This is a genomic window from Acidimicrobiales bacterium, assembly GCA_035294085.1.
GTDB lineage: Bacteria > Actinomycetota > Acidimicrobiia > Acidimicrobiales > Bog-793 > DATGLP01.
On sequence record DATGLP010000026.1, the window covers coordinates 1 to 57,671 of the forward strand.

General features: G+C 71.9%; 40 protein-coding genes, 1 tRNA gene and 1 CRISPR repeat array (1 of these 42 running past the window's edge). Of the genes, 18 read left to right on the forward strand and 23 right to left on the reverse strand.

The genetic code is table 11. The features are described 5' to 3' along the window. Positions 1-255: 255 nt before the first annotated feature. Complete coding sequence (locus tag VKV23_09125; GenBank protein HLI16196.1) at positions 256-1,482, reverse strand: right-handed parallel beta-helix repeat-containing protein; 1,227 nt, start codon at positions 1,480-1,482, stop codon at positions 256-258. Between the two features lie 491 nt (positions 1,483-1,973). On the opposite strand from VKV23_09125, the gene lpdA reads away from it, so the two are divergent. From lpdA to hxpB, 7 genes are read left to right on the forward strand one after another with little or no spacing between them, the layout of a single operon-like run. After that, complete coding sequence (lpdA, locus tag VKV23_09130; GenBank protein HLI16197.1) at positions 1,974-3,404, forward strand: dihydrolipoyl dehydrogenase; 1,431 nt, start codon at positions 1,974-1,976, stop codon at positions 3,402-3,404. Continuing rightward, a complete protein-coding gene (locus VKV23_09135) occupies positions 3,397-4,770 on the forward strand; it encodes a dihydrolipoamide acetyltransferase family protein (GenBank protein HLI16198.1) in 1,374 nt (457 codons plus the stop codon). The genes lpdA and VKV23_09135 overlap by 8 nt, the downstream gene beginning before the upstream one ends. 5 nt (positions 4,771-4,775) lie before the next feature. Then, positions 4,776-6,431, forward strand: a complete 1,656-nt coding sequence (gene lipA, locus VKV23_09140; protein ID HLI16199.1) for a lipoyl synthase — start codon at positions 4,776-4,778, stop codon at positions 6,429-6,431. 14 nt (positions 6,432-6,445) lie between these two features. After that, on the forward strand, positions 6,446-7,582 hold the full coding sequence (locus VKV23_09145) for an aminopeptidase P family protein (GenBank protein HLI16200.1): 1,137 nt from the start codon (positions 6,446-6,448) through the stop codon (positions 7,580-7,582). A 4-nt stretch (positions 7,583-7,586) separates the two neighbouring features. Continuing rightward, positions 7,587-8,309, forward strand: coding sequence for an SDR family oxidoreductase (locus tag VKV23_09150; GenBank protein HLI16201.1), 723 nt, complete (start codon positions 7,587-7,589; stop codon positions 8,307-8,309). 47 nt (positions 8,310-8,356) lie between these two features. Further along, positions 8,357-9,220 carry a PAC2 family protein gene (locus VKV23_09155; GenBank protein ID HLI16202.1) on the forward strand — a complete coding sequence of 288 codons (864 nt, stop codon included), beginning with the start codon at positions 8,357-8,359 and terminating at the stop codon, positions 9,218-9,220. Between the two features lie 5 nt (positions 9,221-9,225). After that, positions 9,226-9,966 (forward strand): hexitol phosphatase HxpB, encoded by a 741-nt coding sequence (hxpB, locus tag VKV23_09160; GenBank protein ID HLI16203.1) that lies wholly within the window; start codon positions 9,226-9,228, stop codon positions 9,964-9,966. Here the strand turns inward: hxpB and leuS are convergent. Further along, complete coding sequence (gene leuS, locus VKV23_09165) at positions 9,938-12,418, reverse strand: leucine--tRNA ligase (GenBank protein ID HLI16204.1); 2,481 nt, start codon at positions 12,416-12,418, stop codon at positions 9,938-9,940. The two genes, hxpB and leuS, sit on opposite strands and share 29 nt — an antisense overlap. Positions 12,419-12,509: 91 nt before the next feature. Between leuS and VKV23_09170 the strand changes: the two genes are divergently transcribed. Further along, a tRNA-Ala gene (locus VKV23_09170) sits at positions 12,510-12,583 on the forward strand. A gap of 79 nt (positions 12,584-12,662) precedes the next feature. On the opposite strand, the gene VKV23_09175 is transcribed toward VKV23_09170, so the two are convergent. From VKV23_09175 to VKV23_09220, 10 genes are all read right to left on the reverse strand, one after another. Continuing rightward, positions 12,663-13,019, reverse strand: a complete 357-nt coding sequence (locus VKV23_09175) for a tyrosine-type recombinase/integrase (GenBank protein ID HLI16205.1) — start codon at positions 13,017-13,019, stop codon at positions 12,663-12,665. A gap of 108 nt (positions 13,020-13,127) precedes the next feature. Then, positions 13,128-13,352 carry a hypothetical protein gene (locus VKV23_09180; protein HLI16206.1) on the reverse strand — a complete coding sequence of 75 codons (225 nt, stop codon included), beginning with the start codon at positions 13,350-13,352 and terminating at the stop codon, positions 13,128-13,130. Between the two features lie 6 nt (positions 13,353-13,358). Beyond that, a CRISPR array of direct repeats spans positions 13,359-17,272; the repeat unit is 36 nt; unit sequence GCTTCAATGGAGCCACGGCCATACGGCCGTGGAGAC. 512 nt (positions 17,273-17,784) lie between these two features. Beyond that, on the reverse strand, positions 17,785-19,476 hold the full coding sequence (cas1, locus tag VKV23_09185) for a CRISPR-associated endonuclease Cas1 (protein HLI16207.1): 1,692 nt from the start codon (positions 19,474-19,476) through the stop codon (positions 17,785-17,787). 19 nt (positions 19,477-19,495) lie between these two features. Further along, positions 19,496-20,635, reverse strand: coding sequence for a hypothetical protein (locus VKV23_09190; protein ID HLI16208.1), 1,140 nt, complete (start codon positions 20,633-20,635; stop codon positions 19,496-19,498). Continuing rightward, complete coding sequence (gene cas3u, locus VKV23_09195; GenBank protein HLI16209.1) at positions 20,635-23,577, reverse strand: type I-U CRISPR-associated helicase/endonuclease Cas3; 2,943 nt, start codon at positions 23,575-23,577, stop codon at positions 20,635-20,637. Before cas3u ends, VKV23_09190 begins: the two co-directional genes overlap by 1 nt. A gap of 457 nt (positions 23,578-24,034) precedes the next feature. After that, on the reverse strand, positions 24,035-25,603 hold the full coding sequence (csb2, locus tag VKV23_09200) for a type I-U CRISPR-associated protein Csb2 (GenBank protein ID HLI16210.1): 1,569 nt from the start codon (positions 25,601-25,603) through the stop codon (positions 24,035-24,037). A gap of 1 nt (position 25,604) precedes the next feature. After that, positions 25,605-26,834: a type I-U CRISPR-associated RAMP protein Csb1/Cas7u gene (gene cas7u / locus VKV23_09205; protein ID HLI16211.1), complete on the reverse strand. Its 1,230-nt coding sequence runs from the start codon at positions 26,832-26,834 to the stop codon at positions 25,605-25,607. A 1,158-nt stretch (positions 26,835-27,992) separates the two neighbouring features. After that, complete coding sequence (locus tag VKV23_09210; protein HLI16212.1) at positions 27,993-28,820, reverse strand: ABC transporter permease; 828 nt, start codon at positions 28,818-28,820, stop codon at positions 27,993-27,995. Beyond that, positions 28,817-29,863: an ATP-binding cassette domain-containing protein gene (locus VKV23_09215; protein HLI16213.1), complete on the reverse strand. Its 1,047-nt coding sequence runs from the start codon at positions 29,861-29,863 to the stop codon at positions 28,817-28,819. Before VKV23_09215 ends, VKV23_09210 begins: the two co-directional genes overlap by 4 nt. Positions 29,864-30,000: 137 nt before the next feature. Next, positions 30,001-32,118, reverse strand: a complete 2,118-nt coding sequence (locus VKV23_09220) for an MMPL family transporter (GenBank protein ID HLI16214.1) — start codon at positions 32,116-32,118, stop codon at positions 30,001-30,003. A 273-nt stretch (positions 32,119-32,391) separates the two neighbouring features. Here VKV23_09220 and VKV23_09225 point away from each other — a divergent pair, with 273 nt between their 5' ends. The 3 genes from VKV23_09225 (at position 32,392) to VKV23_09235 (ending at position 35,520) form a co-directional block, all read left to right on the forward strand. Continuing rightward, positions 32,392-32,892 carry a MarR family winged helix-turn-helix transcriptional regulator gene (locus VKV23_09225; protein HLI16215.1) on the forward strand — a complete coding sequence of 167 codons (501 nt, stop codon included), beginning with the start codon at positions 32,392-32,394 and terminating at the stop codon, positions 32,890-32,892. A gap of 335 nt (positions 32,893-33,227) precedes the next feature. Continuing rightward, entirely contained in the window at positions 33,228-35,015 is a 1,788-nt protein-coding gene (locus VKV23_09230; protein HLI16216.1) for an MFS transporter, read from the forward strand. Next, entirely contained in the window at positions 35,002-35,520 is a 519-nt protein-coding gene (locus VKV23_09235) for a MerR family transcriptional regulator (GenBank protein ID HLI16217.1), read from the forward strand. Before VKV23_09230 ends, VKV23_09235 begins: the two co-directional genes overlap by 14 nt. Positions 35,521-35,634: 114 nt before the next feature. Here the strand turns inward: VKV23_09235 and VKV23_09240 are convergent, their stop codons facing one another. Both VKV23_09240 and VKV23_09245 read right to left on the reverse strand, forming a co-directional pair. After that, positions 35,635-36,093 (reverse strand): YbjN domain-containing protein, encoded by a 459-nt coding sequence (locus tag VKV23_09240; protein HLI16218.1) that lies wholly within the window; start codon positions 36,091-36,093, stop codon positions 35,635-35,637. A 3-nt stretch (positions 36,094-36,096) separates the two neighbouring features. Further along, positions 36,097-37,749, reverse strand: coding sequence for a hypothetical protein (locus VKV23_09245; protein HLI16219.1), 1,653 nt, complete (start codon positions 37,747-37,749; stop codon positions 36,097-36,099). A 288-nt stretch (positions 37,750-38,037) separates the two neighbouring features. Here VKV23_09245 and tcuA point away from each other — a divergent pair, with 288 nt between their 5' ends. After that, on the forward strand, positions 38,038-39,510 hold the full coding sequence (gene tcuA / locus VKV23_09250) for an FAD-dependent tricarballylate dehydrogenase TcuA (GenBank protein HLI16220.1): 1,473 nt from the start codon (positions 38,038-38,040) through the stop codon (positions 39,508-39,510). 61 nt (positions 39,511-39,571) lie between these two features. Here tcuA and VKV23_09255 read toward each other — a convergent pair whose 3' ends face one another. Next, complete coding sequence (locus VKV23_09255; GenBank protein ID HLI16221.1) at positions 39,572-42,001, reverse strand: plasma-membrane proton-efflux P-type ATPase; 2,430 nt, start codon at positions 41,999-42,001, stop codon at positions 39,572-39,574. 497 nt (positions 42,002-42,498) lie between these two features. On the opposite strand from VKV23_09255, the gene VKV23_09260 reads away from it, so the two are divergent. The 3 genes from VKV23_09260 to VKV23_09270 all read left to right on the forward strand — a co-directional run bounded on the left by VKV23_09260 (position 42,499) and on the right by VKV23_09270 (position 46,415). Next, positions 42,499-43,731: an MFS transporter gene (locus VKV23_09260; GenBank protein HLI16222.1), complete on the forward strand. Its 1,233-nt coding sequence runs from the start codon at positions 42,499-42,501 to the stop codon at positions 43,729-43,731. 548 nt (positions 43,732-44,279) lie between these two features. After that, complete coding sequence (locus tag VKV23_09265) at positions 44,280-44,960, forward strand: hypothetical protein (protein ID HLI16223.1); 681 nt, start codon at positions 44,280-44,282, stop codon at positions 44,958-44,960. Between the two features lie 372 nt (positions 44,961-45,332). Beyond that, complete coding sequence (locus VKV23_09270) at positions 45,333-46,415, forward strand: hypothetical protein (protein HLI16224.1); 1,083 nt, start codon at positions 45,333-45,335, stop codon at positions 46,413-46,415. A 231-nt stretch (positions 46,416-46,646) separates the two neighbouring features. Here VKV23_09270 and VKV23_09275 read toward each other — a convergent pair whose 3' ends face one another. The 5 genes from VKV23_09275 to trxA form a co-directional block, all read right to left on the reverse strand. Further along, positions 46,647-47,573 carry a YihY/virulence factor BrkB family protein gene (locus VKV23_09275; GenBank protein HLI16225.1) on the reverse strand — a complete coding sequence of 309 codons (927 nt, stop codon included), beginning with the start codon at positions 47,571-47,573 and terminating at the stop codon, positions 46,647-46,649. Positions 47,574-47,717: 144 nt separating this feature from the next. After that, a complete protein-coding gene (locus VKV23_09280; protein ID HLI16226.1) occupies positions 47,718-48,383 on the reverse strand; it encodes a PIG-L deacetylase family protein in 666 nt (221 codons plus the stop codon). A 38-nt stretch (positions 48,384-48,421) separates the two neighbouring features. Next, positions 48,422-48,808 carry a DUF302 domain-containing protein gene (locus VKV23_09285; protein ID HLI16227.1) on the reverse strand — a complete coding sequence of 129 codons (387 nt, stop codon included), beginning with the start codon at positions 48,806-48,808 and terminating at the stop codon, positions 48,422-48,424. Positions 48,809-48,836: 28 nt separating this feature from the next. Next, the gene (locus tag VKV23_09290; protein ID HLI16228.1) at positions 48,837-49,106 is read right to left on the reverse strand and encodes a metal-sensitive transcriptional regulator; all 270 of its coding nucleotides are present in this window, start codon (positions 49,104-49,106) and stop codon (positions 48,837-48,839) included. A gap of 23 nt (positions 49,107-49,129) precedes the next feature. Continuing rightward, positions 49,130-49,516: a thioredoxin gene (trxA, locus tag VKV23_09295; GenBank protein ID HLI16229.1), complete on the reverse strand. Its 387-nt coding sequence runs from the start codon at positions 49,514-49,516 to the stop codon at positions 49,130-49,132. A gap of 145 nt (positions 49,517-49,661) precedes the next feature. Here trxA and VKV23_09300 point away from each other — a divergent pair, with 145 nt between their 5' ends. The 3 genes from VKV23_09300 to VKV23_09310 all read left to right on the forward strand — a co-directional run bounded on the left by VKV23_09300 (position 49,662) and on the right by VKV23_09310 (position 53,333). Further along, positions 49,662-50,477 carry a TSUP family transporter gene (locus tag VKV23_09300; protein HLI16230.1) on the forward strand — a complete coding sequence of 272 codons (816 nt, stop codon included), beginning with the start codon at positions 49,662-49,664 and terminating at the stop codon, positions 50,475-50,477. 170 nt (positions 50,478-50,647) lie between these two features. Next, complete coding sequence (locus VKV23_09305; GenBank protein ID HLI16231.1) at positions 50,648-51,748, forward strand: glycosyltransferase family 4 protein; 1,101 nt, start codon at positions 50,648-50,650, stop codon at positions 51,746-51,748. Between the two features lie 127 nt (positions 51,749-51,875). Beyond that, on the forward strand, positions 51,876-53,333 hold the full coding sequence (locus VKV23_09310; GenBank protein HLI16232.1) for an MFS transporter: 1,458 nt from the start codon (positions 51,876-51,878) through the stop codon (positions 53,331-53,333). On the opposite strand, the gene VKV23_09315 is transcribed toward VKV23_09310, so the two are convergent. The 3 genes in view from VKV23_09315 to VKV23_09325 are tightly spaced (at most 5 nt apart) and all read right to left on the reverse strand, a layout consistent with a single transcriptional unit that may run on beyond the window. Continuing rightward, the gene (locus tag VKV23_09315; protein ID HLI16233.1) at positions 53,330-54,499 is read right to left on the reverse strand and encodes an acyl-CoA dehydrogenase family protein; all 1,170 of its coding nucleotides are present in this window, start codon (positions 54,497-54,499) and stop codon (positions 53,330-53,332) included. The genes VKV23_09310 and VKV23_09315 overlap by 4 nt on opposite strands. A gap of 5 nt (positions 54,500-54,504) precedes the next feature. Continuing rightward, on the reverse strand, positions 54,505-56,478 hold the full coding sequence (locus tag VKV23_09320; GenBank protein HLI16234.1) for a biotin carboxylase N-terminal domain-containing protein: 1,974 nt from the start codon (positions 56,476-56,478) through the stop codon (positions 54,505-54,507). Beyond that, a protein-coding gene (locus VKV23_09325) for a carboxyl transferase domain-containing protein (GenBank protein HLI16235.1) crosses the window boundary here: on the reverse strand, positions 56,475-57,671 show its 3' portion. 363 nt of this gene lie beyond the right edge of the window; the window shows 1,197 of its 1,560 coding nt (coding positions 364-1,560); its start codon lies off the right edge, out of view — the gene reads right to left on this strand; its stop codon occupies positions 56,475-56,477. The genes VKV23_09320 and VKV23_09325 overlap by 4 nt, the downstream gene beginning before the upstream one ends.

The following is a 57,671-nucleotide window of genomic DNA, read 5'->3' on the forward strand; positions in this document are numbered from 1 at the left end:
GAGGCCTCCAGCTTCGACTGGGCCGGTGGTGCCAGGACGTCGGTCGGTCACACCTCCCCGCCGATGTCGGTCGTCGGGTCCCCAGCTCCTGGCTCTCGCACCGTGCTCCTCGCCCGAGAGCTGCGCGGGACGGGCTCGCCACCGCCCGTCGCAAGCCCGGCGAGGGAGGCACGCGGGCGTTGCCGAGGGCACCGGTGGCATCCGAGCCGGCCCGGCGCTTGCGGTGCCGAGCCGGCTCGGCGCTGCCCGCTCGTGCTAGGCCGCGTGCACGTGGACGCGGACCCCGCGGAAGGTGTTCGTCCCGGCGCCCGCCACGACTGCCGGGTGCAGGTACCAGATGCCGTAGGCGTCGCCGACGATCGTGTTGTGGGCGATCCGGATCGCGAGCGGCGCGACGGTACCGACGAGCACGCCGGTCGTCGCGTGGTCGGTAGGCGTGAAGTCGGGGTCACCGAGGAGGTTGTTCACCCTGATCGTGTTGCCCTCGACGACGTTGCCGCTCAGGTACTGGCCGGGCGCGTGGAGGTGGACGGTCACCCCGGACAGGCCGCTGCCGATGATCGTGTTGCCCCGCACGACGTTGTCGTAGGAGGCGCCGCCGGGCAGCGCCGCGGCGAGCAGGATGCCGGCCCCCTGGCCCCTCGTGCCGTTGCCGATGAGCCGGTTGTCCTCGACGATGTTGTCGTAGACGCCACCGGCTGCGGGGTCGAGCTTCCCGCCGACGTACGCCTTGGCCGAGTGGCTCGGCAGCGTGATCCCGCAGTCGAGGACGTTGTCCTTGACGAGGTTGCCCTTGATGAGGTTGTGGTCGGCGGGGCCGAACTCGTCGGTCACGAGGATCCCGCCGGAGTTGTGCTCGACGGTGTTGCCCACGACGGTCGAGTCGGCGGCGACCATGAGGTGGATCCCCTCGCCGCAGTCGCCGGGCACCTTGCCCGTCGCGTTGCACTCGCGGTAGGCCGACGAGCTGATCGGCGCACCGGTCGGGTTGCCCCGGTCGTTGCCGACGACCACGTTGTCCCTCACGGTCACGTGGGTGACGGGCACGCCGGGCCGTCCGACGACGAGGATTCCCTCGCCGATCGCGCCCGTGACGGTGAAGCCCTCGACGGTCACCCCGGGCGTGGGAACGGTGATCCCGGTGTCGGCGCCCGCCGCGTCGATCCTGGCGTGCTCGCCCTCCAGGGTGATCGGCTTGATGACCGTTACCTGGCCGGCGTAGGTGCCGGGGCAGACGACCACCGTCGAGCCGGCGGGCGCCGCCCCGATCGCCGCCATGATCGAGGAGAACCGGGCCGTGGCGCACGACCTGCCTGGCTTCGTCGCCCGGCCGATCGGGGAGACGAAGATCCGCTCCCGCGGCGACGCCGAGGCAGCCTGCGCCCCACCGGCGCCCAGCGATGCGGCGAGCAGCAGCGCCGCGCCTGCGAGCACGCGCCGCGCCGTCGGCGGGAGCGGCGCAGCGTTCCACCGTTCCTGCACTGTTCGCACTGGAAGCATCCCTCCCCCTATCGCACGCACCAGATGGCCATGAAGACGCCTGGCGAGCGTACCTCCGTCGAGTCTTCGCAGACGCGCGGGCTAGCGCGGCCACGGGGCGCATCGCAGCTCGGCGCGCGTGTCGACCGCGCGGCGCCGAGCCCTCCGTCGCCGAGGATTCGCGCACGCCGCCCGGCTGCGGGGCTGGCGCCGTTCCGACGGCGCCGGACCTCGTCCGCGGCCACGCCGCCTCGATTCCGGCGTGCGCGGCCCGGTCTCCTGCGTCGTCACCAGCGGTGGCGCCCTCGGCCGTTCGCTAACGTCGAGCCACCGGGCGGCCAGCGCCGACCGGACCCGCGAAGGACGGTCGAGTGCCAGGCGAACGCGACGAGCCCCGGTCGTTTCGCCCGCTTCGCGAGCCGTCGGTAGGCTGGCCGCGGCGGGTGCTCCGCAGGCTCCGGCGGCGTGGTGCCCGCTCTCGCGCGGTGATGGAGGTGGTTGCGACGGCTCGGGACGACGCGCAAGCCCGGCACTACGACGTCGTGGTCGTCGGCGGCGGCCCGGGCGGCTACGCCGTCGCGCTCTACGGGGCCGCGGCCGGCCTGTCGGTCGCCGTCGTCGAGAAGGACAAGGTCGGCGGGACCTGCCTGCACCGCGGCTGCATCCCCGCCAAGGAGTTCCTCGAGACCGCCGCCGTCTACCGGACGGTGGCGGGATCGAAGGAGTACGGGGTCCAGGCTGGCCAGCCGGTCGTGGACTTCGCTGTGAGCCTCGACCGCAAGCGGCGCGTCGTCGAGCAGCTCTACCGGGGGCTGTCGGGGCTGCTGCGCAGCCGCAAGGTCGACGTCTACGAGGGCGTGGGGGTGCTGCACCCCGGGCGAAGCGTCGAGGTGCGCTCGGCGGACGGGACGGCGCGGCGCGTCACCGGCGACCACGTCGTGCTCGCCGCCGGCTCGACGCCGCGGTCGATCCCCGGCTTCGAGCCCGACGGGCGCGTCGTGCTCACCTCCGACGACGTGCTCGAGCTCTCGGCGATCCCTCGCTCGGCGGTCGTGATCGGCGGCGGGGCCATCGGCTGCGAGTTCGCCTCGATGCTCGGCGACCTCGGCTCGCAGGTCACGCTGCTCGAGGTCGCGCCGAGCCTGCTGCCGGGCTGCGACCGCGACGTCGCCGATGTCGTGGCGCGCGCCTTCGAGCGGCGGGGCATCGTCGTGCGCACCGGCGTCGAGGTCCTCGGGCACGAGCCCGGGGAGAAGGGCACGACGGTGCGCTTCGCGACCGGCGAGCGCGTCGACGCCGAGGCGGTCGTCGTCGCGGTGGGTCGCCGGCCGGCCTCCGAGGGTCTTCTCGGGCCGGAGACCGGCGTCGAGGTCGACGAGCGCGGCTTCGTCGTCGTGGACGAGTGGCTGCGCACCGGCGCCGACGGCGTCTTCGCCATCGGCGACCTCGTCGCCACGCCGCAGCTCGCGCACGTCGGGTTCGCCGAGGGGATCCTCGTCGTGAAGGAGATGCTGGCGGAGCCGGCCGTACCGGTGGACTACTCGAAGGTCCCCTGGTGCATCTACTGCCATCCCGAGGTCGCGTTCGTGGGGATGACCGAGGAGCACGCGGTGGCGGCGGGCCTCGACGTCGTCGTGAAGAGGGACCCCATCGCCGGCAACGGACGCGCCCGCATCCTCGGGGAGACCGAGGGGATGGTCAAGGTGATCGCCGAGCGCGGCCGCGACGGGCGCGCCGGGCGCCTCCTCGGCGTCCACATGGTCGGGCCGTGGGTCACCGAGCAGCTCGGCCAGGCCTACCTCTCGGTGAACTGGGAGGCGACGCCGGACGAGATCGCACAGTTCATCCAGCCGCACCCGACGCTGTCGGAGACCTTCGGCGAGACGGTGCTCGCGCTCACGGGAAGGGGGCTCCACGTTGGCTGACATCACAATGCCGCAGCTCGGCGAGACGGTGACCGAGGGGACGATCATCCGCTGGATGAAGAAGGTCGGCGACACCGTCGCCCTCGACGAGCCGCTCTTCGAGGTGTCGACCGACAAGGTCGACTCCGAGGTCCCCTCGCCGGCCGCGGGGGTGCTGACCGAGATCCTCGTGCAGGAGGGCGAGACCGTCGACGTCGGCGCCCGGCTGGCCGTGATCGCCGAGGGGGCGGCGGCGGCCGGCACCGCCGAGCCCGCCGCACCGGCCAGCGCGCCTCCGCCGCCGCCCCCTCCGCCGTCCTGGGCCCCGACGGCACCGGCGGCCACGCCCCCGCCGCCCCCGCCTCCTCCGCCGCCGCCCCCTCCGTCGCCGCAGGCCCCGGCGCCGGGCGTCGCGCTCGCCCCGGGCGGCGAGAACGGTGGCGGCAGTCGCGGCGCCCTGCTGTCCCCGGTGGTGCGGCGGCTCATCGCCGAGCACGACCTCGACCCGGCGGAGATCCCCGGCACGGGACTGGGAGGACGGATCACCCGGGAGGACGTCCTCGCCTACATCGACCGGCGGGCCGCGGCCGCAGCGCCGGTCGCCACCGAGGCCCGCCCGCCGGTGCCGAGCCCCGCGCCGGCTCCCGTTCGCGCCACGCCACCTCCCGTCGGGGCGCGCGACGAGGTCGTGCAGTTCTCCGCCATCCGGCGGGTCACCGCCGAGCACATGGTGCGCTCGAAGGCGACGGCGGCGCACACCCTCGTCGCGGTGGAGGTCGACTACGAGAACGTGGAGCGCGTGCGCAGGGCGCGCCGGGACGCCTTCAAGGCGGAGGAGGGGATCGGCCTCACCTACCTCCCCTTCGTCGCCCGCGCCGCGGTCGAGGTCCTGCGCAGCTACCACCACCTCAACTCGTCGGTGGGGGAGGACGCGCTCATCGTCCATCGCGACATCAACCTCGGCATCGCCGTGGACCTCGACAACGAGGGGCTCATCGTCCCGGTCGTGCACAACGCGGACGGTCAGTCGCTGCGGGGGCTCGCCCGCTCGATCGCCGACCTCGCCAGCCGGGCCCGAGCGCGCAAGCTCTCGGCGGACGACATCTCGGGCGGGACCTTCACGATCACGAACCCGGGGCCCTTCGGGACGCTCCTCACCTTCCCGATCATCGCCCAGCCGCAGGTCGCGATCCTCTCGACCGACGGCGTCCGCCGCCGGCCCGTCGTCGTCACCGCCTCGGACGGGACCGAGTCGATCGCCATCCACTCGGTCGGCACGCTCGGCCTCGCCTTCGACCACCGCGCCGTCGACGGCGCCTACGCGGCCCGCTACCTGCGCGACGTCGCCGCCGTGCTCGAGGGGCGCGACTGGTCGGCCGAGCTCTGACGGGCGTGGCCACGGCGCTGCGGGTTCGCGTCCTCGGGCGCGTCGAGTACCGGGAGGCGCTCGCCCTCCAGCACGCCCTCCACCGGCGTCGTGGGGAGGACTACCTCCTCCTGCTCGAGCACCCGCACGTCTACACCCTCGGCGTGCGAGCCCGGCGCGAGCACGTCCTCGTGCCGCCTGACGAGCTCGGGGGCGAGCTCGTCCGGGCGGATCGCGGCGGCGACGTCACCTACCACGGCCCGGGCCAGCTCGTCGGCTACCCGATCGTCGACGTGCCCCTCGGACCGGCTGCGGTGCCCTCCTTCGTCCACGGCGTCGAGCACCTCGTCATCGAGGCGCTGCGGCGCCTCGGGCTCGACGACGTGGGTCGCATCGAGGGCCTGCCCGGCGTGTGGGTCGCACCCGCCTCGCCCGCCGCCCGCAAGGTCTGCGCCGTGGGGGTGCGGGTGAGCCGCGGCCGCTCCATGCACGGCTTCGCGCTCAACGTCGATCCGGACCTGTCGATGTTCGAGCGCATCGTCCCGTGCGGGCTCGCGGGCCGGCCCGTCACCTCGCTCGCCGCCGAGGGCGTGCGAGCCTCGATGGCGGACGTCGTCGACGCCGTCGTCGAGGCGGCGGCGACGAGCCTGCCCGCCGCCAGCACCCCCCGGCGACAGGTCGAGCGCCAGGACTGCGCCCCGGCGCGCGCCGCCGAGCCCGAGGTGCACGCGACCGGGCCGGCGCGCCCGCTCGAGCGCCGGCTCGCTCGGGCGGGCGTCGACTCGCGTCGGGCGCTCCCGCTCGGCTCGCGCAAGCCCTCCTACCTGCGGGTCGAGGCACGGCTCGGCCCGGAGTACCTCGGGCTGCGCTCGACGCTGCGGGGGCTGAGCCTCACGACCGTGTGCGAGGAGGCGGGCTGCCCGAACATCTACGAGTGCTGGGCGGAGGGAACGGCGACGTTCATGATCAACGGGGAGCGCTGCACGCGCGCGTGCGGCTTCTGCCTCGTCGACACGCGCCGGCCCGGGCCGCTCGACCCCGAGGAGCCCGAGCACGTCGCCGCCGCGGTCGAGCGCCTGCGCCTCGCGCACGCCGTCGTCACCGCGGTCGCCCGCGACGACCTCGACGACGGCGGCGCCACGGCCTTCGCCGAGACGATCGCGGCGATCCGGCGGCGGTGCCCCTCGACGAGCGTCGAGGTGCTGATCCCCGACTGCAAGGGGAGGGAGGAGGCGCTGCGCACCATCTTCGACGCCGCGCCCGACGTGCTCAACCACAACCTCGAGACGGTCCTGCGCCTCCAGCGCGCCATCCGGCCTTCCGCCTCCTACGCGCGCTCGCTCGCGCTGCTGGCGCGGGCGAAGGCCGCCGGGCTCACGACGAAGTCGGGCCTCATCCTCGGCATGGGCGAGACCGACGCCGAGGTCCTCGGCGCCCTCGCGGACCTCGCGTCGGTCGGCGTGGACATCGTGACGCTCGGGCAGTACCTGCGGCCGAGCGCGGCGCACGTGCCCGTCGCCCGCTTCGTCCCGCCCGAGGGCTTCGAGGCGCTCGCCGCCGAGGCGCGGGCGATGGGCTTCCGCCACGTCGAGGCCTCCCCGCTCACCCGTTCGAGCTACCACGCGCGCCGGGCCGCCGCGGCGGTCGCCGCCGCTCAGCCGGCGGCGATCCGCCCCGCCTGAGCACCCCCGTCGCCATGGACGGTGCGCTCCCCGACCCCGCGCGTCTTCGGGCCCAGCGCCTCGCCGCCGTGCGCGACGCCATGGCCTCGGTCGGCGTCGACGCGCTGTGCTGTACGGGAGGAGCGGACCTCGCCTGGCTCACCGGCTACGAGGCGACCGCCCTCGAGCGACCGACCGTCCTCGTCGTCGAGCGCGACGGCGCGGCCACCCTCGTCGTCCCGGCGCTCGAGGCGCCGCGGGTCGGCGAGGACCCGCGCCTGTTTCGTCTGGCGCCCTGGCGCGACGGCGACGACCCGGTCACGCTCGTGGCGGACCTGCTTCGCGCGGCGGGCGACGTCGCCGTCTCGGACACTGCCCGGGCCGGCTTCCTCCTCGCTCTCGAGGCGGCCCTGCCCCAGGTCCGCTGGCGCGCGGCCTCGTCGATCACCGGGCCGCTGCGGGCCGTGAAGGACGCCCGTGAGCTCGCCGCGCTCGAGGCGGCCGGCGCGGCGGCCGACGAGGTCGCCAAGGCGCTGGTCGCGGGGGAGATCCCCCTCCTCGGGAGGACCGAGTCCGAGGTCGCGGCGGAGATCGGGCGGCGGCTCCTCGAGGTCGGCCACGCGGCGGTGAACTTCGCCATCGTCGGGAGCGGGCCGAACGCGGCGAGTCCGCACCACGAGCCCGGCCGCCGGCGCATCGGCCCGGGGGAGACCGTCGTCTGCGACTTCGGCGGCACCTTCCGCCTCGACGGCGACGTCGGCTACTGCTCCGACGTCACGCGCACCGTCGTCACCGGGGAGCCGACCGGTGAGCTGCGCGACCTGTACGACGCGGTGGCAGCCGCCCAGGCCGAGGCGCTGGCCGCCGTGCGACCGGGGGTGCCCTGCGAGGAGATCGACCGCGTCGGGCGGGCGCGCATCGCCCACGCCGGCTACGGTGACGCCTTCGTGCACCGGATCGGCCACGGCATCGGCATCGAGGCGCACGAGGACCCCTACCTCGTCGCGGGGAACCGCTCGCCGCTTCGCGCCGGCCACGCGTTCTCCGTCGAGCCCGGGATCTACCTCGCCGGCCGCCTCGGGGTGCGCATCGAGGACGTCGTCCTCGTCGCCGAGGACGGGGCACGCCTGTGCAGCTCGGCGGACCGCTCCCTTCGCGTCGTGGAGGCCTGAGGTCGTGGACCTCGGGCTGGCGGGACGGGTCGCGATCGTCGCTGCCTCGTCGCGTGGGCTCGGCCGGGCGGCCGCCGAGGCGCTGGCTGCCGAGGGGGCGCGCCTCGTCGTGAGCGGGCGGGACGAGGCGTCCCTCGCGACGGCGCGCGCCGAGCTCGAGGCGAGCGGGGCCGAGGTGGTGGCGCTCGCCGGCGACGTCGCCGCCCGGGGGACGCCCGAGCGCCTCGTCGAGGCAGCCCTCGAGTCCTACGGGCGTCTCGACGTCGTCGTGGCGAACGCCGGGGGCCCGCGCGCCGGGCACGCCCTCGAGGTGAGCGACGAGGAGCTCCTCGCCGCGTTCGAGGCCAACGCGCTGAGCGCCATCCGCCTCGTGCGCGCCGCGCTCCCGCACCTTCGCGCCCAGCGCTTCGGCCGGATCTGCTGCATCGCCTCCTACTCGGTCGTCCAGCCGATCCCGATGCTCGCCCTGTCCAACACGGCGCGCACCGCGCTGTGGGCCTACGTCAAGACGGCCGCGCACGACCTGCGCGGGAGCGGGGTGACGATCAACCTCGCCTGTCCGGGCGTGCACGCCACCGAGCGCATCGTCGAGCTCGGCCTCGCCGGCGACCAGGCCGGCTCGCCGGCCGACTTCGGCCAGGTCGTCGCCTTCCTCTGCTCGGTGCAGGCCAGCTTCGTCTCCGGCGCGGCCATCGTCGTCGACGGCGGCGAGTCGCTCGCCCTCTAGCCGAGGCCCGACCGTGGTCGGGGCGTGCCGGCACTAGCCTCCGAGCCGTGAGCCGCGCCCTGCGCCGTCCGGTCCCGGTCCCGCCGAGCCCGGTCCTCGTGATCGCGCTCGAGGGCTGGATCGACGCCGGCTTCGCCGCGGCGAGCGCCGTGGCGTCGCTCCTCGAGACCCTGGAGACGCAGCAGCTCGCCACGTTCGACTTCGCCGACCTCATCGACCAGCGGGCTCGTCGGCCCCGCCTTCGCATCGACGACGGGGTGCGCGGGCCGATCCGCTGGCCCGAGCCGGAGCTGCGCACCGGCAGCGACCGGCGAGGGGCCGGCCTGCTCCTCCTCGTCGGCCCGGAGCCCGACTTCCGGTGGCAGTCGTTCGCCGCCGAGGTCCGCGAGCTCGCGGTCGAGCTCGACGTCCGCCTCGTCGTCGGCCTCGGCGCCTTCCCGACGGCCGTGCCGCACACCCGGCCGATCCGGCTCACCTCGACGGCCTCGGACCCCACGCTCGCGGACCGGGTCGGCTTCATCGCCGGGTCGCTCGACGTGCCGGCAGGGATCGCGGACGTCATCGGCGAGGAGTGCACGCGCGCCGGGATCCCCTCGGTCGGCCTGTGGGCGCGCGTCCCGCACTACGTCGCCGGCATGCCGTACGCACCGGCGGCGCTCGCCCTCGTCGAGGGGCTCGCGGCGGTCGCCGGCCTCGACCTGCCGACGAGCAAGCTCGCCGAGGCCGCCGACGCAAGCCGCCGCCAGGTGGACGAGCTCATCGCCCAGTCCGAGGAGCACGCCGCGATGGTCCGCCAGCTCGAGGCGCAGCTCGACGCCGTCGAGGATCCCGGCCTCCACCTCGGGGGTCGCCTGCCCTCCGGCGACGAGATCGCCGCGGAGCTCGAGCGGTTCCTGCGCGGCGAGCGCTGAGGCCCGTGGCGCAGCGACCGGACGCGCCGGGCGCGGCCGCCATCTTCGACCTGGACGGACTGCTCGTCGACTCCGAGCCGTTCTGGCTGCGCGCCGAGCTCGAGGTCTTCGACCGGGCGGGGATCGACGTCCGCCCGCTCGTCGGCCGCGGGCACACCCTCGGGCTGCGCGTCGACGACGCCGTCGCCTTCTTCCGCTCCCGCCTCGGCTTCGCCGGTCCCTCCGACGCCGAGTTCGCCGCGCAGATCGTGGCGCGGGTCGTGGCGGCGATCGAGGAGGAGGGCGCGCTGCTGCCCGGTGCGCTCGACGCGCTCGACCTGCTCGAGTCCGCCGGGGTGCCGCTCGCCCTCGCCTCGGGCTCGGCTCCGCCGGTGATCGAGGCGGTCCTCGAGCGATTCTCGCTCGCCGGTCGCTTCGCCGCCGTGTGCTCCGCGGTCGACGAGGAGCACGGCAAGCCCCATCCCGCCGTCTTCCTGCGGGCGGCACGGCTGCTCGGGGTGGAGCCGACGCGCTGCGTCGTGCTCGAGGACGCCGTGAACGGCGTGGTGGCGGCGAAGGCGGCGCGCATGTCGGTGATCGCGGTGCCCGCCGAGCGCCATCGGGGCGATCGGCGCTACGCGCTCGCCGACCTCGTCCTCGACTCGCTCGAGCAGCTCGCCGATCCGGTTGCGCTCGCCCTCTTCGGGCTCGAGGGCGCGCCGGGCAGGGTGGCGCAGGCTAGCGCTCGCGGGTCGAGACGAGGTTGACGAGGCGCGGCGGCCGGGCGACGACGCGCGCTGGCTGACGGCCTCCGAGCGCCGCGACCACCCGCTGCGATCCGAGCGCCAGCGCGACCGCTGCCTGCTCGTCGATGGAGGCGTCGACCTCGAGACGATCGCGCACCTTGCCGTCCACCTGGACCACCATCGTGACGCGCTCGTCGCGCAGCAGCTCGGGGTCGGGGACGGGCCAGGGCTCGGCGTGGACGTGGCGGCCGGTGCGCCGCTCGTAGGCCTCCGCCGTGAGGTGGGGCGCCATCGGGGCGAGGAGCTTCAAGAGGGTGTCCACCGCCTCGCCGACGACTCCCTCGTCGGCGCCCTCCCGGCGGGCGCGGCCGATCGCGTTCGTCAGCTCCATGCACGTCGCCACGGCGGTGTTGAAGGCGTAGCGCTCGAGGTCCTCGGTGACCGAGGCGATGCTCCGGTGGACGAGGCGGCGCAGCGCCTCCCCGGCGGCCTCGCCGTCGTGGGCGGTCTGGGGGCCAGCGGTCCCGTGCTCGTCGTCCTCGCCGAGGGCGAGGCGCCACACCCGCCTCAGGTAGCGGGCGCAGCCGTCGATGATCTCGTCGGTCTGCTCGCCCCAGTCGATGTCCTCGACCGGCGGACCAGCGAAGAGGTGGAAGAGGCGTAGCGCGTCGGCGCCGACCCGCTCGAAGTACTCGTTCGGCGACACGACGTTGCCGCGCGACTTCGACATCGCCCGGCCGCCGAGGCGGATCATCCCCTGGCAGAACAGCTGGGCGAAGGGCTCGCGTATCTCGGCCGGGGCGAGGCCGAGGTCGGCGAGGGCGCGCGTGTAGAAGCGGGCGTAGAGCAGGTGCATGATGGCGTGGGTGATCCCGCCGATGTACTGGTCGACGGGCAGGAAGCGGCGGGCGGCCTCGACGTCGACCGGGACGTCCGTGCGCCAGGGCGCGCAGAAGCGTTCGAAGTACCACGACGAGTCGACGAAGGTGTCCATCGTGTCGGTCTCGCGCCGCGCCGGGCCGCCGCAGCGAGGGCAGGTCGCTCGGAGGAAGCGCTCGTGGTGGACGAGCGGCGACTCGCCGGTGGGCAGGAACTCGACGTCGAGCGGCAGCAGGACCGGGAGGTCCTCCTCGGGGACGGGGACGATCCCGTCGCGCTCGCAGTAGAGGACGGGGATGGGGCACCCCCAGTAGCGCTGGCGGGAGATGAGCCAGTCCCGCAGCCGGTACTGGACGGCGCGCTCGCCGACGCCCTCGGCCTCGAGCCAGGCGATGGCGCGCTCTTTCGCCTGGGCGACCGACAGGCCGTCGAGGAAGCCGCTGTTCACCTTGACGCCGTCGCCGGTCCACGCGCCGCCCTCGAAGCCCTCGGGTGGGGCGACCGTGCGCACGACGGGGAGCCCGTAGGCCATGGCGAACTCGAAGTCGCGCTGGTCCTCGGCGGGCACCGCCATGATCGCTCCGGTGCCGTAGCCGGCGAGGACGTAGTCGGCGACGTAGACCGGCACCTGCCGGCCGTTGAACGGGTTCGTGCAGTAGCTGCCGGTGAAGGCACCCCGCTTGTCGACCGGTCCCTCGGTCGACAGCCGGGCGATGTCGGACTCGGCGCGCGCGCGTGCGACGATCTCCTCGACGGCCTCGCGCTGGGCCGGGGTCGTGAGCCGGCCGACGAGCGGGTGCTCGGGCGCGAGGACGACGTAGGTCATGCCGAAGCCGGTGTCCGGTCGGGTGGTGAAGACCTCGACCGACAGGTCGGCCCCGACGACGGGCAGGCGGATGCGGGCCCCCTCGGAGCGACCGATCCAGTTGCGCTGCATCGTCTTCACGCGCTCTGGCCAGTCCAGGCCGTCGAGGGCGTCGAGGAGCTCGTCGGCGTAGCGCGTGATGGCGAGGAACCACTGCTCGAGCGAGCGGCGCTCGACGACGTCGCCGGAGCGCTCGCAGGTCCCGTCGGCGAGCACCTGCTCGTTCGCGAGCACCGTCTTGCAGCCGGGGCACCAGTTGACGGGGGCCTCCTTGCGGTAGGCGAGGCCGGCCTCGAGCATGCGCAGGAAGATCAGCTGGTTGAAGCGGATGTAGTCGGGGTCGTGGCTGCGGATCTCCCGCCGCCAGTCGTAGACGGCGCCGAGGCGCAGCACGCTCTGCTTCAGCTCGGCGATGCGCGCCTCGGTGTACTCGAGCGGGTGGCGCGCGCCGCCCTTGATCGCCGCGTTCTCCGCCGGCAGCCCGAAGGAGTCGAAGCCGAAGGGGGAGAGCACCCCGTAGCCGAGCATGGTCCGGTAGCGGACGAGGACGTCGCCGAGCGTGTAGTTGCGGATGTGGCCCTGGTGGGCGGGACCGCTCGGGTAGGGGTACATGCACAGCACGTAGTAGGGCTCGCGCGGGTCGTCGTCGTCGATCTCGTAGGTGCCCCACTCGGCCCAGCGCGCCTGCCAGCGCGGCTCCACCTTGGCGAAGTCGTAGGGCGTGGCCACGGCCACAGGTTAGTGAGCCACGCGCGAGCGCCCCAGCTCGGGCGGCCGAGCGAGGGACCGGAGGGTCGGTGGTAAGGTGGCCGGGTCTCCCGGGGGCGTAGCTCAGCTGGTAGAGCGCTTGACTGGCAGTCAAGAGGTTCGGGGGTTCGAGTCCCCTCGCCTCCACCGAAAATCGCAGGTCAGCGCCCTACAAGCCTCCGGTGACAAGCGATGACGGGGCCGGATGTCAGTGAAAAGTCACCGCTCAGCGGAGCAGGCTCGCGCTGAGCCGCTCGCCCGCCTCTTGGGCCATGTTCGGGAGCAGGTGGGCGTAGCCGGCGAGGGTGATGGTCGGGTTCGCGTGGCCAAGCATCTCGCTCACGATCTTCACTGGGACCCCGTTGGCGAGCATGAGGCTCGCGGCCGTGTGGCGTAGGTCGTGGAACCGCACGCGGGGGAGCCCCGCGGCCCGCACGAGCGCGTGGAAGCGCGACGACACCCAATCGGGGGAGAGCGGCTCGCGCAACGTGTCGCAGAAGCAGAAGACGTAATCGGTCGCTGCCCACGCTTCACCGGCGCGAAGGCGCTCCTCCAGCTGGCGCCAGCGATGCGTGCGAAGCATACCCACGAGCGCGTCGTCAAGCCCGAGTTCGACAGTTGCTGGACACACACGACGCCAACGAGGGCCTTGACCAGGAGCGACGCGAGGAGCCCGGCGGGCGTGTAGTGCCTAGGCCGAACGTGCAGTCCGTCGGCGGGGCCGCGGAGCGGTCTCGTGCTCGACGAGCAGTGGCGGCTCGCGCAGCTCGAGGGCACGTAGGATCTCGCGCTGGCGTGGGGTGGTCTCGGTGCGCTGGACGACGCGTCCGGCAGGTCTGGAGAACTCACCGAGGTGCATGCGCTCGAGCTCGCGCCGGACGTTGCGCCACGTATCACCGGTCGCCCGCTTGATCACGCGGACCAACATGAGCGCCAAGAAGCACACGGCCGTGGAGACGCCCTCGTCGAGCTCGGCGAACTGGACCCCGAGCTCGCGCTTCAATGGAGCCACGGCCATACGGCCGTGGAGACGTATCCGTTTCCTCGGCGCCGAGGAGCTACGGGACCAGCTTCAATGGAGCCACGGCCATACGGCCGTGGAGACACCCATTCGAGGTCGAGGCGCTCGAGCAGCGGCGCGCTTCAATGGAGCCACGGCCATACGGCCGTGGAGACGACCCCGAAGCCACCGGAGTACAGCGGCACGAGCTTGCTTCAATGGAGCCACGGCCATACGGCCGTGGAGACATCCAGTGCCACGTGGCCAGCGAGAACTGCCAGGCCCCGCCGCTTCAATGGAGCCACGGCCATACGGCCGTGGAGACGACGCCCAGGGCGAAGGGGTGAGCACGCATATGTTCTCCGCTTCAATGGAGCCACGGCCATACGGCCGTGGAGACGCACCGACGCCCGCGCGCTGAGCGCCGACACGGCCGGGCTTCAATGGAGCCACGGCCATACGGCCGTGGAGACATGATCCAACCCCACAGCGCGGGCCAGACAGCGTCCGCTTCAATGGAGCCACGGCCATACGGCCGTGGAGACCCGTCCCACTTTCCCGGCCAGATGAGGTCGGCGAGGCTTCAATGGAGCCACGGCCATACGGCCGTGGAGACAAGACCAGGACGCCGAGGACGAAGCCGGGGTGGTGCCAGCTTCAATGGAGCCACGGCCATACGGTCGTGGAGACGAGAGACACCCCATGCCAACGACCGCCACGATCAACTAGCTTCAATGGAGCCACGGCCATACGGCCGTGGAGACGCGACGATGGCCTCGGCCCGTCGGAGGATCTCGTGGCGGCTTCAATGGAGCCACGGCCATACGGCCGTGGAGACGAGGGTCGTCTTTCCCGCGCCGGTGGGGCCGTAAATGCTTCAATGGAGCCACGGCCATACGGCCGTGGAGACTTGCGGGATGCTGCCACTAACTGGGCACGATCAGTACTAGCTTCAATGGAGCCACGGCCATACGGCCGTGGAGACGGCCTGTCGCGAGCCAAAAGGAGATCGCGGAGCTGGCGCTTCAATGGAGCCACGGCCATACGGCCGTGGAGACATTATTCGGCCCAAAGCTGTTATACGGCGAGGAATGCTTCAATGGAGCCACGGCCATACGGCCGTGGAGACGGTGTCCCCTTCCTGGTAGTCTTTCAAGTGCCGACTTGCTTCAATGGAGCCACGGCCATACGGCCGTGGAGACCCGGTGCCGGTGCGGGCATTCGCCCGTGACGTTGTCGGGGCTTCAATGGAGCCACGGCCATACGGCCGTGGAGACTACATGGGGGAGGCGTCGTGACCGTTGACCATAAAGGCTTCAATGGAGCCACGGCCATACGGCCGTGGAGACTGCCACAAAGTCGTAGTCCGCTATCCACGATCCGCTAGCTTCAATGGAGCCACGGCCATACGGCCGTGGAGACACCGCGCCGGTGCGCAGGTCGACGCAGACGTAGGTGCTTCAATGGAGCCACGGCCATACGGCCGTGGAGACGGTTGCCTTCCAGCCAACCGCCGCAGTGAGGCGGGGGCTTCAATGGAGCCACGGCCATACGGCCGTGGAGACTCGGCAACCTCAGCCCACAACAAGCATTCAATCCGGGCTTCAATGGAGCCACGGCCATACGGCCGTGGAGACCAGATGAAGGTGGTGCAAGTGGTGGATGGTCCAGTAGTGCTTCAATGGAGCCACGGCCATACGGCCGTGGAGACTATATACTCGTCCACGTATGACCGGTATGCATCGTAAGGCTTCAATGGAGCCACGGCCATACGGCCGTGGAGACTGCGCTGCTCGCGCGGCAACGAATGCCGCAAAAACAAGAGGCTTCAATGGAGCCACGGCCATACGGCCGTGGAGACCCGGCGGAAGGCTGCGGCCTGCCGATGACCTTGCGGCGGCTTCAATGGAGCCACGGCCATACGGCCGTGGAGACGTGGGGAGCCGACGAAACACGCCTCCGGCGATGGCTAGAGCTTCAATGGAGCCACGGCCATACGGCCGTGGAGACGTCGCGATGCCCGCGTGGAGGCTTTGTATCCGCGACTCGCTTCAATGGAGCCACGGCCATACGGCCGTGGAGACGCCGTGTACCAGACGTGCACAGATTGCGGCATATTCGGGCTTCAATGGAGCCACGGCCATACGGCCGTGGAGACGCGGCATCGGGTCGGACGACATCGCATACGGATGAGGAGCTTCAATGGAGCCACGGCCATACGGCCGTGGAGACCGGCTCCTCGCCCTCATGCAGCGGTGGGAGGGCGGCTTCAATGGAGCCACGGCCATACGGCCGTGGAGACGGAGGATGCATGATGGCGACAACGACTGTGCAGCATTGCTTCAATGGAGCCACGGCCATACGGCCGTGGAGACTGTACGGCAGCCTAGTGGAGTGTCCTCGATGCGATCGGCTTCAATGGAGCCACGGCCATACGGCCGTGGAGACGTCGGAGAGCGCGTCGCGTCGTTTGTCGGCGGCGTCAGGCTTCAATGGAGCCACGGCCATACGGCCGTGGAGACACGTACCTAGCGAGCAGCCGCCGCTGGGACGGCTCGCTTCAATGGAGCCACGGCCATACGGCCGTGGAGACGCTGTGGCATTGGTCGCCAATACGGCATATAACGCGAGCTTCAATGGAGCCACGGCCATACGGCCGTGGAGACATCGCGAGTGGCAGGAGATGGCCTTCGAAGAGGCAGCGCTTCAATGGAGCCACGGCCATACGGCCGTGGAGACCACCTCGCGCTCACGCAGCCGTCGAGTGCGGATGTCGCGCTTCAATGGAGCCACGGCCATACGGCCGTGGAGACGATCCATCGGGCGGCGAGGTCGTCGTACTTCGGGCGGCTTCAATGGAGCCACGGCCATACGGCCGTGGAGACATTACACAAGACAAGGCGCTTGCAAAGGGCGATATCTGCTTCAATGGAGCCACGGCCATACGGCCGTGGAGACCCTCGTTCACTGCGTCGCGCATCGAGAAGTACTTCGCGCTTCAATGGAGCCACGGCCATACGGCCGTGGAGACACTCCAGCCGTAGACGACGAGCGAGTAGCCGGCAAAGCGCTTCAATGGAGCCACGGCCATACGGCCGTGGAGACTGCCGCACAATCTGGGCGTTCGACGCAGAATATGTGGGCTTCAATGGAGCCACGGCCATACGGCCGTGGAGACTTTGTTGACTGGCGGGCGGGTCAGCGGCGCGCCTTTCGCTTCAATGGAGCCACGGCCATACGGCCGTGGAGACTACGCGGTCGCCCACGCCGCCCCACGGAGTTTCGGCGCTTCAATGGAGCCACGGCCATACGGCCGTGGAGACTTCGGTAGCGGCCGGTAGTGATATCCGTATTGTGCCGCTTCAATGGAGCCACGGCCATACGGCCGTGGAGACTTCCGCTTCGGCAAGGCGCGCAACGTGAGGATGAGCGGGCTTCAATGGAGCCACGGCCATACGGCCGTGGAGACAATTGTCCGTCATTATGATGTTATAGGTGCCCATGAGGCTTCAATGGAGCCACGGCCATACGGCCGTGGAGACGCCGCCGGTCCGAAGTACACGGCCGGTGTCCAGGCTGTGCTTCAATGGAGCCACGGCCATACGGCCGTGGAGACCCGCAATACCGGTCGCAATTGCATAATATCTTGGCGAAGCTTCAATGGAGCCACGGCCATACGGCCGTGGAGACTCGCATCAAGAACGGCACGATGTCGCCCGACGAGGCGCGCTTCAATGGAGCCACGGCCATACGGCCGTGGAGACAGTTACTGCAACGCTCTATACACTGATAAAAACTCGGCTTCAATGGAGCCACGGCCATACGGCCGTGGAGACGGCGGAGCACGTTTGCCCTGGTCACCGCCCAACTATACCGCTCGCATGCGAGCGCCAACTCGTTGCGCGAACCAATTCCTGGCCAATGCCTACCGGTTCCGTCGCGCCAAGCCTCTGACCAGGTCGAACGCTGTGCGAGTAGCGCCCAGCTTCCGACGTAGGACCTCGGTGCTCGAATGTCCGAAATGTGCTCTTTATCTGCCAAGGAACGATATTCGTCGTTCAGACGATTACGGCTCGATGGATCTCGGGAGATAGCTGGCGTCCGAGCGATTTAAAGCGGCGCCTCGCGCTTCCGTACGAGGGACCGAGGTCGACAATGAGTACTGCATCATCGGTGAGCTTGACAACTCGGCGGAGTGCGGCTTCGAGAAGCATCCGCTCGACTGCAGACAGGTCGCAGAAAAAGACCGAATACTGCAGGGGTTCGCGGAAACCGAGCATCGTTTTGTGCGTGCGTCGTAACCTGTCTGAGTCGCGAACGTCGTAGCAGACGAGATACCCGTTGCGACTCATCGCGTCGTGAACGACCGATACTCGGGCACCTCACCCGCGATTGTTCGAGCCATCAGACGCGCCTGCATCTCAAGAAGCCGTCGGTAGCTGACTCGGTATCGGAACAGCGGGTGCCGGACCAATGTCTCCATGCGTGATTCGAACGCTCGAATAACGTCGCGGCGCGGCCCATCCCGGAGGTTACAGCCCGGCCCTCTGACGATGAACGCTGAGCGGTCCAAAACCCGATTGTTGAAGAGCGACAGGCATACGGAATCGGCGATGAGTGGCCGGAACTCCTCCATCAGGTCGAGCGCAAGCGATGGACGTGCCGTCCTGAGCCGGTGGTACACACCGCGGTAGGGATCGAGGCCTACGGCGATGAGGGCGCGCAGTACGTCCTTCATGAGGAGGGAGTACAGGAAGGACAATGTCGCGTTGACCGGGTCGGGGGGTGGCCGGCGATCACGGCCAGCAACGTCGAAACCCAGAGGGTCTCTCAGCATTCCGGCGAATCCTGCGAAGTATGCACGCGCCGCCATCCCTTCCAGCCCGAAGAGGCGATCCATTGACGCGGCCTCCTGCGCGAGGCGTGCGTAGCGCGCGATCTCAACGAGTATCCGCGCGATTTGCCCGGGGTGATTGCGCCTCAGGAGTGTGCGCTGATTGCGCAACTTGCCGACGACGATGGCGCGTGCGATTGGCAGCGCGCGCTCCTCGTCGTCTGCCACGCGGTACTGCTGCATTCGGAGTTCGACGTTCCGGCTCGGCACCCCGGTCGTCACCGCGGCGAGCCACCCTCCGTAGCTGTGGTGGAAGATAGGGATCTCGCGCTCGGCGAGGGCGCGCAGCGCCTGCGCGGATAGCTGGACGTTCCCGTAGAGCGACAGCTGCGAGATGTCGAGGAGCCGAACGGACACTTCTTCACCGTCTCGACGGCGGACGACGATCCGCTCCCCAGACTTTCCGACCGCCGCGCCCTGTTCAACCACGTAGACGGGCTGGGCATCGTCGCGAGCAGGGACGAGACGTCGGACTTCCCCGATCGGTGCTCCGCGTAGCAGCTGAACCTCGTCGGGCAGACAGATTCCGACGAGGGAGCAGCGCGGGCACTTCGGACTATCGATGAGCGGGGGCGGCGGGAGGGGCGCCGCGGCTACGCGCTCCAGCTCGCGGACCGCCTCTAACGTGCGCGCGATAAGGGCGTCGTCGAAGTGCACAATGAAACGTTGCTTGGTCTCTGCGTAGTACACGACGCCTTCGTCGCAGCGGTACCCGTTTTCGCGGAGAATCAACCCCTGGACACACAGTTGGACCCGTTCCGGGTCCCATGGCCCTGTCGGACCTGGCGCACCTTTCTTGTAATCCACCGGGCGCACCGCGCCATCGCTCCCCTCGAGGAGGTCCATCCGAGCGACGAGACGTGCCCGTGGGGCGGATAGGAGGACCGCGCGCGCGGCGACCTGGTCGTCGCGAGCCATCTCGTCGGGTGGCGGGAGACGACCCACCTCGGTGTCGACGCGTCGGTGGACGTGCTCCCCTTCGAGTGTGTCGACGCTCTCCGCCCACTCTCCTTGAACCCACTCAAGGTAGAACAGTCGCGGGCAGTAGACGAATTCGTTCACCATCCGCGCCGGGACCATCTCGGGTGGCTGTTCACTCGACGGCGTGGCGGAGTTGACGTCCTCTCCCGTCCCGGACGTGTTCATCGGCTCCACTGGATCCGAGTCAGGCGACCCGGCGAGCGGGCGCGAAGTTCACCTTGCGGTTCATTCCGTCGCCGACGGTGATTCTGTCGGCTCGGTACGCGACGGAGATCCCCCGAGCTGCCAACACGCTTGCATTCGGCCTCTCCTGGGCCAGCTCTCGCAGCTGCAGGATCGACCGGATTCCGTCGCGCTCGAGCGGGTTCCCCCAGATCGGCCACGTGAACGACCTCCCGGATTCGTCCCAACCCGTGGCGACGACGCGAGATCCGACCGCACTCATCGGAAAGAGCGCGAGCGCTCGGTACGCGAGGAGATTGGCCATCCACATCGTACGCGCCTTGTTGCCCGGGGCGGTCGGATCTCGGTCCATCAGTGCGTAGCGGCGGTCCTCTATTGGGTCCCACCGCATCGACAGGCCTTCGTCACGGTAGTCCCACGGTTCGAAGAGGACGCGCCGCACGCCATCGATGCCGACCTTGTCAACGAGGGCGCGCGCCGTGTCGAGAAAGTACTGATGTCCCGAACCAGTGATGAAGCAGAACGGAGTCGATGACACGACGTCATCCGCCGAGGACGACGCACGTCCGCCAGCGTCGGTGCCAAAGGCCGCGAGGAGGTCGAGTGCCTCCCGATCGCGCCAATGCGCCTGGCCTGCGAACGCCGAGGCGTGCTCCCGGTACTCCGAGACCGTGCAGTCGATCCTCCTACCGAGCGCAAGCTCCGGTCGGGGAACCGCTGCGGCAAGTGCCGCGAGCCAGGACCTGCGCGCTTCCTCGAAGGCGCGCTGGAGGGGTTCCTGCTCGCGCGCAAGTGCTTCCCGGCGCTCGGCTCCGCGGAGTCGGCGCCCCCTGATCTCCGCGAGCTTGTCGGCTGCCGCTCTCTTCGCGCGCTCCATTGTCTTCTCGGCCTGTCGACGTCGCTCCTCCGCCTCCGGGGCGACTGACCTCCCCGCGAGGCACGCGGCGACTGCGTGTGCCACTTCATCCTCCGTCGCGCCGCTCCGGATGAGAACCGGGACCCACCGACCGGAGAATCTCCAGGCGAGGGCCGCGCCCGCTTCGTCCGCCGATTCCCCGAGGACGACGACGACTCCGAGGGCCGCGAGGAATCCGAGCGGGTTTGCTCCGTCGATCCCTGGAAGCAACACCGAGTCGACCATTACTGACTACCCCCTGGTGCGAGGAAGCTGCTCGCGTACCAATCGGCGAGTCGTACCATCGCCTCGAGGAAGGCGAGCCCCCACCACCCGTAGCGACGATTGAGTCGCCAGAACGACTCGAGCAGGCCTGAGTCGATGCGGTGGGCGGTTGGCCCCCCGGACCGATCGGTCGCGCCGAGAACGAGCTCCACATCGCCGAGCGTGCCGGAGACGGCGGGTGGATCTGGATCGATGACGACCGGAGCAAAGGGGCGACCGTGTCCGTGGTGGCTCGCGACGAGGTGGGCGACGAGGTCGCTGTGCTCACCGACCCGACCGAGCTGGCCGAAGCGCCGCACGAGCTCATGTGAGAGCATCTCGTGGCGGAAGCCCTCTGGCAACCCGCTCGCGTCACGGATTGCGCGGCGGCGCGCCGGTGAGGACGGAACGCCCGCTGACTTTGCGAGCGGACCGTCCGCGAGAGCGAGGGCTACCTCGTCTCCCCGCCGGAGCATGAGCTGGAAGCGCGGGTCGAGCTTGCCGGCATCGTGCCAGAACGCCGCTTCGGCGACGGGCTCGCGCAGCCCGGCGGGGAGGCATCGCTCCCCGATCCGTTCGGCGGTACGCCGGACGAGACCGGAGTGCGCTTCGAGGGAGACCTCCCGGTCAGCCACCGACGCGAGGTCGTCATCGTCGGCGAACAGGTCCGGCTCCGCAGCGCGCGTTTGTCCTGTGCGCGCGACGAGGACGATTCCGCCCGCGGGATGCTCGATCAGCTGCCCCCATCGAGCGGCTTGCAGGAGACTGATCCACCAGCGGGGTGGCACAGACGGCTCGTCGTCATCGCGTCGGTCGGCGAGGAGGGCATTGATCGACGCGGTGATCGCCTCACGGTCCGGCTCGTCCGCCGCGGCGGAAGCAAGGAGATCCGCAATCCGAGGGTCGTGTCGCCAGGGAGCAAGGGCCTCCTCATTAATCCGAACGGCGGGGCCCTGACCTGACGCGGCCCGGGCCACCTCCCACACGTCGATGCCGTCGCTTCCGAGGGCGCGCTCGCGTGTTGCCTGACCGAGGGCCTCGATTCCGTAGGTAGCGGGAACAACGATCACGTCGCCGGGCGCGAGCGCCCCGGCCGATCGCGCGATGGACGACCGGTCGCGCCCGCGCCAGAGCAGGCAGGGCCGGATCGAACGGCCGAGTTCCGATCGCGTCTCCTCTTCGGGCGGACTATCGCCGCCCTCGACGTCGATCCCGTCCCGCTCGGCACGTCCGCGCGCAAGCCAGTCGCGCACCCGCCAGAGGGGGACTCGTAGGATCTCGCCGCTCACGGGCGGGCAGAGGGCAACCGACTCGACCCACCTGGTGGGATCGTCACCGAGGTCGCAGCGCCAGAGGACCGATACCTCCGGAATGCCGGTGCGGCCGTGGAGGAAGAGCGATACGTCGGGCTCCGGGTGCGGGCGCGGTGCGGTCTGGCACAGGAGGTCGAGGTGCGCGGGAAGCAGTACGGGCGCGTCCGGGCGCGGAGCCATGAGCGCGCCCAGGTCCTCGACGCCTGCGAGGGCAGCGTCGGCTGCTCCGATGCCGAGGTCGACGACGGGCCTCCCTACCGCGTCCTCGATCGCGTGGTCCTCGAGCCATCTCCATGTTTCGCCGAGCGCGGCGCCATAGATAGGATCGAGCGCCTTCCCCTCGAGATCGCTGTCGCGCACGAGGATCGAGGCCAGCGCGGGTTCGTCCGAGCCGAGCCGGGCGAGCCTCCCGAAGCGCTGGCGGAGCGCGTCAAGGCTCGCGCACTCGGTGACGAGAGCGTCGAAGCTAAAATCGGCTCCGACCTCGAGGCATTGGGTCGCGACGACGACGACCGGGCGCGGCGGATCCTCGGGTCCTGATGCCCGGAGGAACGAAGCCCACCGATCGATGAGAGCATCACGCTCGACAGGTCGGATCCTCCCGGTCATGAGCACGACGTCGGGACGGTCCGCCGCGAACGCGTCAGCGCACGCGGCCTCAAGGGCCTCAGCGGCAGCAGTTGCCGTCCGCACGCGATTCACCATCACCGCGACCCTGCGGCATCCGCGACGGAGGAGTTCGACGGTGCGCCCAACTGCAGCTGCGATGAGCGGGTCCTCGCCCTTGTCTTTTGGTCCGCGTCGGGATCGGACCTTGACCAGCTCGGCAAGTTTCGCCGTCGTGATTCGCCGCTCCAATGTCGGGTGGTCAACGGCGTCGGCACGCGCGGCGCCAGGGAAGACGTCCCCTTCCCTGAGCTGCGGTGGCGTCGCCGACATCACGGTGTACGCGAAAGGGGTGACGATCGGCTCTGCAGCCCAGGCGGGGCCTCGATAGCGGGCAATCGCCTCGAGCGTCTGCATGAACGGGAACGAGCAGTGAGCCTCGTCGAGGACGATGAGGCTGTCGTTCGCGGCGAGCCCGGCGAAGATGGGCGCAGACAGAAGTCCGTGGCTGTAGCTGCGAAAGAGTAGCTGAGAACCGATCTGGTCGACGGTCGAGGTGATGACCGCCGGCTGGCTCGGTATGCGCACCCACCCGTCGTCGTGCAGGACGCCGCCACGCAGACGACCGACCGCCAGCGGACGCTCTGTTCCCGAAAGCGACCGGAGCCGCTCCGCGACGACGCCGACCGGGCCATCGTTCGCCCGGCGTAGCGTATCGGCGAGCGCACGGGCCCGCTCGAAGGCTTCGTCGACGACGACCCGGCGGTCGACGACGAACCAGATCCGCCGAGGTGCGCGCCGCTCCTCGAGCGGTCGGTCTGCCTGGGCGGCCAACGCGTAGACCGCAATGTCGATGCATGCCGTCTTGCCCGATGCAGTCGGGAGGTCGATCGCGCGTGGCCAGTCGCCGTCGACCAGGCGCCTCGCGAGAAGTTCCTGCCAGGGAAACGGATCCCGAGCCCAGAGGGCCTCAAAATAGGTCGAGAAGTCGGGCATCGTGCTCATCTCGTTCCCCCACCCTGTCGTCCTCGCCTGTCCGATCGGCCCCAACTGGTCTTGGCACTCCGGGCTGACACCACGGCGAACTGGTCCTGACCCATCCGGCTGGAGTCTTCGACCTCCTGGCGACCGCACGACCCCGCTCGGCCATACTGGCGCGAGGACCTCGGCGCGCTGCGGAGGGCGGCCGCATCGGCGGTGCGTCGGCGGGAACCATTCGGGTCGCGCCCATCGCCTCCACCTGCTGTCTGGACCGTGGCGAGTCGCTCCTCGCCGCAGTCTCCCCAACACCAGCGGACCATGTACTGGTGGACGACCCCTCGGTCAGGGGATCGACACTGCCCGGTAATCAGGAACCGGCTGAGACCGGCTGGCTCGTGCGCAGTCCATCGCTCACTTCGCATCGGCGCGCTCGCGCCGTCCGGTTGCAGATCTTGTAGCGCCCTCGGGAAGTTCGCCCTCCTCACCGCTCCTCCATCGGGCGACACAGGCCGTACCCGCGATATCGGCCAGCACCGAGCATGACCGGCCCGCGCACGGGCTCCTCGAAGATGACGATCACGTGCGTATGTCGGCGCTCTGTACCGTCCTTGCGGGTGAGCCGTGGAAACGCGTGTGCAAACGGAACGCCGAGATGCGCGCTAGCCGGCGTCGTCACGACCTCCCGTGGGCGCGGTAGGCCGATCGCGGTGCAAGCGGCCGCGACCATTTCCGCCACCTGCTGGCGGTAGGAGAACGGGTCCCGGGCCTTCGGGTGGCGATCGAAAGCGACAGGGGTCACGCTCGACCAGTGGGTTGCGCCGTCGGGATAGGCGGTCCACGCGTTCGGCTGGAGGTTCCAGGCCGGTCGATCGGACATGTCCCGAGTGAGGCCCCATACTCCAAGGCGCCCGAGGCGCAGCTCCTCGACCTGGCCAAGGACGCGCAGGACTTCCCGTCGTTCGGTGCCGTCGAGACATGCCGGGAGGAACGCGCCCAGGCCGAGGAGATGACCATCCGCGTGGGCATGTCCAACGAACGCGAGGGGGACGAGCGCGAGGTGAGCTTCCTCAAGCGGCGCCCCAGTGGCCCCGTGGCCGCTCACGAGCGCGCGAACGCGCTCGGAAGCCCTTTCGCTTGCGGCGACGAGAGCCTCGCGCCACCGGCTCACGACCTGGAGAGCCGCCGGAAGGCCGAGAGCAGCGAGCGGCCCATGTCGCCACTCAAGTCCGAAGACGATCGGGTGCGGGCTGAAGTCGCCCCCGGGCACCTCCCGCGCCGGCATGGTGATCTCGGCTCGCGCGTACCCCTGGTAGCAGGACACCTGCGGCCGGTGCTGCGATGGCGGCAGGTTCCCGAACTCGTCGCGGAGGCGTTCGCGGGCGGAGCGGGCTCGAGAACGATCGACCACGTCTTCGGCAGCGAGGAGCAGCTCGCCGTAGGCATCGACCGCCGTGGCGTTGTACCGACGCTCAAGGTCCGCAAGTGTCCCGGATCCAACGACGCGAAGGTGGATCTCCGCACGCTCGTCGTCGGGGATCCAGTTCGGGAAGCCTACCTCGTCAGCCTCTGCCACCCACATGTGGACAAGCGACGTCGAGTGCCCGATCCGGCTGACCTTGGCGCAGAGTTTGGAGAGGTCACTTGCGATCGTCGCCGGAACCTCCGTGGCGGGCCAGATGAGGTAAGCGGTCTCGTCCTCAAGCCAGGCCCGTGCGAAGGTGCGAGGCTGGCGGTCTCGAGTCACCTGCGGTGCGGACTGGATTATCGCTGTCGGCGGCTTGGTGACCTCGCCCGCCTTGTCGTTCACCGGCACGAACTGTGTGACGGTCTTGCGTGGCATCGCCCCCCGAGCCGAGAGAGCCGGCGCAGGTAACGATTCGAGCCACCGCAGCGCGTCTCGTTCACCGACATGCTCACCGGTCTGGAAGTAGGCTGCGGCGAGCGCCATGAACACCCGCGCCGGATGGGGGGGCCATTCAGGCTGTCCGCGGCCATCGGGCTCGGTGGCGGCAACGAACCCGTTCAGATAGCGAATTCCGAGCGCGAGCACGTCACAATGCCTCGACCGATTCCCGCGCGGCCTCAAGCTGGCTTAAGCGGACGAGCTTCACGAGCTCGGCCGACGGCTTGAGCACGATCGGCTCGGTGTTCCACGGCAGGCCGACCGCGCGCGCGGCGGCGACAGCTTCGCCCAAGAGCGAGATCGCGCTCGTCGGGGACAGGGCGAAGGAGCGTGGTGTCTCGCCCGGCCGCTCGAGCAGTTCCCAGACCATCGCCCCCTCGGGCCACAGTACGCATCGCGACCGGAGGTCGACGCCGGCCTCGAAGGCGAGCGTCGCCGCGGCTAGTCCGAGCGCAGCGAGCACGGCGCGGGCGCGTGCGTCGATCGCGGCGTCGGTCCGGCCGTCAAGGGGGAACCGGAGGCGACGGAGGCAGATGAGCGACAGGGTTGTCGTCTGTTCGACCCACTCAACCGTGAGCCCGGAGTTCCGTACGTCGAACGGCACATTCGAGTGGTTGATCTCTGACGGGCGGACCGCTCCACTCTCCTTTGCGGCCGCGACCCGAAGGAGGGATCTATCCTCGCCGCGAACGACGCTGACTACCTTGCTGATCTCGAGCGGATCGCGCCGAAGGCCACGGGACCGGAACGTGTCCTCCCATACCGCGCCGACCCCCACCATTTCGGAGACGAGCGCCCGCTCGAACTTCGGCCCGAGACCGCCCTTCGGGCCCGTCGAGTCCCACATCCCGAACACGAGGGCCGTTGGGCACAGCTCGAACAGGGCCGTCGCGTTCGACACCCGCACCGAGTTGAGAGCCTTCCCTACTATGGAGTGCCGAAACCTCACGCCTGCGAGCTCGCTGTCGCGTAGAATCGCGTCGGCGAGCCGGTGTGGCACCTCAAGGCTTGTCAACCGCCCGACCGATTCGATGAGTCGGTCGCCCGCCCCGTCGCCGGCGGAATTGTCAACTGGGTCGTAGTCAGAGAAGTCGACGACCAGGAGTGGCAACGCGATCGCACCCGCGTCGCAGGCCTCTTGGAGTGCCAGCTCCATGCGGTTGGCTTGGCTCTGCACGCTGTCCATCAGGACGCAGTCCACCGGCTGGTCGCGCCCGGGAACGACGCGCTTCTCGAATGCGTAGTCGCCGCCGGCGAACGTGGGAGGGAACACCTTGTCCCCCGGACCCCCGGCAGGCTGGAGCCGACGGCGGCAGCGAAACGCGGCAGCGGATCCCTCGATCGCGGCGAACAGGTCATCGAACCTGAGAGCCTCCATGCCCTCCTCCCTTCTTGCACGCCCCGGTGGCGCCTGAGCGTTGGCGTACACGGCCTCGGACGCAGGCTCCGGCGTGATGCTACGCAGCCGCTGTATCAGCGTCGATGGCCGATCGCTCGCCGGATGGGACGTTCGGTTTCTGTGGTAGCTCTAGGAGCCAGCGGAGATGTTGAAGGAGCTGGCCGAGTGCGCCAGGGCCGCACCCCCTCTCACGCGTCACCGTAAGGCCGCGCTAACCATTGATGTCCGGTCGAAGACGGACAGAAAGCCCGACGTCGAACGTTGCCGGTCCAGTAAACACACACGGCAGCAGCGATGCCGTGGTCAAATACCGACCAGGGATCCACGACGCTGAGAGCGTTGGCACACGACTTGGTCTCGATGCGCGGTCTGAGCTGTCTTGCATGGATGGAATTACAGGCGTGTAATTGTAGGCCATCGCCCGCAAGGACAAGGCGAATTCGGTCTGTCCCGATTGCCGCTCACCCACAACGCCGTGACGCGCGTGGCCAGCCGTAGGCCGCGCTCGTCTACTCCTTCGGGCGCGAGGACCAGCCCACCCGCGAGGCTCTCGACGGCGCCGTGCGCTTGATCTCGCGCGTGGTGGAGCCCTCGGGGTTCTCGAGGTCCTGGCAAGGACCGAGCCCTAGTCCGTTGGCTTGCGCACGTTCGGTGCCGCGTCCGTGCTCGACCATCTCCGGAAACGGCATCGTACCGGCACGGCGGTCCAGTCTGTGGCCGGCGGGAGACGGCTCGTCGAAGCGATGGAATCGGTGCCGTCCTGCCTCGTGGCAAACCACTCGCCCGAGCCGTCCTCGAAGCTCTACGCGTTCGATTGCGCCAACAAGAGTGGTCGCAATCTCCGACATGGTCGACGTCGGCGAGGGCTCACAGGTCTCGTCCTGGGGCGGCCGGCACCACTACGAGCGGACCCGAGACCATGCCTCGACACGTGAGGTCCTGCGCGACCCTGGGCTCGGCGAGTTGCCGATGGTCCGTGGCCTCACGCTTCGGACGACGCAAGGCAACAAGGATCGCATCGGCACGACACTCGTTGGCGGTTCTTCTACCTGCAGGTTTCGCAGCAGGGTGATAGGACGGTCGGACATCACCGGCGGCGAGGCAGGTGCAGAGCAGCTGCCTCCTGCGCCAGCAGGTTCAGGTGGCCCGCCGATAGGCGCGTACGGCCAGAGGGACGAAGACCGCCGCGATCCCGGCCAGCCACACGGCGCTCTGCCAGGCGTGGAGCTCGAGGGGACCGCCGAGCGCGAGCGAGCGCATCTCGTCGATGACGATAGTGACCGGCTGGTTCTTCGCGAAGGCCTGCAGCCACCCCGGCATCGACGGGACGGGGACGAAGGCTGAGCTCACGAAGGTGAGCGGGAACAGCCACACGAGCCCGAAGGAGCCCACCGACTCCTCGTCCTTGATGGCGAGCCCCACGAAGGCGCTGATGGTGCAGATCACCGCGCCGAAGACGACCCCGAGCACGACCATCAGCACCGCCGGCACGACGCCGTCGTGGAAGCGGAAGCCCACGGCGTAGCCGACGGCGAGGATCACGAGCACGGTGACGGCGAGGCGCAGGGTGTCTGCCATGAGCCGTCCGACGAGGACCGCCGAGCGCGCGATGGGCATGGCCCGGAAGCGGTCGATCACGCCTCGCTGCAGCTGGCGGGCAAGCGAGATCGCCGTACCGAAGGAGGCGAAGGCGGCCGACTGGGCGACGATCCCGGGCAGGAGGAAGCTCACGTAGCCCCCTGGGACCGGGACGGGAATGGCGCCGCCGAACACGTAGCGGAAGAGCAGGACGAACATCACGGGCTGGATGATCGTGAAGAAGAGGAAGGCCGGATTGCGGAGCCAGATGATCAGCTCGCGTCGCGTGAGCGTGGCCGAGTCGACCAGGCCGAGCCGGAGCCGGCGGGCGAGCGGCGCGCCCGGGATCTCCAGGGCCACGAGGTCCGAGGCGCTCGTCGTGGTCATCGCTGCTCCCCGCTGCGCCGGGCAGCCCGGCGAGCGCCCCGTGACGCCGCGGGCTCCGGCTCGGCCGCGCCGTGGCCGGTGAGGGCCAGGAAGACGTCGTCGAGCGACGGGCGGCGGATGCCGAGCCCCTCGGTGTGGATGCCGAGGGCATCGAGCCGGCGCACCGTCTCGACGAGGGCTCTCGAGCCGTCCTGGCCCACCCGCAGGCGAAGCTGGCCAGCCTCGGCATCGGCGGTGGGGTCTGCGTCCGACAGCGGGCGCAGCGCCTCGGCCGCCTCGCCGAGGCGCTGGCGCTCCACCACGGTGAGCTCGAGGATGTCGCCGCCGATGCGGTCCTTGAGCTCGCTCGCCGTCCCGGCGGCGATCACCTGGCCATGGTCGACGACGACGATCTCGTCGGCCAGCTCGTCAGCCTCCTCGAGGTACTGGGTCGTGAGCAGCAGCGTGGTCCCGCCCGAGACCAGCTCGCGGATCACCTGCCACATGCCGAGGCGGCTGCGGGGGTCGAGGCCAGTGGTGGGCTCGTCGAGGAAGAGCACCTGCGGCCGGGCCACCAGGCTCAGCGCCAGGTCGAGGCGGCGCTGCATGCCGCCCGAGTAGCCCCTCGCCGGCCGGTCGGCGGCATCGGTGAGTTCGAAGCGCTCGAGAAGCTCGCCGGCTCGTCGCCGCAAGGTGGCCGGATCGAGGTGGTAGAGGCGGCCCATGATCTCGAGGTTCTCGCGGCCGGTCAGCTCCTCCTGGATGGCCGCGGACTGGCCCGCGAGGCCGATGATCTCGCGTACCGCGGCCGGCGAGCGCACGACGTCGCGGCCCTCGACGAGCGCCCGGCCGCGATCGGGTGCGAGCAGCGTCGTGAGGATCTTGACGACGGTGGTCTTGCCTGCGCCGTTCGGCCCGAGCAGCCCGAGCACCCTTCCCCGGTCGACGACGAGGTCGATGCCGCGCAGGGCGTGGACCTCCCCGAAGGACTTGTGGACGCCCTCGACGTAGATGGCCGGCCCGTCCCAGGCGCCCCCCTCCCCCCGCCAACGGTCCGCGCTCATCGTGCGCCCCCGTCGCGCCACGGCATCGCCGGCGCGCGGCCTTCGGCGCGTGCCGCTCGAGCCCGCCGGTGCACCGGCCCGGGCGCATCGGCGCGGGGCCGGCTGAGTCCAGTCGCCGTGTGCATCGTCTCGCGACGCTAGAGGGAAACGAGCGCGTCGGTGGCGAGCGGCTCGCGTTCGCGAGGTGCGCCCCGGCGTCGCCGGACGAGGAGGGCGCGGGCGACAGGCCGCGGCAGCCACCAGTTCCACCGGCCGAGCACCGAGACGAGGGCGGGCAGGAGGAGCCCTCGCACGACCGTGGCGTCGAGCAGGATCCCGGCGCCGAGACCGGTGGCCAGCACCTTGATGTCCGTGTCGGGCGCCGAGGCGAGCGACGCGAAGGCGAGGAACAAGATGAGCGCCGCGCTCGTGACGAGGCGGCCGGTGCGCCCGAGGCCCTCCACGACCGCGGCGTCGGTGGCCCCGAGCCGGTCGTACTCCTCGCGCACCCTGGTGAGGATGAAGACCTCGTAGTCCATCGACAGCCCGAAGAGGAAGGCGAAGATCATGAGCGGCACCCAGAAGGTGATGGCGCCGGTGGCGGGGATGGAGAAGATCGCCGACGAGCCGTGGCCCTCCTGCCAGAACCACGTCATGAGGCCGAAGGTGGCCGCCATCGAGACCACGTTGAGCAGGACCGCCTTGATCCCGAGCAAAAGCGAGCGGAAGGCCCGAGCCAGGAGGAGGAAGGTCACCACCGCGATCAGGGCGAACATGAGGGGGAAGCTGCCGAACACGGCACGGACGTAGTCCTGCTGGATCGGGCCGAGCCCGCTCACGCCGAGCACGCCCGGCACAGCGCGCAGGGCAGCCTCGGTGGCGCGCACCGGGGCGAGGGTGGCGTTGTTCACCGTCTCGACGTCGGGGATCACGATCGCGTCCGAGGTGCCGCCACGGTTGCCGGTCGGGCCCGCGGGGATCGTCACGCTGCGGATGCCCGGTACCCGGCGGAGGCGGGCGAGGACGGCCGGCCCGGCCGCCTCCGTGGTGAGCACCTCCATCGGGGTGAGCACGCCCTCGGGGACCCTGCCGGCGAGCAGCAGCTCGTAGGCGTCGTGGGCGGCACCGGTGTGGGCCTCGGCGGCCGCCGATGTCTGGCCGACCGTGAGCGAGAAGACGGGCACCACGGCGATGGCGAGGGCCGCCACGGCGACGCCCGTGGCCCACCAGCGCCGCCGAGCGACGAGGGCCGCCCAGCGGTTCCACCACCGGCTGGCCCGGTCCTCCCGGCGGATGCGTGGCCAGTCGAGCTTCGCACCTGGCCCGGCGAGCAGCGCCGGCAGCAAGGTGTCGACGACCACGACGGACACGAGGGGGATGAGCATGCCGCCGATGCCGGTGCTGCGCAGCCCCGGCACCGGCAGGACCGCGAGCGCGGCGAGGCCGACGGCCACCGTCAGGCCCGACAGCACCACCGCGCGGCCCGCGGTGTCGGCGGCCGCGAGGACGGCGTCCGTGGTGTCGAGCCCCCTCGCCCGCTCCTCGCGCCAGCGGGTCACGAAGAGGAGCGAGTAGTCGATGGCGATCCCGAGCCCGATCAGCGCGACCAGGAACTCGACGATGAAGGAGACGTCGGTGACGTAGGTGAGCACGAGGACCGCGAGGAAGGTGGCCAGGATCGACACGGCCGCAACGAGGAGGGGAACGAGGGCGAGCAGCGAGGCGAAGACGAAGGCGAGCACCGCGAGCGCGCCGAGGCCGCCGAGCATCGTCTCGGCGAAGACCCCCGGGCCCTTCGGTGCAGCACCCGCGGCCAGCTGGTCGATGCCCGTGAGGCCGACCCCGTAGCCGGGGAGGGCGCGCCGGAGCTGCCCCTCGGCCCTGGCCGCGAGGCCGGTGCCGGCGAGGCTGTTCGTCGGGGGAGCGAGGAGGTAGGCCCAGGTGGCGCGACCGTCCGAGGTGAGGAAGGCGGAGTCGTGGGTGACGGCGTAGTCGACGATGCGCACGCTCGGCTCCTCGGCCCGAACCCGTTCGAAGGCGCGGGCGACGGCACCGTGGTCGGCGGCGATCGTCTGGCCGGCTGGGGCGCGCACCACGAGGATGGCCGGGTCGGACTCGGTTCCGTAGGTGCGCAGGATCCGCTGCGCGGTCTCGTAGCCCGGCTGGCCCGGCAGGGAGAAGTCCACCGTGAGCCGCGCTGGCACCTTGCTGGCAGCCAGCGCGCCGGCCGCGAAGATCGCAGCCCAGAACGCGAGGACGACGGCGCGGTGGCGCACCACCCAGGAGGCGAGTCGGCCGGTGGGCCCGAGCTCCGGTCCTTCCTGCCGGAGGGCGCTCCCGGTACCGATGGCGGGGGAGCTGGGGGGCTCGGCGAGGACGGGCACGGGGCCTCCATTCGGATCAGGATCGTTCGGTAAGGAATAATTCTACATCGACTCGTTCCTCTTGTGAAGTAGGATCGTGTCATCGCTTCCGGACGAGGACCTGAGGTCGCCCGCTCGACGCCCGAGGAGGCGCAGGGGCCCAAGGAGGGGCGGAGCGCTGGCCCGATGCCCCCCCCGTTCGGCGACTCCGTGGGCTTCCTCCTCTCCCAGCTCGGCTACGTGGTGGCCCGGCGGTTCCGGGCCGTCATGGCCGAGGTGGACCTCGAGCCGCGCCACTTCGCCCTTCTGCGGGCGATCGAGGCCAACGAGGGCCAGTCCCAGAGCGTCCTCGTCGAGCGCCTGCGCATCCCGGCGAGCAGCATGGTGTCGGTGGTCGACTACCTCGAGGAACGCGGACTGGTGGAGCGGCGCGTGCCTCCCGGGGACCGCCGCGCGCGCACCTTGCACCTGACCGCCGCGGGCCGGGACCTCGCGGCGCACGCGGCCGGCCGGGCCATGGCCTTCGAGCGGGAGCTGTGCCGGGGGCTCGACGACGCTACGCGCCGGGAGCTGATCGAGCGGCTGCAACGCATCGGCCGCAACCTCGAGGTGGTCGAAGGGGTGCACCCTGACGTCGCGCTCGGGCACCACGCCCCCAGCTGGACCGAGTCGGCGCCGCTCGGCTGATCCCGACCTCCGGGCAGCCGGCCGCCTCTGCCTCGTCGGCGTCGCGTGCTTGGCGCGCGACGCTGCTCGCCTCCGGTTGCTCCTCGGCGGCGGACGGCTCGGCGGAGCCCGCGCCCGACGAGCGCTCGTCGCGGTTGGCGGAGCCACCACCGAGTGCGCCCGGCTGGTGTCGAGCGTGCCGGCCGCGCCGTCGGGGCGCGCGTCGGGGCGTGGCAGGCCGTCGTCGTGCCTGCACGCGGCGCGTGACCTCGCGGTGCGCGCGCCGGAGCGGTGCGCTGCCGACGCGCTGGGCGCACTTCACGTTCACGTAAACAAGAGGCTAAGGTGGGCAGCGCATGCGTGAGACCGAGCTGAGGCGCACCAGTCCGGAGCTACCGGCGCGCGCGGCAGCGCCGAGCATGCGAGCCGTCGACGACCGCTACAAGTGGGTGGCGCTCTCGAACACGACGCTCGGGGTGCTCATGGCGGTGCTCGACTCGACGATCATGCTGATCGCCCTCCCGGACATCTTCCGCGGCATCCGTATCAACCCGCTGCAGCCGGGCAACAGCTTCTACCTGCTGTGGATGATCCTCAGCTTCATGATCGTCTCGAGCGTCCTCGTCGTCGGTCTCGGGCGCCTCGGCGATCTGTTCGGCCGCGTCCGGATGTACAACCTCGGCTTCGCGATCTATACCTTCTTCTCGCTGCTGCTCACCGTGACGTGGATGTCCGGTCGGGCGGCCGCGATCTGGCTCGTCGTGATGCGCGTCTTCCAGGGCGTCGGCGCGGCCTTCCTCGTCGCCAACTCGGCTGCGATCCTGACCGACGCCTTCCCGGAGAACCAGCGCGGCCTGGCCCTCGGCATCAACCAGATCGCGGGGCTCGCCGGCTCGTTCATCGGCCTCGTGGTCGGCGGGATCCTGGCGCCGATCGAGTGGCGGCTGATCTTCCTCGTCTCGGTGCCGATCGGCCTCTTCGGCACCGTCTGGGCCTACCTGAAGCTGCGCGAGGTAGGGCCGCCCCGGGAGAAGCCCCGCATCGACTGGGCGGGCAACGCGCTCTTCGCGCTGGCGCTCGTCGGGATCATGGTCGGGATCACCTACGGCATCCAGCCCTACGGCCACTCGTCGATGGGCTGGACGAGCCCGTTCGTCCTCGGCTGCCTCGTCGGCGGGGCGGTGCTGCTCGGGGTCTTCTGCGTCGTCGAGCTGCGCGTCGCCGAGCCGATGTTTCGTCTGGCGCTCTTCCGGATCCGAGCCTTCACCGCCGGCAGCCTGTCGACGCTGCTCGCCGCCATCGGACGGGGCGGCCTCATGTTCATGCTCATCATCTGGCTGCAGGGGATCTGGCTTCCCCGCCACGGCTACGACTTCGCGCGCACCCCGTTGTGGGCCGGGATCTACATGCTGCCGCTCACGGCCGGATTCATCGTCGCCGGGCCGGTCTCCGGCATCCTCTCGGACCGCTACGGGTCCCGCCCGTTCGCCTCGGGCGGGATGCTCGCCGCCGCGGCCTCCTTCGGGCTGCTCGAGGTGCTGCCCGTCAACTTCTCCTACGCTCCCTTCGCGCTGCTCCTCTTCTTGAACGGGCTCGCGATGGGCGCGTTCGCCTCGCCGAACCGGGCCGGCGTGATGAACAGCCTCCCCGCCCGCCATCGCGGCGTCGGAGCGGGCATGAACTCGACCTTCCAGAACTCGGCCCAGGTGCTGTCGATCGGGATCTTCTTCACGCTCATGATCGTCGGCCTCGCCTCGTCGCTGCCGGCCGCCCTCGAGCACGGGCTGCGCGCCGAGGGCGTGCCGGCCGCGGCCGCCTCGGCAGCGGCGCACCTCCCGCCGGTCTCCACGCTGTTCGCGGCCTTCCTCGGCTACGACCCGGTGAAGCACCTGCTCGGCAGCGCCGTCCTGGCACACCTGCCCGCGCACGCCAGCGCCGCGCTCGAGGCTCACTCGTTCTTCCCCAGGCTGATCGCCGCACCCTTCCGCCGCGGGCTGCGCGTCTCGTTCGCCTTCGCGGCCGGCGCCTGCCTCGTGGCCGCGGCGGCCTCGTGGCTGCGCGGCGGTCGCTACGTCTACCATGAGGTCGAGCCTTCTGCTCCCGACGGCAGGTACGGGGTCGCACCGGCGGATGGGGGGGTCTGAGGCGGTGTCGAGGCCAGCAGCCGTTGCCGGCCCACGGGGGCCGGCAGCTGCGCCCGGCACGCTGCGCATCGGCGAGGCCGCGCGCGCCTGCGGCGTGACGACGCGCACGCTGCGCTACTGGCAGGAGATCGGCCTCATCACGCCGAGCGGCAGGCGCGAGGGGGGCGAGCGGCTCTACTCCGACGCCGACGTGGCGCGTGCCAGGCGCATCAGGGAGCTCCAGGACCTGCTCGGCTTCTCCCTGGCCGAGATCCGGGCCGTCCTCGAGACGGACGACGTGCTGGACCGGCTCCGCTTCGCCTACCGCTCGAGCGCCCGGCCGGAGGTCCTCCTCGAGCTGCTCGGCGAGGCGCTCGAGGCCAACGACCGGCTGCTCGCCCGCCTCGACGAGACGCTCGCGCGCGTACAGGCGTTCCGAGCCGAGCGGGCCGAGAAGAAGCGGCGGCTGCGGGCGCGCGCACGCGAGCTTCGCGCCGCGCTCGAGAGGGAGGCGACGCCGGGCTGATCGGATGGCTCGCCGCTCGAGCGGCGAGCAGGCGCACGATCTAGCCGTAGAACTCGAGGTCTGCCGACTCCAGTGCTGCCTCACTCACTCAACGAGCGAGGTGGTCGATCCCGGTTAGCCGTCCTCGCGCTCCACCGCGGCGACGGCCGACTTGGCGTCGGACCCGAGCCAGGCCACCGCCTCGATGGCCGGCAGGTACCGGTCCATCGCGAGGACGTTCTCGTAGATGACCTTCCCGAGGTGCGCGGGAGCGAACCCGCCCTCGGGCATGGCCTGCCCGGTGCGGTAGCGGAGCTCGCCGTCGGCGAGGTCCATCTCGAACGCACCGAGCATGAGCCCCCAGTTCGCGCGGCACAGCAGCTCGGCCATCTCGAGGCGACGGTCCTCCGGGATCGCGAACGGGCAGGAGGAGTACACGATGAGCGCCGGTGGGTCCTCGAGCGCCCGCGCGTAGCAGATCCACTCCCCGTGCTCGCCGGTGCACGGTGCTCGGAGCATGTCGTTGCCGAGGCGCGAGTAGGCCCAGCCGTCGTCTTCGAAGAAGCGGGCGACGGATTCGAGGAGCTCCCCCACGCGCTACTCGTGGGGGAGGTAGCGGTCGAAGGGACGGAGCGCGTCGGTTGCCGCGTACTCCTCGGGCTTGAACCCCCGCAGGACGATCGCCGCGTGCAGCGGGTCGCCCTCGATGAGCTTGAGCGCGTCGGCGGGCTTGGAGAAGAACTCGAGCGCCATGGAGACGACCTCGGCATTGCCGGACCGGTAGGCGGTCGAGGTGTAACGGCCGGTCACGTACTTGCCGCCCCAGCGCCCCTCGGTGTACTTCGTAACGATGTTCTCGCCGGAGCGGGCCGGTCCGCCTCCGGCCTCGGCGTGGCGAGTGCCGAGCAGGAGGTGGATGTCGTGCCACGTGCGCATCGGCAGGTGCTCCTCGAGGACGTGGCCGATCTCGTGCGCGATGACGTTCGTCGCCTCGTTGTAGGCGACGTTGATGAGGCCTCCTCCGCCGTTCGCTCGGAACGAGGGAGACGGCTTCGAGTGCACGATCACCTTCGGCCGGGGGATGCGGGCGATCATCTCCGCCGAGAGGAAGGCCCGCGTCCAGTCGTCCGCCCGGTCAACCCTTCGGCGGAACTTGCGGCTCTTCAGGCGGCGCTTCGAGAGCCACTTGATCACGGCATCGTCCACCTCCTCGATGCCGTCGACGAGCCGCCCGCCACCCTTCCACTCCCTTCGCGCCTCGCCCTCTCGCGGCTGGTGCTGCTCAGCGCCGCCACCGCTCAAGATGAACTCGACCGTCGGCATCTTCTTTAGGGCGGCGGCGAACTTCGGGATGTCCTCGCGTGGGACGTAGGCGGCCTCCAGCTTGACGTTCTTCCGCTTGTCGAGGAAGCCCTGCGCAGCCGCGCCGAAGGTCAGTTCCTTCGTGATGAACTCCCGGTCGGGGCCGACGGAGGGGTCCTGACGAAGGTTCTCGGCGACCCCCTCGGAGACGAGGGGGCTGAACGCGTTCCACAGCGCCATGAGGGCCTTGCTCCTCGAGTTGCCCTTGGCCAGCTTGATGAACGTCCTGTTCGCGTCCACGAGGTCCTTCGCGCCCGCGACGGCGTAGCCCGCCGCCTGCCAGAATTCCTGGAGGTCCTCTTCGGTCGGCGGGTCCTCCTTCTTCTGCAGCTTGTAGCTCTCCGCGACCTCGTCGCGCAGCTTGTTCACGCGGGCCGGGTCGGAGAGGATCTGCAGCGCGACCTGCAGCTCTCGCGTCTGCGCGACCTCGTACAGCATCTTGTCGCCGTGCTGTGCCTTCCAGTGCTCCTCGAAGGTCTTGGACGCCATCTCCTTGTCACTCGGCAAGGCCTCGCCGCGCCGAATGTTGAACGCGCCGGTCTTGGGGTGGCGGTACTTGTTCCACTGCTTCTTCAGCCAGTTCTCCCGCTGGACGGCGAGGGCGCCGAGGCGCTGGAGGGGCAGGCGCTGCGCCCGGCGCGTCTGGCCGCTGCCCTCCTCCTCGTCCTCCTCGCCGGAGTCTCGCTGCGGCGCGATGGCGTGGCGCTGGACGCAGAGGCGCTGCGCTTCGAGGTTCTCGCGCCCGCGGGTGCTCGCGGGCGAGCCGCCAGGCCAGGCGCGGCCGAGAGCGGCGACGGCGACTCGGTTGCCGGCAGTCGCCTGCAGGTCGAGGAGCGCCTGGACACTGAGCGGCTGGCCGAGGCGGTAGGGCTCGCGTTCCCGGGGCACGGCGCCCGATCGCGTCGCGTCACGAGCGTCGGCGGGTGTCCTGCAGGTCGTGTGGTGATGTCTCACGCGGCCTCCCTCCGAGTGAGCAACGAGAGCATAGACGACCGAGCGGGCCGTGGCAGGGGTGCCGCGGCGCCCGCTGCCCGGATCGGCGCCGCCTCACGGTCGTGTGCTCGCCGGCTCGCTCAGTGGCGCGTGTGGCCCGGGCGCGGCGCCGTGTTGTGGTATACCAACGAATACTGATGAGCACAGAACGGGCGCGCGCCGACCTCGCGGGAGTGGCAGGCGGTGGCTGACGCGGACGTCGTCGTGGTCGGTGGCGGCAACGCGGCGCTGTGCGCCGCGATCGCGGCACGCCAGGCGGGCCGCTCGGTCGTCGTGCTCGAGCGGGCGCCGTATCGCGAGCGCGGCGGGAACTCGGCGTTCACGACGGGCGCGATGCGCGTCGCCTACCGTGGCGTCGAGGACCTGCGCCGGATCATGCCCGACCTGTCCGACGAGGACGTCGCGAGGAGCGACTTCGGCTCGTACCCGCGCGAGGCCTTCTTCGAGACGATGGGGAAGGTGACGGGCTTCCGGACGGACCCCGATCTCGCCGCCCTCCTCGTCGATCGCAGCCTCGAGACGCTCGTGTGGATGCGGGAGCAGGGCGTCCGCTTCCTGCCGAGCTACGGGCGCCAGGCGTTCCTCGTCGACGGCAGGTACCGGTTCTGGGGCGGCCTCGCCGTGGAGGCCGTGGGCGGCGGCGAGGGGCTCATCGACTCGCTGACGAGGGCGGCGAGCGCCGCGGGTGCGGAGATCCGCTACGGGGCACGTGCCACGTCGCTCGTCACCGACGACCGCGCCGTGCGTGGCGTGCGCGTGCGCCGGGGCCTGGGGACCGAGGTGATCGAGGCGCCGGCGGTCATCCTCGCGTGCGGGGGGTTCGAGGCCAACGCCGAGTGGCGGGCCCGCTACCTCGGCCCCGGCTGGGAGCTCGCGCGCGTGCGAGGCACGCGCCACAACACGGGGGACGGGATCCGCATGGCGCTCGAGGCCGGCGCCATGCCCTACGGCAACTGGTCGGGCTGCCACGCGGTCGCCTGGGACCTCAACGCGCCCGAGTTCGGCGACCTGAAGGTACGGGACAACTTCCAGAAGCACAGCTACCCGCTCGGGATCATGGTGAACGCGCACGGCCGCCGCTTCGTGGACGAGGGCGCCGACTTCCGCAACTACACCTACGCGAGGTACGGGCGGATCATCCTCGAGCAGCCGAACCAGGTCGCCTGGCAGATCTTCGACGCCAAGGTCTCGCACCTGCTGCGCGACGAGTACCGGATCCGCCAGGTGACGAAGTACACGAGCCCGACGCTCGAGGGGCTCGCGCAGGCGATCGAGGGCATCGACCGCAACGAGCTCCTCAGGACCATCGCCCAGTACAACGCTTCGGTGCGCCGCGACGTCCCGTTCAACCCGGCGGTCCTCGACGGGCGCTGCACGGTCGGCCTGGACGTGCCGAAGTCGAACTGGGCGAACACGATCGACACGCCGCCGTTCGAGGCCTACGCGGTGACGTGTGGGATCACGTTCACCTTCGGCGGGCTGCGCGTCAACGAGCGGGCGCAGGTGGTCGACGAGGACGGGGACCCGATCCCGGGCCTGTACGCGTGCGGCGAGCTCGTGGGCGGTCTCTTCTACTTCAACTACCCGGGCGGCACCGGCCTCACGGCGGGCTCGGTCCTCGGGCGCATCGCGGGGGCCGCCGCGTCGGCGCGCTAGCCGAGCCGGCTCCGGGGAGGGGCCGGGCCGGCGCGCCACCGTCCGGCGAGGGCGGCGCGGCTCAGCTCGGGATCGACGCTGTCGCGCGGGTGCCCGTGTCGGAGCGGATCCGGCGAAGCAGCGGTGCCTTCACGAGGTCCAAGACGACCGTCGCGCCGAGCACCGCCGCGAGGAGGACGCCCACGTCGGCGAGGGGGACGGCGGCCATGAGGATCCCCCGGACGGCGAAGATCGTCACCAGCACGAGGTCGGCCGCCGTGGCGGCGAGCATCCACGCGCTGGGTCGCGAGGCCCACAGGTGGCGGCGCTCGCGCACCAGGTACACCGTGGCCTGTCCGGTCGCGACGAGCATGACGAAGACGAGGGTCTGCGTCGGGGCCAGCGAGAGGTCCACGACGTCGCGCGCGACGAAGAAGGTGCAGAACGCGACGGCGAGCCAGGGGACGGCGATGCCGAGCGCAGCGGCCGAGAGCGCGGGGACCTGCCAGCGGTCCGGACGGCTCGAGAAGCCGACGCGATCGGTTGCGAGCGACATGGTGACGAAGTCGTTGGCGAACACGAGCAGGAGCACGAGACGCGGCGTCGTGACGAAGGTCCCGGTCACGAGGAGTCCAAGGCCGAGGAACAGCGAGACCTGGAACGTCTTCGCGATCTTGTTCACCGTGTAGGTGAGCATGCGCTGGTAGACGCGCCGGCCGGTCTCCACGGCGGCGACGACGTTCGACAGCCCCTCGCTCGTCAGGACGAGACTCGCCGCGCTCTTCGCGACGTCGGTGGCACTCGAGACCGCGATCCCCACCTCGGCGCGCTTGAGGGCCGGCGCGTCGTTGACGCCGTCGCCGGTCATACCGACCACGTGTCGGGCGCGCTGCGCGCGTTCCACCAGCAAGAGCTTGTCCTCCGGGAGCACCCCGGCCACGACGTCGAAGTCGATCTCGCCGCCGCGTCGGGCTCGAAGCTCCTCGACCGAGCCGAGGCGCTCGCCGATGCCGACCTGGCGGGCCACGGCCACGGCCGTGGGGGCGGCGTCACCGGTCACCATGACCACCCGGATGCCGAGGGCGCCGAGGTGCCGCACGAGCGTGGCGGAGTCCGGTCGCACCGGGTCGCCGAGGGCGACGAGGCCCGCGACCTCGAGGCGCTCGGCGCCCGACGCGACGGCGAGCACCCGGTCGCCGCGCGAGGCGAGGGAGGCGACGGCCTCGGCGAGGTCCGGTGGCGGTGCCGGCGCGAGCGCGCCGAGCACGGCGGGGGCGCCCTTGAGCACCCGCAGGGCGCGCCCGCCCACCTCGAGGGTCGCCTCGGAACGCTTCGTCGCCGGGTCGAACGGGACGAACCGGCTGCGCGGGCCCGCCCGTGGCGCGCCGGCCGCTGCCTCGAGCACGGCGAGGTCGATCGGGTCCTGGGTGGCCTCGTCGGAGGCAGCGGCTGCCAGCGCGAGCACCTCGGCCGCGCTGCGGCCCCCGAAGGGGCGGACCTCGGTGACCGACAGGCGATTCTGCGTGATGGTGCCCGTCTTGTCGGTGCAGAGGAGGTCCATCGCGGCCGCCTCCTCGATGGCCGAGAGGCGGGTGACGAGCACTCCGGCGCTGGCGAGCTGGAGGGCGCCGACGGAGGTGGCGAGCGTGAAGGTCGCGGGCAGTGCCACCGGAACGGTGGCGACGACGAGGATCAGGACGAAGGGGAGCAGCTCCGTTGCCGGCAGGCGGGCCACGACGCCGTAGGCCACGATCGCCACGACCAGCGCGCCGTCGAGGACGAGCAGCGCCCGGACGACGCGAAAGATGGTCTCCTCGAGGTGGGTGGCGGTCTTCGCGGTGCTGACCAGCTGGGCGGTGCGGCCGAAGTAGGTGCGAGCACCGGTCGCCGTCACCTCCCCGGTCGCCTCGCCGCGGCGCACGACCGAGCCGGCGTAGCAGCGGCCGCCAGGGGTCACCTCGACGTCGGCGGACTCGCCGGTGAGCACCGACTGGTCGACCGAGACGGCCCCCGAGCCGATGGCCAGATCCGCGGGGACGATGTCGCCCATCCGGATGTGGACGACGTCGCCCGGCACGAGCCGCTCCGCGTCGATCACCTGCCAGTGGCCATCCCGCCGGACCCTGGCGCGCACCGCCAGCCGGCTGCGGAGGAGGAGCAGGGCGTTGGCGGCACGGCCCTCCTGCACGAAGCTGAGCGCGCCGTTGAAGACGACGAGCGCGCCGATGATGACCGCCTCGGTGACCTTGCCCGCCGCCAGTTCCAGCACGATGGCCGCCTCGAGCAGGTACGGGACCGGCCCGGTGAGCTTCGACGCGAGCGTGCGCCACGGGTGGCGCCGCTCGGTGCCGAAGGTGTTGAGCCCGACCCGGCCCAGGCGCTCGGCGGCCTCCGCCTCGCTCAGGCCGGCGGGCGCCGCCTCGAGGTGCGCCGCGCGCTCGCCACGGGTGGCGCCGGCCGGACCGGCCCCCCAGGTCCGGTCCTTCTCGCCGGCTGGGTGCTCGGTGGCCACGAGCCGAGTGTTGCACCGCGCGTCGGAGCGGGTCACGGACGGCCCCGGGGCGGGGCGGAGACGGGCACAGTCCCGGCCACCCGCCGCGTCGTGGCCGGCGGCCGGGGCACGCGTAGGATGCGCGCCATCCTCGAGCTGGCGGCGGGGCTGCCGCACCCCGGCGAGCTGCGACGGCCGCGGCGCCCCGGTGGAGCGAGGTGGGAGGAGCCGCGGCCGAGGGCCCACCCGACCCTCGGTCCGGGCGGCCGGGCCGGTGGACGCCGGCCGGCCCGCGCCGTCGCCCGCGGGGCGTGGCGACGCGGCCGGCGGCGAGCGGGCGCGGCGCGGCGACGTTGGGGGGTGGAGGCGTCGAGGGTGGTCGCGTGAGCACGAGCGGCGCGCCGGCGGCCGGCGCGCCGGCGAAGCCGCAGTAGTCGCCGGTGGCGTGGATAGCTGGGCGTTCGGGCAGGTTGCGGGGGGTCCTGTGGCCAGCCTGGGCGAGCCGGACCCTGCTCCTCGTGTGGTCGGCCCGGGTGTCGATGAGCGCCGGTCGGGCGCTCGCCGGCGTCGTCGTCCCGCTCTACCTCGCCGACCGGGGGTTCAGCGGCCTGCGCCTGGGAGCGCTCTTCGTCGTGGTGGCGCTCGCCTCCGCGGCGCTGTCGGCGACGGTCGGGGTGGCGTCCGATCGGGTCGGCCGGCGGCCGTTCCTCATCGCCTTCCCCCTCCTCACCGCCGCGGCGGCAGCGACCTTCGCCACGGTGCACGCGCAGCCGGCGCTGTTCGTCGCGGCCGCGGCGGGCAGCTTCGGCCGCGGCTCGGGGGCCGGCGCCGGGACGGTCGGTCCCTACCAGCCAGCGGAGGCGGCGCTCGTGACCGAGATCACTCCGCCGTCGTGGCGCAACAGCGCCTTCGGGCGCCTGCAGTTCTCCTCCTCGCTCGGCGCGCTGGCGGGGTCACTGCTCGCGCTGCTCGCCGGCAGCGGGCACCTGCGCCGGAGCGAGGCGCTCCCGGTGTTCCGATCGGCGTTCTGGGCGACCGCGGCGGTGTGCGCCGTCGCCGGCGTCCTCGCGGTGTGGATGACCGAGCCGGTGCGCCCGGCTCGGGCCGCCGCCGGCGCGCGCCGCCCTCGGCTGCCGGTCGGATCCCGCTACCTGCTCGTCCGCCTGGCAGCGACCAACTCGGTCAACGGGCTGGCGGTCGGCATGATCGGCCCGTTCCTCACCTACTGGCTCTACCGTCGGTTCGGCGCCGGCCCTGCGGAGGTGGGGCTGCTCTACGCCGCGGTGAACGCCGTCAGCATGTCTTCCACGCTCTCGGCCGCAGGGCTCGCCCGCCGGTGGGGGATCGTCCGCACCATCTCCGGCGTCCGGGCGCTCGGCGCCCTCCTCATCGTGCCGATGGTGCTCGCTCCGACCTTCGTGCTCGCCGGGTTCGTCTACGCGCTCCGCATGGTCGTGCAGCGAGCCGGCCTCCCCCTCCGCCAGTCCTACGTCGTCGCCATGGCCGATCCGGAGGAGCGGTCCTCGGTGGCGGCGCTCTCGAACGTCCCCAGCCAGGTCATCATGGGACTGAGCCCGCTCGCGTCGGGCTACCTCCTCGACGACGTGAGCCTGAGCCTCCCGTTCGAGATCGCCGGGGTCCTCCAGCTCGTGAACGCCGCGATGTACTGGCTGTTCTTCCGCCGCCTGCCACCCTCCGACGAGGTCGGCGACGAGCCGCTGCCTCTGCCCGAGCGACACGAGATGGCCTGACGTCGATCTCGCCGAGTCTCGAGGTGCCAGCGCTCTGCCGGGCTCGAGCGGCGGTGCTCGCCGGCCGGCGGCACGAGCGGGGCCGTCGGCTGTCGCGTCGGGCTCAGAGCGCTCGCGGCGGGCTCGGAGGGAGGGACGTTGCGACGGACGGGCGGCGATGATCCACTCGCTCGACCCGACGGGCCGCCGGCGCGGCCCGTGGCGGTGCGTCGCGACGACGCAGCCGCGGGCCGGTGCGTGGCTCGTTCGGCCTCGTTGCGATCCTCGTTGCACCGATGCGCAACTGTCCAGGCCGCGAGCGAGCTCGGCAGTGGAACGCGCCGCCCCGTGGCGCGCGAAGGTGCCGAGCTGCCTCGTACGTGCGGGGCCGTGCCGTGCCGCCGCTGGGGATCTCCCTGCCCGGAGCTCCCCGAGGACGCGCTGCTGGGAGGGGCGACGGCCGCACGTTCCTGCCACCTCGATGCGACCATCCGCGAGCATCGGGCGACGACTGACTACGCTCGCACAGCAGTCTCCCAGGCCTGGGAGCGCTCCAAGGGGGTGGTTCCATGAGCATCCCGAGTGCCATAAGTCCCATTCCAGGGCTCGCCGCCCTTTCCTCGCTCGTCGGCCTCGTCGTCGGCGTGCTCGTGCTGGTGATCCTGCTCGCGACGGTGGGTGCGTTCGTCGTCATCGTCGTGGCGAACCGCGCCGAGGCGGACCCCTCGGGCCGCCGTCCCGCCGTCGTCTACCTGTTCGGCGCGTCCTTCGTGACGGTGTGGACGGCGCTGATCGGGTCGGCGGCGGCGGTGAGCTCGCTCTTCCAGCTGATCGGGAGCCATCCCGGGATGGGCGGCGGGAGCCTGCACCCGGTGGGCGACGCGGTCGCACGTGGTGCCGTGCTCGGCGGCCTCGTGCTCGCCGTCAGCCTCGCCGTCCTCGTGACGCACCTGCGTCGCGGCGTCACGATCGCCACGGCGCCGGCCGCGACGCGCGTCGCGCAGAGCTACGTCTCGGCCGTCTCCTTCGTGAGCGTCCTCATCGTGGCGTTCTCGCTCGCGTACATCGCCTACGCCATCTGCCAGATCGCAGGTCCTGGCGTCTTCCACGGGGACGGCCGCATCCCGACGCTGCGCCACCTCCTCGACGCGATCTGGGTCGCGCTCGCCGCCGGCGCGATCCTCGGGAGCCACCTCCGGCTCGCCAGGCCGCGTGTCTGGTCGGGCGGGGCGCCGGCCGCCTCCGCCTAGCGGCGCGCTGCGCCCGTCCGCCACCGCCGGGGTCGACGTCGCACCGCCGGCGCGCCACCGTAGCGGCGCGCCGGCGGCGGGCGTCACCTCGAGGATGGCCGGCGCGCACGCGCCACGGCACCGAGCGCCGTGCGGCGCCCTCGCCAGCGGTGACTGGAGCGGCCGTCGCCGGCGGGCTCCCTGCGGCACCCGCCACCGGTCCGCGCTGGAGGGCGCACGCCCCGTCGCCGCGCGCCCTCGTCGGCGCGGGCGGGGTCGGTCATCCCTGCCAGCCGGTAGGACGCGATCTCCTTGCGTCTGGGTGCCTGCGGGCTCGTTCCGTGCCGGCGTCTAGACTCGCTGTTCGCAGGAAGCTCACAGCTGGGGGATCCGATGGCACATCCGGGAGGCGGCACGGCACGCCCGCGCCGCATCGTCCTCACGCTCGTCGCAGCGGCTGCCGGCGGCGCCGGCTGGCTTGCGGTCGTGGCGCCGGGCGCCTCGGCCTCGACCCCTGTCGTGCAGCCGGGCCAGACCGTGCAGCTCGTGGGGAGCGACGTCGACGCGGTGGTCAGCGACACCAGCCGGGGGCTCGCCGTCTACGGCGAGCTCGTCGGGCCCAACGAGGCGTCCATCGGCCAGTACGACGCCGTCCTCCAAGACAGCGGCGTGGCCGTCGCCGGCTACCTCGGGGGGCGTTGGCGCTACGTCTACGAGCACGCCCAGCCGAGGCACCGAGTTGCGGGCAACGCCGGCCGCAGCGGGCGCGGCACCGTCTCGGTGCGCCTCGGCGAGACGGTGCGCGTCGCTGGCAGCGACATCGTCATCGCGGCGGGTCGCAACCGCGAGGGCGAGGCCTCGCTCGTCGCCGTCGTCACGGGCGCGGGAGGAGCCCCGCTCCCCGGCAGCTACGGCATCGGGATCAGCGCGCGGCGCGTCGCGGTCCTGTGGCTCGGGGGGCGGACGCCGACGGTGGCCTTCGAGAGGCGCGAGGCCTGGATCGCCAATCCCGCCAAGCCGTCGAAGCACCCGTCGGGGACTCGGGCGCCCGGGGCGCTCGGCCGGACCATCACCGTCTACGACACGCACCACGAGCCGATGGCGGCGACGCTCGTGCGCGTCGCCGACAGCGCCCAGCCGGCCACCTCCTACGACGCGCCGCCGCCCGGCTACGCGTTCGTCACGGCGACGCTCCGGCTGCGCAACGAGGCGTCGATCACCGTGAGCGGCGACGCCGATGCCGACGTCGTCATCATCGGGAGCGACGGCAAGGCCTACGCCCCGGATCAGACGCGGCGCGTGGCGGGCTGCCAGGACTTCTGGGACGGGTTCGTGACGGGTGGGTTCAGCATCGGTCCCGGCAAGAGCGCCACGGGCTGCCTGCACTTCGAGGTGCCCCAGGGCGTGAGGATCGCTCGCGTCTACTTCTCGCGCACCGGTTCGACCACCGGCGCGGCGGAGTGGACCGTCGGCTGACGCGCCACCCGCTCCCGGTTCGGCCGGCGCAGCGCACGCCGAGCACGTCGCAGGTCGGAGCCCCGGCGCGGCGACCCGAGCCTCGCACCGGCCGCACGTCGGCGGCACTCGTCGGGGGGGCCGGCACGAGCCGCGCTCGTCGCCGGCTCCGAGCCGCACGGCCGGATGCCCGCCGGGAGGGGCTGGCTCGTCGCGCTCCTCGAGCGCGTCGGTGCGTGGTCGTCGCGGCGGTCAGTGCGGCGCGCCCGCTCCGAGCTCGAGCGTCTCGGCGTCGGCTCGCGGTCGGGGTGCCTCGAGGAGCGAGCGGGGCCAGAGGCGGCGCGCGAGGACGGTGTTGAGCTCCGCCGCGTACAGCGTGAGCTTCGCGCCGAGCGCGATCCAGGCGACGAGGCCGAGCACCGTGCCGAACACGCCGTAGGTCGCGCTCGCTCGCCGGAGGTCGTGGCCCACGAGGTAGCCGCCGAAGGCCTGCAGCACCGTCCACGCGATCCCGCCGGCGACCGCGCCGGGGACGAGATCGAGACGTCGAGCCTCGGGCCGCCTCGGGGTGAGCACGCGGAAGACGGACCAGTACAAGCCGGCGTTCAAGATCGCGGCGAGGACCTCGCCGGCTGCGGCGAGCCAGAGGCTGACGTGCTGCCCGAAGGTGCCGAAGGCCGACAGGAAGGTCGTGACGACGAGCCCTGCGCCGAGCACGGCGAGGAAGGCGACGCTGCGAGCGAGGCGGGCCGCGCGGCGTGGGCGCGCCGAGCGCGGGATGCCCCACACCTCCGCCATCGCGTGCAGCCCCGTCTGGGCGAGGCCCGTCGCCCCGTAGACGAGCCCGCCGAGCCCGACCGCGAGGCCGAAGGCCGAGTTGCGCCGCATGGCGTGGATGTTCTCGCGCAGCTGCTGGCCCACGACCGGGAACTCGGCGAAGGCCGAGTGCAGGACCCGCTCGCGCGCGGCCGCGTCGCCCGAGAGCACGAGGCCGAGCACGGTGACGAGGAGGAGCAGCAGCGGGAAGACGGTGAGGAACAGGGCGTACGTGAGCTGCACCGACAAGGCGCCGGCGCCGTCCTCCCCGTACTTCCTTACGAGGGCGAGCACGAGGGCCGGGAGGAGGTGACGCTGCTGGAAGGCGTCGAGGCGGCGCACGGCTCGCTTCAGCAGCTCCACGGGCGCGCCGTCCTCCCGACCCAGCCGGCGAAGGCCGCGAGCGAGGCCCGCACCGGTGCTCCGCACCAGCATCGCGCCCGCGCCGGGGCCCACGGGTGCGGCACGCGGGGCGTCCCGGCGCGAGGCGCCTCGCGGCGCGTGGCGTCAGGGGGGTCGCAGCCAGCGGAAGGCCTCGTGCTCGCCCTGGAGCTCGAGGCGGCGCCACAGCACGGCGTTGCCCTGCGCCTGGCTCGCGTGGCAGGCGATCGCCTCGAGCTGGCGGCGGCGGTCGACCTCGACCTCGAGGTCGACCTCGTGCGCATGGCGGCCGACGAAGGTCGTCTTGAGCTCGCGATTGAGGCGCCGTGCCACGGCCGCCGGGAGCACCCAGGCGAGGACGGGGAGCCTGCCGTCGATGGCGAGGGCCGCCTCGGTGGCGCGGCGGTGGTCGGGGTGGCCGGTGACACCGGTGTCGTCGAACACGAGGAGGAGGTCGGGGTCGACCTCGCGCGCGACGCGGCCCACCTCGTCGGCCAGGAGCGCGACGGGCACCGTCTCGAGCTTCCCGTCGGGGTGGTCGAAGAGCGCGACGCGCGAGACGCCGAGCACCGCCGCGGCCCTCGACAGCTCGCCGGCGCGCACCTCGTGCAGGTTGCGGCCCTCGCCGCCGATCGTCGATGCCTCGCCGTGGGTGAGGCAGACGAGGCCGACCGTTCGCGTCTCGGCGAGCTCGCTCAGCGCCGCCCCGAGGCCGAAGCTCTCGTCATCGGGGTGGGCGCACACGGCGAGGACCGGGCCGCCGGCGCCGAGGCACTCGCCCAGCCTCGCCATGTCGAGCCAGCCTCCCGACGCGGCGGTCGCGCCCGGGGTCAGTCCTCGGCCGTGAGGCGGCGGACGACCTCGGTGAGCCGCCCGGCCGCCTCCTCGGCGAGCTCCTCGAGGGCCGGCGACGGCAGGAGCTCTCGCGGATCGGGGATGGCGATCGACGTGGAGCCGGGCGCACGCTCCTCGAGCACGACGTTGCACGGCAGCACGAGGGCTGCCGTGGGGTCGAGCTCGAGCGCGCGGTGCGCGAGCGCGGGGTTGCAGGCGCCGAGGATCTTGAGCGGCGGACGCTCGATGCCGAGCTTCTCGCGCAGCGTCGCGGCCACGTCGATCTCGGTGAGGACGCCGAAGCCCTCGGCCACCAGGGCGGCGCGCACCGCCGCCTCCGCGTCCGGCAGTGCCGTCGCGAGGTTCGTCTCGATCGCCCGCATCGCTTCCTCCTCAGGCCAGTCGAAGCGCTCAGGCCAGCCGCATGAACAGCTTCTGGACGTCCTCGAGGGCGTAGCCCTCGGCCGCGGCCTCCGCAGGGTGCTCGAGGCAGTAGGCGAGCCCGGCAGCGACGACGCGAAAGCCCGCCTGCTCGAGCGCCTTCGTCGCGGCCGAGAGCTGCACGACCACCTCCCGGCAGTCGCGGCCCTCGGCGAGCATGCGCTCGACCGCCTGGACCTGCCCGGCCACCCTGCGCAGGCGCGTCCGCACCTCCGCGGTCACCTCGTCAGGCAGACGCACGCCTTCCTCCTGGTCGCGTCGCCTCAGGAGCGGGGCGACGACCCGTCCTCGCGGGCCGCGAGCTGCCGGCGCACCGCGTCCATGTCGAGCTCCTTCACCTTGGTGATGAGCTCTTCGAGCGCGGCCGGCGGCAGGGCACCGGGCTGCGCGTACAGCAGCACCTGCTCACGGAAGGCCATCAGCGTCGGGATCGACATGATCCCCAAGCTGGCGGCGAGCTCCTGCTCCGCATCGGTGTCCACCTTCGCGAAGACGACGTCGCCGTGCTGCTCCGACGCCTTCTCGAAGACCGGCGCGAACATCCGGCACGGGCCGCACCAGGCGGCCCAGAAGTCGACGAGCACCACGTCGTTCGATCGAACGACCTCGTCGAAGTTCTCCTTGCTGAGCGCCACGGTCGCCAAGCTCACCACCTCCACGTCCTCGGGCGCCGGCCGCACCCGTCACGCTCTCAGAACGTCACATACCCCAGAGGGTATTCCCGCTCGCCGCGGGACCGTCGCGTCCGGGGCCGGCAGCCGGGCGTCGAGTACGCTCGGCGGTCGAGGACGTACGTTGAACCTGCTCGCGCTGCCCGTCGGGCTGTGCATCGGCCTCAGCCTCGGCGCGCTCGGCGGTGGCGGGTCCGTCCTCACGGTGCCCGCCCTCGTCTACGTGCTCGGGCAGGACGCGCACGATGCCACCACCGGCTCCCTCGTCGTCGTCGGCGCCGCAGCCCTCGCCGGGACGGCTGCCCACGCCCGCTCGGCGCACGTGCGCTTCGGGCGCGGGCTCGCCTTCGGGGCGCTCGGCGTCGGCGGCTCCTACGCCGGCAGCCGCCTGTCCGCCGGGGTCGACCCCGACGTGCTGCTGCTCGCCTTCGCCGGCCTCATGCTGCTCGGTGCGGCGGCCATGGCTCGGCGCGCGCGTCGCGCCGAGCCGGCGCCCGCGGCGCCGAGGCGCGACGACGGGCCGGTGCCCTGCGGTAGCGCCGGAAGGCCGGCGCGAGCCCGGTGGCGTTCGGCGGCGCGCGTCGTCGGCGCGGCGAGCGTCGTCGGCCTCGTGACGGGCTTCTTCGGCGTCGGCGGGGGCTTCTTCGTCGTGCCGGCGCTCGTCCTCGCCCTCGGCTTCGAGATGGTCGAGGCGGTCGGGACGTCGCTCCTCGTCATCGCCGTCAACTCCGCCGAGGCGCTCCTCGCGCGCCTCGGGACTCGCATCGAGCTCGACTGGGCGCTCCTCGCCGCATTCGGCGCTGCGGCGGTGGTCGGGGCCGTGCTCGGCGACCAGGTCGCCTCGCGCCTCCCGGCTCGCGAGCTCACGCGCGCCTTCGCCGCCCTCCTCGCCGCCGTGGCGCTCGCCGTGGCGGCACGAAGCGTGGCGCAGCTCGCCTGAGCAGGCCGTCGGCCCCGCTGCAGCCGTCCGGCCGGAAGGCCTTGGCACTCTATGATCGAGAGTGCCAGATGCGCGCAGAGATGCACCCACGGTGCCGAAGGGCCCTTGAGCCGCACCGGTCCGGGGAGTACGGCTGGTGCAGCTGGAGCAGTACGAGGCGAGGAGGGCAGATGCGGATCGCCATCATCGCCCCGCCGTGGCTGCCGGTGCCGCCGCCGGCGTACGGAGGGACCGAGAACGTGCTCGACGCGCTGGCGCGCGCGCTCAAGGACCTCGGGCACGACGTCGTCCTGTTCACGACGGGCGACAGCACCTGCGACGTCGAGCGCCGGTGGACGCTCGAGCGCCACGTCGGGGTCGGGGCCCCGGGCCCGGTGGACGAGCTGCGCCACGCCATCGCCGCCTACGAGTCGGTCGCGGACGCCGACGTCATCCACGACCACACGCTGACCGGGCCCGTCTACGCCTCCTCGCTCGGCGGCCTCGCCGTCGTGACGACGAACCACGGTCCCTTCGACGAGAACCTCGCCCCGATCTACCGGGCCCTCGCGCGGCGGGTCCCGGTGGTGGCGATCTCGGCGCACCAGGCCTCCCTCGCACCCGACATCCCGATCGCCGCGGTGATCCACCACGGGGTGCGCGTCGAGGAGTTCCCCGTGGGCTCGGGCGACGGCGGCTACGCGCTCTTCCTCGGCCGGATGCACCCGTCCAAGGGCGCCCACGTCGCCGCCCGGGTGGCGCGCGCCGCCGGCGTCCCGCTGCGCATCGCCGGCAAGCTCCTCGAGCCGATCGAGCGGGAGTACTTCGACGCGAAGGTGCGCCCCCTCCTCGGCGGCGACGTCACCTACCTCGGGGAGGTCGGCCAGGCCGACAAGCTCGAGCTCCTCGGCCAGGCCACCTGCCTGCTCAACCCGATCGCCTGGCCCGAGCCCTTCGGCATGGTGATGGTCGAGGCGCTCGCCTGCGGGACGCCCGTCGTGACGACGCCGCACGGCGCCGCCCCCGAGATCGTGGAGGACGGCGTGGTCGGCTTCGTCCGCTCGGGCGAGGCCGCGCTCGCCGAGGCGGTCGCCGACGCCGCCTACCTCAGCCGATCGGCCTGCCGCAAGCTGGCCGAGGAGCGCTTCTCGGCGCGGCGCATGGCCCTCGACCACCTCCGCCTCTACGAGCGCGTGCGCTCGGGAGAGCTCGGCTTGTCCTCGGCGCCTGCGGCGCCCGGCGTACGCCGGGCCGCGCCGAGCGCCCCCGACGTGGCGACGCCGGTGGCCTGAGTTCGCGAAGAGTTCGCCTCCCGTACACCTGCGCGTCACCGGCTGCTCGCCCCGGCGTCACCTCGCGGCGCAACAGTAGGGGCGTGCCCCGGCAGCGGCGCTCGTCGAGGAGGAGGCAGGCCCCCAGGTGATCGATCCGGCAGTAGCGGGCGAGGCCGTCGGCACGACGGTCGCCGACCTGCTCAACGAGGCGCCGACGAGCAGGTTCCACCGCAAGGCGGTGGTCGTCTCGGGGGTCGGCTTCTTCACGGACGCCTACGACCTGTTCGTCATCGGCACCGCGGCGAGCCTCGTCGCCACGCAGTGGCGGCTGTCCACGGCGCAGACGAGCTGGGTGACTGGCTCGGCGATCCTCGCCGCGTTCATCGGCGCGCTGGTCTTCGGCCGGATCGCCGACGTCCTCGGCCGCAAGCGCGTCTACGCCGCGGTCGCGGCCATCATGATCGTCGGGGCCGTCCTCTCGGCCCTCGCGCCGAACTTCGCCACCCTCGTCGCCGCCCGCTTCATTCTCGGCCTCGGCATCGGTGGGGACTACCCGGTCTCCGCGGTGCTGATGAGCGAGTACTCGAACCGCCGGGACCGGGGCCGGCTCGTCGGCCTCGTCTTCGCCATGCAGGCGCTCGGCCTCGTCGTCGGGCCACTCGTCGGCCTGGTGCTGATCGGCTCGGGGATCGGCACCGAGGCGACCTGGCGCCTGCTGCTCGGGCTCGGTGCGATCCCGGCCGCCGCCGTCATCTACCTGCGGGCGCGGATGCCCGAGTCGCCCCGCTTCAGCGCGCGCGTGGCCGGCGAGGCCGTGGCGGCGGCGCACGGGCTCGCCGCCTTCTCCGACGGCGTGATCTCGGTGCCGGCCGCGGTGCGCGACGAGCCGCGCCGGCTGCGGCTCGGGCAGTTCCTCACGAACGGCCGGATGCTGGTCCTCCTGCTCGGCACCGCCGGGTCGTGGTTCTTCTTCGACTACGCCTACTACGGCAACACTCTGTCGCTCCCCGTGATCCTGAAGGCCGTGGCGCCGCACGCCAGCCTGACGGTCAAGCTGGCGTGGTCGCTCGGGATGTTCGTCGCCTTCGCCGTGCCCGGGTACGCGCTCGCGGTCTGGAAGATGGACCGCATCGGCCACCGGCGCCTCCAGTTCGTCGGCTTCGCGGTCATGGCGGCGTGCTTCCTCGCCCTCGGGGCCGTCCGCGACCTCACCACCGTCGTCGCCCCGTTCCTCGCGGTCTTTGGGCTGAGCTACTTCTTCGTCGAGTTCGGGCCGAACACGACGACCTTCGTGCTGCCCTCCGAGGTCTTCCCGGTCAGCATGCGCACGACCGGCCACGGCATCGCGGCCGGGGTCGGCAAGCTCGGCGCCTTCATCGGGGTCTTCCTCGTGCCGCTCCTCGAGCAGCACCTCGGCCTGCGCGGGATGCTCGTCGTCGCCGGATCGGCCGCGCTCGCGGGGCTCGCGCTCACGGCGGCGCTGCCCGAGCCGTCGGGGCGCAGCCTCGAGGAGGTGTCCGGCGAGGACGACCTCGCGCCGGTGATCGCGCTTCCGGCCGCTGGTCGTGTGCCGGGCGTCCCGACGGAGTCGGTGCTCGGCTAGCGCTCCCGGCGCGCCCCGCCGAGACCGAGGGCGCGCGCGATGAGCATGCGCTGGACCTCGCTCGTCCCCTCGCCGATCTCGAGGACCTTGGCGTCGCGGTAGAAGCGGCCGACCGGCGACTCGTTCATGAAGCCGTAGCCGCCGAAGATCTGCGTCGCCTCCCGTGCGTTCGCCATCGCCGCGTCGGAGGCGACGAGCTTCGCGATGGCGGCGTGCTTCTTGTACGGCTCGCCGCGCAGACGGCGGGAGACGGCGTCGAGGTAGGCGAGGCGGGCGGTGTGGGCCCTCGCCTCCATGTCGGCGATCTTGAACTGGATCGCCTGGTACTCGCCGATGGCGCGCCCGAAGGCCCGCCGCTCGGCGACGTAGCGCAGGCACTCGTCGATGCAGCCCTGGGCGAGGCCGACCGACATCGCGGCGAGCGCGATCCGACCCTCGTCGAGGATCTCGAGGAACTGCGCGTACCCCCGGCCGCGCTCGCCGAGCAGGTTCTCCGCCGGGACGCGGCAGTCGGCGAGGGAGAGCTCGTGGGTGTCGGAGGCGCACCAGCCCACCTTGGAGTACTCCTTCGCCACCGTGAGGCCCGGCGTACCGGCCGGGACGACGATCGCCGAGATCTCCCGCTCGCCGTCCTCGCCGCCGGTGACGGCCGTCACCGTGACGAAGGCGGTGATGTCGGTGCCCGAGTTCGTGATGAAGGACTTCGACCCGTTGAGCACCCATTGCCCGTCGACGAGCCGGGCGGTCGTGCGGGTCGCCCCCGCGTCGGTGCCGCCACCCGGCTCGGTGAGGCCGAACGCGCCGAGCGCCTCGCCCGAGCACAGCCTCGGGAGCCACGCCTCGCGCTGGGCCTCCGTGCCAAAGCGGTAGATCGGCATGGCGCCGAGCGAGACGGCGGCCTCGAGGGTCACCGCCACCGAGGAGTCGACCCGGCCGATCTCCTCGAGTACGAGGGCGAACCCGAGGAGGTCGCCGCCCATCCCCCCGTAGCGCTCCGGGAAGGGGAGGCCGAACAGGCCGAGCTCGCCCATCTGGCGGACGATGTCGTAGGGGAAGGCGCCGCGCTCGTAGTAGTCGCCGATCACCGGGGCGATGACCTCGCGCGCGAAGCGCGCGACCGTCTCCTTCAGGTCGACGAGCTCCGGGTCGAGGCGGTGGTCGAGCATCGGGCTCACGGCTGCCTCCTTGGGGTCGGCGCCTCGTTCGGCGCGAGGGCGAAGAGGGGTGCCCCGAGGGCGACGCGGTCGCCCGCTGCGACGGCGACTCGCTCCACGACGCCCGCGACGGGCGCCCGCAGCGGGTGCTCCATCTTCATGGACTCGACGGTGCCGAGGAGGGCGCCGGCCGCGACCTCCTCGCCGACGGCGACGGCGACGCTCGTGACGACGCCCGGCAGCGGCGCGAGGACGACCCCGTCGCCCTGCTCGCTCCCGCCGTCGCGGACGCGCCGCTCGGCTCGCTCGAAGCGGTGCACCTCGCCGCGGTGCGAGACGGTGACCGCCTCCGGCTCGAGCGCGACGACGAAGCGCTCGAGCACCCCGTCCAGCTCGAGGAGGCGGAGGTCGCCGTCGCGTCGGACGAGGGCGACCGTGGTGACGCGCCCGCCCTCGACGACGCGCCCGTCGGCGTGGACCACGAGCTCGCGCCGGTCCGCGCCCGAGCGCAGCTCGACGCGCGTCGGGGCGCTCGGGCCCGCCAGGCGCCAGCCGTCGAGGGCGAACGGCCCGGAGCGGGCGGCGCGGGTCTCGGTGGCGAGGACGAAGGCGGCGGCGACGGCCGGCGCCTCGGAGGGCGGCGCGAGCTCGCCGGCGCGCCGGTCGAGCCAGCCCGTGTCGATCTCGGCCGCCTGGAAGGCGGGCGAGGCGACGAGGCGGCGCAGGAAGCCGAGGTTCGTCGTCAGGCCGAAGACGGCGGCGTCGTCGAGCGCGCCGACCAGCCGCTGGCGCGCCGCCTCGCGCGTCGGTCCGTGCGCGACGAGCTTGGCGAGCATCGGGTCGTAGGAGGTGCCGACGGGCTCGCCGGCGACGAGCGCCGTCTCGACGCGCACCGAGGCGGGGAAGCGCACGAGGGTCGGCGTCCCGGCCTGCGGGAGGAAGTCGCGGGCCGGGTCCTCGGCGTAGACCCGGGCCTCGATGGCGTGGCCGTGGGCGACGACGTCCTCCTGGGCGAGGCGCAGCGGCTCGCCGGCCGCCAGCGCGAGCTGGAGATCGACGAGGTCGAGGCCGGTGACGAGCTCGGTGACGGCGTGCTCGACCTGCAGGCGAGTGTTCATCTCGAGGAAGAAGAACTCCTCGCCGGCGACGAGGAACTCGACGGTCCCGGCGTTCTCGTAGCCGACGTGGGCGGCGAGGCGCACCGCCGCCTCCCAGGCCGCCTGGCGCGTCGCCAGCGGGACCGTCGACGCGGGCGCCTCCTCGACCACCTTCTGGTGGCGGCGCTGGACCGAGCAGTCCCGGTCGAGGACGTGGATGACGTGGCCGTAGCGGTCGGCGAGCACCTGGACCTCGACGTGGCGCCCGTGCTCGACGTAGCGCTCGACGAACACCGAGCCGTCGCCGAAGGCGGCTGCGGCCTCGCGCCCGCAGCGCGCGAGCGCCTCCTCGAGCTCCTCGGGCTGGCGCACGATCCGCATGCCCTTGCCGCCGCCGCCCGCGACGGCCTTCACGAGCGCCGGGTAGCCGACGTCCTGCTCGACCCGGCGCGCGAGCGTATGGAGGTCCGAGCCCTCGGCAGCCGGCACGACCGGGACGCCCGCCGCCCGGGCGATCCGGCGCGCCTCGTCCTTGCGGCTCATCGCCTCGATCACCGAGGCGGGCGGCCCGACGAAGCACAGACCGGCGGCCTCGCAGGCGCGCGCGAAGGCCGCGCTCTCGGCGAGGAAGCCGTAGCCGGGGTGGACGGCCGACGCCCCGCTGCGCCTCGCGGCGTCGAGGAGGGCCGGGATCGACAGGTACGACTCGGTCGGCGGCGGCGGCCCGATGCGCAGCGCGACGTCCGCCTCTGCCACGTGGGGCGAGCCACGGTCCGCGTCGGAGTAGACGGCGACGGTCCGCAGTCCGCGCCGGCGCGCCGCGGCGAGCACGCGGCGGGCGATCTCGCCGCGGTTGGCGACGAGCACGGTGTCGAAGGCCACGGGCGCGCTCACATCCGGAAGACGCCGTAGCGGGCGGGCGCCGTCTCGAGGCCGGCGTTCAAGGCGAGGCCGATCCCGAGGACCCGCCTCGTCTCGAGGGGGTCGATGATCCCGTCGTCCCAGAGGCGCGCCGTCGAGTAGTAGGGGGAGCCCTGCTCCTCGTAGCGGGCCCGGACCTCCTCCCGGCGGCGCTCGATCGCGTCGTGGTCCGATCCCCGGCCGACGACGGAGAGCACCGCCGCGGCCTGGTCGCCGCCCATCACCGAGATGCGGGCGTTCGGCCACATGAAGAGGAACCGCGGCTCGTACGCCCGGCCGCACATCGCGTAGTTGCCGGCGCCGAAGGACCCGCCGATCACGACCGTGAACTTCGGCACGCTCGAGCAGGCCACCGCGGTGACGAGCTTGTCGCCGTCCTTGGCGATGCCGCGCTGCTCGTACTCGCGCCCGACCATGAAGCCGGAGATGTTCTGCAGGAACACGAGGGGCGTGCGCCGCTGGTTGCACAGCTCGATGAAGTGCGCCCCCTTGAGCGCCGACTCGCTGAACAGGATCCCGTTGTTGGCGACGATCCCGACGCGATAGCCGTAGATGCGGGCGAAGCCGCACACGAGCGTCTCGCCGTAGGAGGCCTTGAACTCCTCGAGGCGCGAGCGGTCGACGAGACGGCGGATCACCTCCCGCACGTCGTAGGGGGTGCGCAGGTCGGCCGGTACGACGTCGTAGAGCTCGGCCGGGTCCTCGTCGGGTTCCTCCGGATCGGCCCGCTCGACGGCCTCCTCGGTCCGCTCGAGGCCCGCGACGATGGACCGCAGCCTCGCGAGGGCCTGCGCGTCGTCCTGCGCCAGGTGGTCGACCACCCCCGAGCGGCGCGCGTGGACCTCGCCGCCGCCGAGCTCCTCCGCGCTCACCTCCTCGCCCGTCGCGGCGCGCACGAGCGGCGGGCCGCCGAGGAAGATCGTCCCCTCGCCGCGCACGATGACCGTCTCGTCGCTCATCGCCGGCACGTACGCCCCGCCCGCGGTGCTCGACCCCATCACGGCGGCGAGCTGGGGGATGCCCGCGGCGGACATGGTCGCCTGGTTGTAGAAGATCCGGCCGAAGTGGTCGCGGTCGGGGAAGACCTCGTCCTGCAGCGGGAGGTAGGCCCCGCCGGAGTCGACGAGGTAGCAGCACGGGAGGCGGTGCGCGGCCGCGATCTCCTG

Excerpts from the sequence above, each read along its gene's own strand:
- VKV23_09145 (HLI16200.1), top strand. The coding sequence starts at position 6,446 with ATGGACGGTGCGCTCCCCGACCCCGCGCGTCTTCGGGCCCAGCGCCTC.
- VKV23_09175 (HLI16205.1), bottom strand. The coding sequence starts at position 13,019 with ATGCTTCGCACGCATCGCTGGCGCCAGCTGGAGGAGCGCCTTCGCGCC.
- cas1 (HLI16207.1), bottom strand. The coding sequence starts at position 19,476 with ATGAACACGTCCGGGACGGGAGAGGACGTCAACTCCGCCACGCCGTCG.
- VKV23_09190 (HLI16208.1), bottom strand. The coding sequence starts at position 20,635 with ATGGTCGACTCGGTGTTGCTTCCAGGGATCGACGGAGCAAACCCGCTC.
- cas3u (HLI16209.1), bottom strand. The coding sequence starts at position 23,577 with ATGAGCACGATGCCCGACTTCTCGACCTATTTTGAGGCCCTCTGGGCT.
- cas7u (HLI16211.1), bottom strand. The coding sequence starts at position 26,834 with ATGGAGGCTCTCAGGTTCGATGACCTGTTCGCCGCGATCGAGGGATCC.
- VKV23_09210 (HLI16212.1), bottom strand. The coding sequence starts at position 28,820 with ATGACCACGACGAGCGCCTCGGACCTCGTGGCCCTGGAGATCCCGGGC.
- VKV23_09215 (HLI16213.1), bottom strand. The coding sequence starts at position 29,863 with ATGAGCGCGGACCGTTGGCGGGGGGAGGGGGGCGCCTGGGACGGGCCG.
- VKV23_09225 (HLI16215.1), top strand. The coding sequence starts at position 32,392 with ATGCCCCCCCCGTTCGGCGACTCCGTGGGCTTCCTCCTCTCCCAGCTC.
- VKV23_09230 (HLI16216.1), top strand. The coding sequence starts at position 33,228 with ATGCGTGAGACCGAGCTGAGGCGCACCAGTCCGGAGCTACCGGCGCGC.
- VKV23_09235 (HLI16217.1), top strand. The coding sequence starts at position 35,002 with ATGGGGGGGTCTGAGGCGGTGTCGAGGCCAGCAGCCGTTGCCGGCCCA.
- VKV23_09265 (HLI16223.1), top strand. The coding sequence starts at position 44,280 with ATGAGCATCCCGAGTGCCATAAGTCCCATTCCAGGGCTCGCCGCCCTT.
- VKV23_09270 (HLI16224.1), top strand. The coding sequence starts at position 45,333 with ATGGCACATCCGGGAGGCGGCACGGCACGCCCGCGCCGCATCGTCCTC.
- VKV23_09280 (HLI16226.1), bottom strand. The coding sequence starts at position 48,383 with ATGGCGAGGCTGGGCGAGTGCCTCGGCGCCGGCGGCCCGGTCCTCGCC.
- VKV23_09285 (HLI16227.1), bottom strand. The coding sequence starts at position 48,808 with ATGCGGGCGATCGAGACGAACCTCGCGACGGCACTGCCGGACGCGGAG.
- VKV23_09305 (HLI16231.1), top strand. The coding sequence starts at position 50,648 with ATGCGGATCGCCATCATCGCCCCGCCGTGGCTGCCGGTGCCGCCGCCG.
- VKV23_09315 (HLI16233.1), bottom strand. The coding sequence starts at position 54,499 with ATGCTCGACCACCGCCTCGACCCGGAGCTCGTCGACCTGAAGGAGACG.